Below are 42177 nucleotides of genomic sequence, written 5' to 3' on the forward strand. Positions count from 1 at the left end.
GCGTCGTGGCGCGCCTGACCGGCCAGTTCGGCGACGCCCTCGGCCAGCGCCGCGCACGCGGCCACCGCGGCCGCCGAGCGCGCCGGGGTGCTGATCGCCGGACCGCTGGGATTGTGCTTCTTGCCGGCGTTCGTGTGCCTCGGGATCGTTCCCGTGGTGGCCGGGCTCGCCGGCGGCGTTTTGCAATCGGGACTGTGGTGAGAAGGAGGGGAAGCATTGCTGCACAAGATATTTCGAGAGTTCGTTGCCCGCGTAACGGTCCTGGTGTCCGACGAGTCGGGCATGTCCACGGTCGAATACGCGATCGGCACGATCGCGGCCGCCGCCTTCGGTGCGATCCTGTACACCGTCGTGACCGGCGACTCCGTCGTGTCGGCGCTGACGAACATCATCGGTCGCGCGCTCAGCACCAAGGCCTAGCCGGCAGTGCGGGTGCCAGCACCGTGGAAGCGGCGCTGGGCGTCGCCACGCTGGTCGTCGTGCTGGTGCTGTGTCTGGCGGGCGTCACCGCGGTGTCGACGCAGATCCGCTGCGTGGACGCGGCCCGTGAGGCCGCCCGGCTGGCCGCCCGCGGCGACGAACGCTCGGCGCTCGGCGCGGCTCGCCGCATCGCCCCCGGCGGGGCGCGGGTGGAGTTTCACCGCGATGGCGAGTTCCTGGTGGCGACCGTCGTCGCGCGCTCGAAGTTATTGCCGGCGCTCGACATTGCGGCCAGAGCGATCTCGGTCGCGGAGCCGTCGGGATGATCGGGGCTCGGCCACCCTGGTCGCGGCCTGGATGGTCGCGGTGCTGCTATGTGTCACGGGGGCCGGGGCGTACCTCGGCTCGGTGGTGGTGGCGCGTCATCGCGCGCAGGCGGCCGCCGATCTGGCCGCGTTGGCCGCGGCGGCCCGGCTGCCGGCGGGGGCCGACGCGGCCTGCGCCCGCGCGACGGCGGTCGCCCGCGAAATGCGAACCGGCGACGTCAGTTGTGCGGTGGACGATCTCGACGTCGTCGTCAGGGTCCGGGTGGCGGTCTTCGGCGGTGCGGCGAGCGCCGCCGCGCGGGCGGGGCCAGTCGGCGGCTGACGCCTGCCGGACGTAATTTTCATGGCACTGCCCGTCGTGGGCTAGGCCCCCGGATCGGGGGCGGCCAGCAACCCGGCGGCGGCGAGTTCCTCGTCGGACGGCAGCCGCAGCGAGACCAGCCCGGCGTAGGTATCCGGTTCGAGTTCCACCCTGTTGACCGTGACGTGCACCGGCACCCAATCGTCGTGATGGCCCGGCATTCGCAGCACGCGGCTGGTCGCGCCGTTGGCGAACTCCTCGGTCATCGAGGCCACCAGGTGCTGATCGTCGGGATGTACCTTCGGCCGGCCGGTCTCACTGCCACGCCAGTCGTAGAAGGTGCAGGGCTCGTCCAGCCATTTCAACAGGGCCCAGTTCTTGAGGTCGATCAGCGCGCGGTGGACGCCGGCCTGGGCGAGTCCGCTCAGGATCCGTTGCGCCAGATCGTCTGTCGACACCTCCGGGCCCTTGAGGTCGGCGCGCCAGTTGATCGCCCGCGCGACCAGATGGTCCCGGCCATCGGGTCCGGCCTCCAGGCCGGTGCGCGCAACGAAACCGATCCGCATGGGGTTGCCCTGCCAGTCGGTGAGATCCCAGTTGCTGCACAGCGTTTGGTCGGGCTCAGCCTTGACGGCCATGGCGAGCACCTTGGTTTCGTTGGGGTTGAGCTCGCGCGAGGGAAGGTCTTCCGCGAAGGCCCTGCCGAAGGTGACCTCGACTTCGGGATTCTTTCCGCTGTTGGCCAACGACTCCCGGGTGTCGGTGGCGACGCCCATGGTCAGGTCCCACTTCAGCGGCCCGGGGGTCGGCCGCTCGGGCGGTTCGACGTCGGCGGGGCCAGTCCACACGTGCACTCCGTGGATGTAGCCGTCGGACATCACCACGGGTTCGGTGCGAATGACGCGGTCACGCTTGGGAGTGATGCTGGTCAAGCTCTGGCCTGTCTTAACCGTCTCGGCGATCGCCGTCCGAACCGCGGAGAGATAGGGGCTGCGGCGCATGAACGTGGTGATGGGGACGAGATTCTTCAGTTGGCGCCCCTGCGCCACCACGGTGGGTTCACCCCCCAGCGTCTCCACGAGCAACCAGTCGTGGCCCATGCGGCCGATTTTACGGCGGGAGGCCGAATCGTTGGGACCTCGGGCCTACCGGCCATGTCGGCGCCGGTCGCGAGCCTCAGGGGTCGCCGCGCCCGGGATCCGGTGAATTCGCCAATGTCGTTGGGGGATCGATAAATTGCTGCTGAGCATCATCCGCCGGGTCGCTCGGCGTGCGACAGCTCCGCGAGGACCAGTTGCAGCACCCGCACCGCACCGGCCTTGTCGAGCGGGTCATTGCCGTTTCCGCATTTGGGGGACTGCACGCACGACGGACATCCCCGGGGGCACTCACATGCCTCGATAGCGGCGGCGGTCGCACCCAGCCAGGTGCGCACCTGACGAAAGCCGCGTTCGGCGAACCCGGCGCCGCCCGGATAGCCGTCGTACACGAAGACACTGGGCAGGCCGGCCGGGTCCGGTCCCACCGCGGTGGACAAGCCACCGATATCGCCTCGATCGCAGCTGGCCACCAATGGCAGCAGGCCGATCGCCGCGTGCTCGGCGGCATGCAGCGATCCGGGGATCCGGGGCGCGTCAATGCCCTTGCGCTGCAACGCCTCTTCGGTGACGGTGTACATCACCGCGGTGGTTGCCAGCGTGTGTTCGGGCATGTCCAACTCGATGAAGTCGATCACCTCGCCGGACAACCGCCGCCGCAGATACCCCACCACTTGGTGGGTGACGGTGACGGGCACCAGACCAAGGGTGACCGGCCCGAACTGCGCGCGTTCGCCGGCACCGGTGACGGTGATGTCGGTGATCTCCCGCGCAAACGTCGCGTAACCGGGGTCCTCGGCGTGCACGAAGGCGATCGCGTCCGCGAGGTCCAACGAGTCGACGACGTAACTCTCCCCCTGATGGAGGTAGACGGCGCCCGGGTGGACCGATGCCGGGGCCTGACCGACGCCGGTGCTGCCCAGCAGCCGGCCCGTATTAGCCTCCACGATGACGATCTGGCCGCCCGACGACCCGCGGATGTCCACCGCGCCATGCGGTTCTAGGCCGGCCGCGGGAAAGTACTTGCCGTTGCGCCGCCGCAGCAGCCCTTGCTGAACCAATTCGTCGATCAGGCCCTCGGCCACCTCGGTTGCGCCGAAGTCGCGCACCTCGGCCTCGTCGAGCGGCATTTCGGTTGCGGCGCAAAGGAGTTGGGGCCCCAGAATGTAGGGGTTGGCGGGGTCGATCACCACCCGCTCGACCGGCTTGCCCAGCAGCGCGGCGGGGTTGTGCACCAGATACGTGTCCAGCGGATCGTCGCGGGCGATCAGCACCACCAGCGCACCCTGCCCGCGGCGGCCCGACCGGCCGGCCTGCTGCCAGAACGAGGCGACCGTGCCGGGGAACCCGGCGAGCACGACCGCGTCCAGCCCCGCGATGTCCACACCCAGCTCCAGGGCGTTCGTGGTGGCCAGGCCGCGCAGCCGGCCCTCCGCGAGGGCCCGCTCCAGCGCAGTGCGGTCCTCGGCGAGATAACCGGCCCGATACGACGCCACCTTGCCCGAGAGCTCAGGGGCGATCTCGTCCAACCGCGCTCGGGTGCCGAGCGCGGTCAACTCCGCGGCGCGGCGCGAGCGCACGAACGTCAGCGTCTGCGCCCCCTCGGCAACCAGGTCGGCCATCACCCGCGCCGCCTCCGAACCCGCCGAGCGGCGAACCGGTGCGCCGTTCTCGCCGAGCAGGTCGGTCCGCAGCGCCGGCTCCCACAACGCGACAGTCCGGGCCCCCTGGGGTGAACCGTCCTCGGTGACCTCCTCGACCGGAAGGCCGATCAGCTCGGCGGCCGTCGCGCCCGGTTCATCCGTCGTCGCGCTGGCGAAGATGACCGTCGGTGTAGAAGAGTATCGCGCACACAGCCGCAGCAACCGGCGCAGCACCATCGCCACGTTGGACCCGAAAACGCCACGGTAGTAATGGCATTCGTCGACGATCACGAACCGGAGACCCCGCATCAGCACGGCCCAGCGCGCGTGGTTGCGCAGAATCGACAAATGGATCATGTCGGGATTGGAAAACAGCCACCGGGATCGCTCCCGCGCGAAGCGGCGGACTTCCGGGGGGCTGTCGCCGTCGTAGGCGGTGGGAGCGACGTCATGCAGCCGCGGGATGGCCGCCGTCAGCGCGTGCGCGGCCCGCAACTGGTCGTGGCCCAGCGCCTTCGTCGGGGACAGGTACAGCACCCGGGCGCGCGGATCGGTGGCCAGCGCGTTGAGGACGGGAAGCTGATACGCCAGTGACTTGCCCGACGCGGTCCCGGTGCTTACCACCACATGACGGCCGGCGTGCGCCAGTTCCGCGGCTGCCGACTGGTGTGACCAGGGCGAACTGACCCCGCGGTCGGTGAAGGCGCGCACCACGTCGGGCTCGGCCCACGCCGGCCACTTGTGCGGGCGGCCGCTTCGCGGCGGCAGCTCGGCGACGTGGCGCAGCGGGTGCTCATCGGCGGCGGTACCGGCGAGCGCGGCGGCGAGCAGGTCGCTGCCGAAACTCGCCATTCGCACCCTCCTGGAAACCCGGCTCAGAATGCGTCCAAGGCGCAAGTCTGTCGCCGAAGCGATGAACATGGTTGACTATTTGCGGTCGCAGCTTCTGTGTTCGTGCAAACTTTCGCAGGATCGACGTTGCGGCCGCGGTTCCTGCGAGGTTAATCGGTCGGGTGAAGTTCCGGCGACTGAGCGAGGTATGGCGGTCGTACCCGGCCCGGGGCATCGAAAGGCGATGCCCCGCACCCAGAAGAAAAGGAAAGATCGAGAGATGCCACAGGGAACTGTGAAGTGGTTCAACGCGGAGAAGGGCTTCGGGTTCATCGCCCCCGAAGACGGATCCGCCGACGTGTTTGTCCACTACACGGAGATCCAGGGTTCGGGCTTCCGCACCCTCGAAGAAAACCAGAAGGTCGAGTTCGAAATCGGCCACAGCCCTAAGGGCCCCCAGGCCACCGGAGTCCGCTCCGTCTAAGACGAGCCGATTCTCCACGGACCCCCCGTGCAGTCCCGCCCAGCGGGCCGGCCGGGGGGTTTTCGTATTCCGCCTGGGCCGAATCGCCGCCGCGCCGGTTGCCTCAAGACGCGAATGGTCGACCTGGCCTACTGTCGGTGGCGTGAGCCAGCTTTCCTTCTTTACAGCGGAGTCGGTGCCGCCCGCGGTAGCCGATCTCTCCGGGGTGCTGGCGGCCTCCGGTCAGATCGTCATGGTCGGCGGTCCGGGGGCGCAGGGCGCGCGCCTCTCCGTGGTGGTGGATCAGGCCTGGCGTGCCGCCGCGCTGGCCGAGATGATCCGCGAGGCGGGACTGGAGCCCGAGATCGCGCGCACCGACGAGGACACCCCGCTGGTGCGGACGGCGGTCACCGCGGCGTTGGTGAATTTGGCCGCCGAATGGACGCGCGGCGCGGTCAAAACGGTGCCGCCACGGTGGCTGCCCGGGCCGCGGGAATTGCGGGCCTGGACGCTGGCGGCCGGTCACCCGGAGGGCGACCATTACCTGTTGGGCCTGGATCCCCACGCGCCCGACACCCATTCCCCGCTGGCGTCGGCTTTGATGCGGGTCGGGATCGCGCCCACATTGATCGGCACCCGCGGGGGCCGCCCGGCGCTGCGGATCAGCGGCCGTCGCCGGCTATCGCGCCTGGTAGAGAACGTGGGCGACGCCCCCGCCGGCGTCGACGCATCATCGGTGTGGCCGCGGGTATAACCCCGGAAAAGGATTTGCATTTCGGGCGGCCGGTTTGCGCAGTCGCGCCTCAGGGTGCGAAATTGTCAGGTGCCCGAGGGCGACGGAACGCTGGCGTATCTGAATTTCCGCGGAATTTTTGACGCCGGCCTGTCATTCTTCTGCGGGGCGGCCTCGCAGGGGGGCCGGAATCAAGGATGGAGCGTAAGCGTAGTTGGCCGACCCTAATCTCAAGGACCGCGAAAGCGGCCGGGCTGGGAGCCGTAGGCGACTCGTCATCGTCGAGTCGCCGACCAAGGCGCGCAAGTTGGCCGGTTACCTGGGTTCCAACTACATCGTCGAATCCTCGCGTGGCCACATCCGCGACCTGCCCCGTGCCGCGGCCGACGTGCCGGCGAAATACAAGTCGGAGCCGTGGGCCAGGCTCGGCGTCAACGTCGACCACGACTTCGAACCGCTCTACATCATCAGCCCGGAGAAGAAAAGCACCGTCAGCGAACTGAAGGGCCTGCTGAAAGGCGTTGACGAGCTCTACCTGGCCACGGACGGTGACCGCGAGGGCGAAGCCATCGCGTGGCACCTGCTGGAGACGCTGAAGCCGAACATCCCGGTCAAGCGGATGGTGTTCCACGAGATCACCGAGCCGGCCATCCTCGAGGCCGCCGAAAATCCCCGTGACCTGGACATCGACCTGGTCGACGCGCAGGAAACCCGCCGCATCCTGGACCGGCTGTACGGCTACGAGGTCAGCCCGGTGCTGTGGAAGAAGGTCGCGCCCAAGCTGTCGGCGGGGCGCGTCCAGTCGGTGGCCACGCGCATCATCGTGCAGCGGGAACGCGACCGCATGGCGTTCCGCAGCGCCTCCTACTGGGACATCCTGGCCCGTCTGGACGCCAGCGTGTCCGACCCGCAGGCCACACCGCCCACCTTCACGGCCCGGCTGACCAACGTCGACGGCCTGCGCGTTGCCACCGGCCGCGACTTCGACTCGCTGGGCCAGCTGCGCAACAGGGGCGGCGAAGGCGCCCTAGAAGTCACCGTGCTGGACGAGGCCCGGGCGACCGAGCTGGCGGCCGGGCTGCGCGGCGCCCAACTGTCGGTCGCCTCGGTGGAAGAGAAGCCCTACACCCGCCGGCCCTACGCGCCGTTCATGACGTCAACGCTGCAGCAGGAGGCCGGCCGCAAGCTGCGGTTCTCCTCCGAGCGCACCATGAGCATCGCCCAGCGGCTCTATGAGAACGGCTACATCACCTATATGCGTACCGACTCGACGACGCTGTCGCAGTCGGCCATCAACGCCGCGCGCACGCAGGCGCGCCAGCTCTATGGCGAGGAGTACGTCTCACCGTCGCCGCGCCAGTACACCCGCAAGGTCAAGAACGCCCAGGAGGCGCACGAGGCCATCCGGCCCGCCGGCGAGACCTTCGCCACCCCGGACGCGGTGCGCCGTGAGCTCGACGGTGACGAATTCCGGCTCTACGAGCTGATCTGGCAGCGCACCGTGGCCTCGCAGATGGCCGACGCGCGCGGCACCACGCTGAGCCTGCGGATCAATGGGCAGTCCGGAGAAAGGCAAGTCGTGTTCTCCGCGAGCGGGCGCACCATCACCTTCGCCGGCTTCCTGAAGGCCTACGTGGAGACTGTCGACGAATTGGCCGGCGGCGAGGCCGACGACGCCGAGAGCCGGCTGCCGCAGTTGACGCAGGGCCAGCGGCTGGACGCCATCGAGCTGACTCCCGACGGCCACGCCACCAACCCGCCGGCGCGCTACACCGAGGCGTCGCTGGTGAAGGCGCTCGAGGAGCTGGGCATCGGCCGCCCGTCGACGTATTCGTCGATCATCAAGACGATCCAGGACCGCGGCTACGTGCACAAGAAGGGCAGCGCCCTGGTGCCCTCGTGGGTCGCGTTCGCCGTAATCGGTTTGCTGGAGCGGCATTTCGGCCGGCTCGTCGATTACGGCTTCACCGCGGCGATGGAGGACGAGCTCGACGCGATCGCCTCGGGGCAGGAGCGTCGCACCGACTGGCTCAACCGCTTCTACTTCGGCGGTGAACACGGGGTGGCCGATTCGGTGGCGCGCTCCGGCGGGCTGAAGAAGCTGGTCGGCGTCAACCTCGAAGGCATCGACGCGCGAGAAGTCAACTCCATCAAGCTGTTTGACGATGAGCAGGGCCGCCCCGTGTACGTCCGGGTGGGCAAGAACGGGCCATACCTGGAACGCATGGTGACCAACGACGAGGGTGAGCTGGGGCCGCAGCGCGCCAACCTCAACGACTCGCTGACACCCGACGAGCTGACGCTCGAGGTGGCCGAGCAGCTGTTCGCCACCCCGCAGGAGGGCCGCACGCTAGGCGTTGACCCGGAGACGGGTCACGAGATCGTCGCCAAGGACGGCCGGTACGGCCCGTACGTCACCGAGATCCTGCCCGAGCCGCCCGGCGAGGAGGACGGCGGTTCCCCGGCCAAGAAGGGGAAGAAACCCACCGGCCCGAAGCCGCGCACCGGTTCGCTGCTGCGCAGCATGGACCTGCAGACCGTCACCCTCGAGGACGCGCTGAAGTTGTTGTCGCTGCCCCGGGTGGTCGGCGTGGACCCGCAGACCGGCGAGGAGATCACCGCGCAGAACGGTCGCTACGGCCCATACCTGAAGCGCGGCACCGATTCTCGTTCGCTCGCCACCGAGGACCAGATCTTCGAGATCACGCTCGACGAGGCGCTGAAGATTTACGCGGAGCCGAAACGGCGTGGCAGGCAGGCCGCGGCCGCGCCGCCGTTGCGGGAGCTGGGCGCCGACCCGGCGACCGGCAAGCCGATGGTGATCAAGGACGGCCGATTCGGGCCCTACGTCACTGACGGCGAGACGAACGCGAGCCTGCGTAAGGGCGACGACGTCCTGTCCATCACCGACGAGCGCGCCGCCGAGCTGCTGGCCGACCGGCGGGCGCGCGGTCCGGTGAAGCGTCCCGCGAAGAAGGCCGCCCGCAAGAAGGCCCCGGCCAAGAAGGCCGCCAAGCGCAGCAGCTAGCCCGGCGCCTAGTAGCCGGGGCCGATCGACTCGCTGTGCACCTCTTCGGGTGCTCGCACGGGTTGGGAATCCGTGGAACCGGCCAGCTTCACCGGCCGCGCCAGCTGAGTCGGGGCGGTGCGGCCCCGCAACTCGACCACCTCGCCCACATCCCAGCACAACGCCTCGGCGTCCAGCGCGCCGCTGACGGCGATTGCCGACGCCAGCACGTGGCCGGACTCGAGTTTCGCCAGCTCCGTCAGCCGGGCGGCCTCGTTGACCGGGTCGCCGATCACCGTGTACTCGAAGCGGGCCTGCGCGCCGATGTGCCCGGCGATCGCCCGGCCCGCGGACACCCCGATCCCGAACTCCGCCGACCCGATCACCGGGAGCAGCTCGTCGTGCAGCTCGCGCGCGGCGGCGAGCGCGCCGCCCGAAGCGTCCGGGTGTTCGATCGGCGCACCGAAGATGGCCAAAGCGGCGTCGCCCTGGAACTTGTTGACGAAACCGCCGTGCCGGCCCACGGTTTCGACCACCACCCGGAAGAACTCGTTGAGCAGGTGGACCACCTCGGCGGGCGGGCGGGTAGCGGCGAGCTTGGTGGAGCCGACCAGGTCGACGAACAGCACCGCGACGTGGCGTTCCTGGCCGCCCAGCTCGGTGCCGCGCTCCAGGGCGCGGCGGGCGACGTCTTCGCCGACGTAGCGACCGAACAGGTCGCGCAGCCGCTGCCGTTCGGACAGGTCACGCACCATGTCGTTGAAGCCGGCCTGCAACAGGCCCAGCTCGCTGGCGTCGTAGATCTGCATGTGCGCGTTGTAGTTTCCGCGCTGCACCTCGGACAGCGCCCAGCGCAGCTGACGCAGCGGGTCCGCGATCGACATGGCCACCAGCAGGGTGCTGACGAAACCGATGCCCAACGCCGCCAGCGCCAGCAGCAGGATGGGGGTGAACAGCTTCTCCGGTGTGGCGTGCAGCAGGGACGCCTTGTCCGCCACCACCGCCAGCACGATGGCCAGCACCGGGACGGCGGTGGACAGCATCCACGTCAGGATCTGCCGCAGGATGACGCCGGGCGCCTGGACGTTCTCGGGCACGCCACTGCGCAGGGCCGCGACGGCCACCGGACGCAGCACCCGCTCGGACTGCAGGTAGCCGATGATCGCGGTCGCCGCGGCGCCCAGCCCGGTGGCGACGGCCACGACCGGCGCGGCGAACCGGGCAACCGACCAGCTGGCGATGATGAAGACCACGCCGCCGATGCACCAGGCGGCCATGCTGATGAGCGTGCGGTAGAAGGGCATCCGCAGGGCGCGGCTACGGGCCAGCTCGGTGGCGGCCGGGTCGGCCTCGGCTAGCAGGTTGTCGCGGCGCTGCCAGCGGAAGACCGGCATCAGCAGCTTCAGGTTGACAGTCCAGCCGGCCAGGAAGAGCACCACCAGCGCGGTCCCGAAAACCGCCAGGTTCAGGACCGGCAGATCCTGCAACTGGATGCGATCCTCGGGGGGCAGGGCGTAGCGCAGAAAGCCCAGGACGAAGAGGGCGCCGATGATGTCGGCCTGCAGCATGCTCAGGGAGAACAGCGGCCATGGGGTACGGACCACCCACCGGACGAATGCGCTGATCCGCCCGGGCAGTGCTGCCGCTGTTGCCACGATCCCACCGTATCGGTCAGCAGGGACTTGTCGGAAACTTCCAACGATCTCCAGGCACCCCCGCGCGGGCCGAAAAGGCGGGAAATGTAACGGCATTGTCGCGATACGGTGGCCGATCGGTATATGTCTGCGGCGGTGGCTACTGTTACCGGTGATGTCCGGGGTGTTTACGCGGCTGGTAGGCCAGGACGCGGTGACGGCCGAGCTGCTCGCCGCCGCCAGAGCCGCCCGCGGTGATCTGGTTCACAGCGAAGCGGGCGCCGGAACTATGACACATGCGTGGCTGATCACGGGTCCACCGGGATCGGGGCGCTCGGTCGCGGCGCTGTGCTTCGCGGCCGCGCTGCAGTGCACCTCCGACGGTGAACCGGGGTGTGGGCAATGCCGGGCGTGCACGACGACCATGGCCGGCACCCATGCCGACGTACGCCGGGTGATCCCGGAAGGGCTGTCGATCGGGGTCGACGAGATGCGCGCGATCGTGCAGATCGCGTCGCGGCGTCCGGCCACCGGGCACCGGCAGATCGTGGTGATCGAGGACGCCGACCGGCTCACCGAGGGCGCGGCCAATGCGCTGCTGAAGGTCGTCGAGGAGCCGCCGCCGTCGACCGTGTTCCTCTTGTGCGCGCCATCGGTGGATCCCGAGGACATCGCCATCACGTTGCGTTCCCGCTGCCGGCACGTCGCGCTGGTCACGCCGCCGACCGAGGCCATCGCGCGCGTGCTGATGGACAGCGACGGCCTGAGCCCGGAAACCGCGAACTGGGCGGCGTCGGTCAGCGGCGGCCACGTGGGCCGGGCGCGGCGGCTGGCCACCGATCCCGAGGCGCGGGAGCGCCGGGAGCGGGCGCTGGCGCTGGTCCGGGACGCGGCGACGCCCTCGCGGGCCTACGCCGCGGCCGAGGAGTTGGTGGCCGCGGCCGAAGCCGAGGCCGTGGTGCTCACGGCGGACCGGGCCGAGGCCGAGACCGAAGAGCTGCGGACGGCGCTGGGCGCCGGCGGCACGGGCAAGGGCACCGCCGGGTCGATGCGGGGCGCCGCGGGCGCGATGAAAGACCTCGAACGGCGGCAGAAGTCGCGTCAGACCCGGGCCTCGCGCGACGCGCTGGACCGGGCGCTGATCGACCTGGCGACCTATTTCCGCGATGCGCTGATGGTCTCGGCGGGCGCGGGCTCGGTGCGGCCCAACCATCCGGATATGGCCGACCGGGTGGCGGCGCTGGCCGCCCACGCCCCGCCCCGGCGGTTGCTGCGCTGCATCGAGGCGGTGCTGGAATGCCGCGAGGCGTTGGCCATCAACGTCAAGCCCAAGTTCGCCGTCGACGCCATGGTGGCCACCTTCGGCCAGGAACTGCGCGATTGATTGCCCGGACTTTGGTGGGCCACCCCGGCCTGCCGTAGACTCGTGCCGCCCGGCGTGAGGGTGTGCCGCCTTAGCTCAGTCGGTAGAGCGATTCACTCGTAATGAATAGGTCGGGGGTTCGATTCCCCCAGGCGGCTCCATAGTTTCATGCACCGAGCGTCACGCCGGCGTGACCATTGGCGCCCAGCGTCACGCCGGCGTGACGCTCGGCGCGCAGGGGTTGGCGGCTAGGCCGGCGCCAGGAACCCCACCGGACCCGACGCGATGCACAACGCCAGCGCGGTGGTGTTGGCGCGCACGGTGATCGCGTCCCCGGCGCCCGGCAGCCGGGCGAAGACCCGGTTGAGCCCCGGGTGCACGGGCACCTTGACGTCGGGTCCCTGCGTCAGCGACAGCGTCATCGTTCCCTCGCTGTTGGCCAGGTAATTGAGTTCGACGCTCCAGTCGGCGGGCAGCAGCGGCCCGTCGAGGATCAGGCGCGCCGGCTTGTCCGGCTGCGCGAAATAGCCGCATTGCGGCATGGGCCCCGGCGCGATGGTCCGCACCCAGGTCACCCGCGCCTTGACCAGCCGGCCCGAGCTGTCCAGCATTCGCAGTTGCGTTGTGGCTGAGGCGAATTCGGGCCGGTTCCGGAGCAGGGCGAACAGGTGGCTGGCCAGGTTCTCCGGCGCCGCCACCCGTTGCAGCACCAGCGGATCGACCTCCTGGTCCAGCAGCGGTGCCGCGGAGGCCGCGTGCGCGGCGGCCAGATCGGCCTGTGCGTTCTGCAAATAGCGCTGGGCCGGATTGTCCCGCCAGCTGGTCAAGAAGGTCGCCGTCGAGTACAGGCTGCTGGCCACGAACAACGCCGCCACACCCAGCGTCACCGCGGTGCGTCCGCGCGAGGCGTCCAGCCAGCGCGGCGCGACGGGCCGGTTCGGCGCGCAAAACGCGACGGCGGCCAGCAGCGCCAGCACGAAGACGAGATCCGGGAAGTAGCGCAGGGTTTGGGCGAGTTCCAGCGCGGTCAGCTTCGACGAACGCATCAGATAGATCGGCACCTGGCACGCGACGGCGTAGCCGGCCGCGGTCAGCCACACCGGGCCGATGCGCTGCTTGCGCAGAAGTGAGACCGCGACGGCGCCGCCCAGCACCAGCCAGCCGAGCGTCATCACGAGCGGCGTGGGCGTGGCCCACGGCGAGGCCGGCGCCCAGCGGTCCCAGTGCCAGGGGCCCCCGGCCAGCCCGGGGACGATGCCGTGCGTGATCGATCGAGCCAGCAGGTCCGCCGTCATCGCCAGGTCGGAGCTCCACCGCCCCTGGTTGACCACGACCAGGTAGAGCGCGACCCAGCCGGCGGTGAGCGCCAGCGTCGCGACCCACAGACGCAGCCCGGCCCGCCACACCGTGAGCAGGGCCGCCCGGTCGCCCTCGACGTGGCGCAGCAGCGCGGCCACCGCGAACGCGACGAACGGGATGACCGCCGCCTTTTCGAAGAACAGCAGCCCGCCGAAGTAGACCAGCGTCCCGGTGACCGCGTAGCGCTGGTTACCGGTCCGCACCAGCAGGATGGCGTCGGCGCACACCCACGCCAGCGCTGCCAGCATGGGCAGCGAGTTCAGCGCCGCCGCCCACCAGGCGAACCCCGGCACCGCCAGCGGCGTGAACAACGCGAACGTCAGCGGGACCAGCAGCACCGGCCGCCGGCCGAGGATGACGTACAGGGCACGCAGCAGCGCCAGCGAGGCCAGCAGCTGCAGCAGCACCAGGCTGATCGCCGGGGAGGTCCAGTTCAGCGGAGCCAGCCGGACGATCGCGCCGCCGACGAGGAACGCGGCGGGCATCACGTGGCCGTCGTGGTCGTCGAACAGGTACGCCGGCGACAGCAGGTTGTGGGTGCCGGCCTTCCCGATGAGGATCAGGTCGTCCCAATAGAAGTAGCCCCCGAACGCCAGCACCGCGCGTATTCCCAGCGCAGCGGCGATCAGGGCGACGGCCACGGCCACTATGTATGGTGGGCCGGTGCGCGCACTGGTTACCGGGTCGGCCGGTTTCATCGGGTCGACGCTAGTCGACCGTCTGCTGGCCGACGGCCACACGGTGGTGGGGCTGGACAACTTCGCCAGCGGCCGCGCGACCAACCTCGAGCACCTGGCCGACAACCCCGCGCACGTCTTCGTCGAGGCGGATATCGTCACCGCTGATCTGCAGGCCATCCTCGACGAGCTCCGGCCCGAGGTGGTGTTCCACCTGGCGGCCCAGATCGACGTGCGGCACTCGGTTGCCGACCCGCAGTTCGACGCCTCGGTCAACGTGATCGGCACGGTGCGCCTCGCCGAGGCGGCCCGACGGGCTGGGGTGCGCAAAGTGGTGCACACCTCGTCCGGTGGATCGATCTACGGCACCCCGCCGGTGTACCCGACCCCGGAGACCGTGCCGACCGACCCCGCTTCGCCGTATGCCGCGGGAAAGGTGGCCGGCGAGATCTACCTGAACACCTTCCGCCACCTGTACGGGCTGGATTGCTCGCACATCGCCCCGGCCAACGTCTACGGGCCCCGGCAGGACCCGCACGGCGAGGCCGGCGTCGTGGCGATCTTCGCCCAGGCGCTGCTGTCGGGTAAGCCCACCAAGGTGTTCGGCGACGGCAGCAAGACCCGCGATTACGTGTTCGTCGACGACGTGGTGGACGCGTTCGTCAAGGCCGCCGGGGAGGCGGGTGGCGGGCAGCGGTTCAACATCGGCACCGGAACGGAAACCTCTGACCGGCAACTGCATTCGGTGGTGGCCGCGGCCGTCGGGGGGCCCGACGACCCGGAGTTCCATCCGGACCGGCTGGGCGATCTGAGGCGGTCATGCCTCGACATCGGTCTGGCCGAACGGGTTTTGGGGTGGAAGCCGCAGGTCAGGCTCGACGACGGCGTGCGCCGCACGGTCGAGTTCTTCCGCGGCGCCGAGACGGTCTAGCGGCGCTCGGGTTCCCGGGCGCCCTCGAGCGCGAGGGCGCGGGCGAGTCGGGCATAGCGCAGTTCCAGGTCCTTGAACCGCATGTACGTGCTGAGCGTGGTGAAGCAGAACGCCATGACCAGCGCGTAGAGCATCAGGTCGGTGCCGCGGCGCACCCCGAACCACTGCGCCACGACCGTGGTGTCGTCCGGCCGCAGCACGGCATAGACACCGGCCAGCACGAAGATGATGTAGCCGACCTTGACCCAGGCCCGCGACCGCGCGTTCCTGCGCGACCGCAGCAGGTAGGCCAGCAGCGCGATGATCGACCCGATCAGCAACACCTGGATCCAGTTCATCTCGGAACCCTTCCTCGCAGGAACCCGTCGAAGATGATGTTGACGCCGTTGAGTAGCGGCTGCCCCTTCGACTTCGAGTAATCGGTGTAGAGCACCTCGACCGGTTGTTCGACCACGCGCCAATGGTTTTCGTCGATCAGCATGATGAACTCGTTGGCGTGGCTCATGCCGCTCATGGTGATGTCCAGCCCGTCGGCGACTTTCTTGTTGAAGACTCGCAGCCCATTGTTGGTGTCGGTCAGGCCAAGTCGGCGACCACGTCGGCTCAGGCGCGCTGCGGTCTGCAGCACCAGCCGCTTGACGAACGGCGGGCGGGCGCCCCCGGGCGCGCCGAACCGCGTTCCGATGACGACGTCGACGTCCTCCGCGCAGAGCCGGTCCACCATCGTGGCCAGGTCCTTGACCCGATGCTGCCCGTCGCCGTCGAACGTGGCGAACACCTGCGCCCCAGGCTGTTTGCGGGCGTACTCGACGCCGGTCTGGATGGCCGCGCCCTGGCCGAGATTGATCGGATGCCGCACCAGATGAGCACCCGCCCGCCTGGCGATCTCACCCGTGTCGTCGGTGCTGCCGTCGTCGACGCAGACGACGTTGTCGAAAATCGAGCGCACATCGGCGACCACCTCGCCGATGACGGTGGCTTCGTTGAAGGCGGGGATGACGATCCAGGCGCCCGAGTATTTCGATGCAGTGTCCATTCAAGCCCAAAAGGTACACGCGATCAGGGGGTCAAGCGGTCGGCGCGCGCCAGTGCCACCAGATGAACCCCGATTCCGACCAGCGGGCCGCATAACAAGCCGACCACGGTCCGCGTCTGCAGCGGCAGTGGCAGCAGTAGCAGCAATCCCGACGCCACCGTCGCGCCGACCCAGCCCAGCGAGTACGCCCGGTGCAGCGCCGCCGCCACGGCGCCGGCGCCGGTGAGCGTCAGCATGGCGATCGCCACCGCGGCCGCCGTCAGCCAGGCCAGCAGCACGCCGCCGGCGTCGTACTGCGGCCCGAAGGCGACCCGCAGCAGCCAGGGGCCCACCACCCCGGCCGCCACCACCCCGACCGCACCGATGCCGCCGATGATCGCCGCCGGGGCGATCAGGGCGCGAACCCGGTCGCTGCGCGCGTCGACGAAGTGCGCGATCAGGTTGCCCTGCATGGCCGTCAGCGGCACCAGAAGCGGTGCCCGGGTCAGCGTCACCGCGAGGATGATCACTCCGCCTTCGGCCCCCAGCTCGTTGCTGGTCAGCTTCAACAACACCGGAAAACCCATCACCAGAATCGCGCTCGCGCCGGCGGCGGTGATCGAATGGGCGGCCCCGCGCAGGAAGGTCTGGGCGCCACCGGGCGTCAGCAACCGGGCGGCGGCCCGGGCCGATGGCGAGGCCCCCAGCATGATCAGCCAGGCGACCGCGCCCGCGACCGTGGCCCACAAAAAGCCGACCAGGCGCCAGCCGAGCACGACGGTGGCCGCGGCGACCGTCACCCGGATGACGGCGTCGGTCACCATCAGCGCGCCGTACCCGGTCCACCGATCGGTGCCGGCCAGCATGCCCAGCAGGGTGGCGTGCACGCAGAACCCGGCCAACCCGACGCTCAGCAACGCCACCGACAGCCAGCGCTGCTCGACGAACACCCGCCCGCCCCACAGCGGCGAACTCCCGGCGATCACTACGGCCGCGCCGAGGCCGACCAGCATGGCGACCCGCAGTGGGTGGGTTCGCGGTTCGTCGCCGGCCGGCAAGGGCGCCGGGAGGTGGCGCGTCGAGCGGACCTCCCGGGTGGTTTCCTGGAGCAGCCCGTTCGCGGCGCCGGTGACCAGCCCGAACGCCCCCCAAAAGACCCCGAAAACCGAAAAGCCGCCCGGCGCCAGGTCACGGGCGGCCAGGTAGATCACCGCGTAACCGCACAGGGCGGTCAGCGCCGTCGCGGCGGCGACCCGGGCCACGCTGCCGCGCGTGATCGGACCGGCGCCGGTCGACGCTTGGGTACCGCCGACTTCGGGCATGGCCACAATTTGAAAATAGTAAGTGGCCGTGGATGCTGGTCGGCGGCGGCGACCGGGGTTCGCTATCGTGGGCGGCTGTCGGAAAGGACACCTTGGCCGCCTTGCGCATCTTCGGGATCTCCTTGCTGGTCACCGTGGCGGCCCTTGTGGCGGGTTATGCCCACGGCGGCCCGAAGGACCTCTTCTTACTGCTGGTGCTCGCCACCCTCGAGGTGTCGCTGTCGTTCGACAACGCCATCATCAACGCCGCGATCCTCAAGCAGATGAGCCCGTTTTGGCGGCAGATGTTCCTGACGGTCGGGATCCTCATCGCGGTGTTCGGCATGCGGTTGGTCTTCCCGCTACTGATTGTCTGGGTGACCGCGGGCCTCGATCCGGTGCGGGCTATGGAGTTGGCCTTGCGTCCTCCGCCGCACGGCGCGCTGGAATTCCCCGACGGGTCGCCCAGCTACGAAAAGCTGATCGTCGCCGCGCACCCACAGATTGCGGCGTTCGGCGGGACGTTTCTGTTGATGCTGTTTCTGGACTTCGTCTTCCACGACCGAGACATCAAGTGGCTCAAGTGGATCGAGATCCCGTTCGCGCGCATCGGGCGGCTGGGTCAGCTGCCGGTGGCGGTGACTGCCGTCGTGCTGGTCCTCGTCGGCACGCAATTGACCCACTCTGGCGACGAGGCCGCGACAGTGCTGGCCGCCGGGTTGCTGGGCCTGGTGACCTACCTGGTCGTCAACGGTCTGAGCCGGGCGTTTCGGCCGCCGGACATCGACGCCGCGTCGGCCGGCAAGGCGGTCGGCAAGGCCGGCCTGATGTTGTTCCTCTACCTCGAGGTCCTCGATGCCGCCTTCTCGTTCGACGGCGTCACCGGCGCGTTCGCGATCACCTCGGACCCGATCGTCATTGCGCTGGGACTCGGCCTGGTGGGATCGATGTTCGTCCGATCCATCACGATCTTCCTGGTGAAGCAGGATGCGTTGGACCGTTACGTGTACCTGGAGCACGGCGCGCACTGGGCTATCGGCGCACTGGCCGTGATCATGCTGCTTTCCGTCAATCCGCGCTATGAGGTGCCGGAGGCGGTCACCGCCTCGGTGGGGGTGGTGTTCATCGGGGCGGCGCTGAGTTGGAGCGTGCTGCGCAATCGGCGTCAGGCCAGGGCCGCGGCGGGCTAGGCGTCAGTGCCCGTTTGACTTGAACCGCTCGAGTGAACGCTGCACCTCGGCTTCGGCTTCGGCGCGGCCGACCCAGTCGGCGGTCTTGACGAACTTGCCCGGTTCGAGCGCCTTGTACTGCTCGAAAAAGTGCTTGATCACGTCCAGTTCGAATTCGGGCACGTCGCCGATGTCCTGGATGTGGTCCCAGCGATGGTCGCCGGCAGGCACGCACAGCACCTTGTCGTCGCCCCCGGCCTCGTCGACCATCCGGAACATGCCCACCGGGCGGGCCTCCACGATCACGCCGGGGAACACCGACTGCGGCAGCAGCACCATCGCATCCAGTGGGTCGCCGTCCTCACCCAGCGTGTCCTCGATGAAGCCGTAGTCGGTGGGGTAGGCCAGCGACGTGTAGAGATAGCGGTCCAGACGCACCCGGCCGGTCTCGTGATCGACCTCGTACTTGTTGCGCTGGCCCTTCGGGATCTCGATGGTCACGTCGAATTGCACTGTGTGCTCCTTAGATCTGGGCTTTTCGCGATGGTCCGGTTGCGTCGGGGATCACCCTAGTCGAGGCATTTGCGGCGGATTCGGCAGAATGGGTGCAGACAGTCAGGAGAGCGATGGGTCCCACTCGCTGGCAAAAATCCACCCACGTGTTCGTCGGGTTGGCCGTGCTGGCGTTTGTCGCCGCCGTGGTGGCGGCTGCAACGTTTTTCACATCCGCGGGGCACGGCGGCAACAGCTCGCACGCCCCGATACCGCCCCCGCACGCGCCCACGGTCAAGCCGGGGATGATCCCGGTCAGTGACACCGCCGAGAGCCCCAGCCCGGCCGGGGTGGCCGCCGCGCTGGCTCCGGTGGCGGCCGATCCGAACCTGGGCAGGTTGGGCGCCCGGGTCACCGACGCCCTGACCGGAAAAGAGCTCTGGCAGGTGGCCGACGACATGCCGCTGGTGCCGGCGTCGACCAACAAGGTGCTCACCGCGGCCGCGGCCCTGCTGACCCTGGACCACCAGGCGCGGATCAGCACGCGGGTGGTGGCCGGGAGCCAGAACGCGCAGGGCCCCGTCGTGCTGGTCGGTGCCGGCGACCCGGTGCTGTCGGCGGCGCCGCCCGGCGTGGACACCTGGTACCGCGGGTCGGCCCGCCTGGCCGACCTGGTCGAGCAGATCCGCCGCAGCGGCGTGACGCCGACCGCGGTGCAGGTGGACACCTCGGCGTTCAGCGGGCCGACGATGGCGCAGGGCTGGGATCCCGCCGACGTCGACAACGGCGACATCGCGCCCATCGAGTCGGTGATGATCGACGCCGGGCGCATCCAGCCGAGCACCGTCAATTCCCGGCGGTCGCGAACCCCTGCGCTCGATGCGGGGCGGGAGCTGGCCAAGGCGCTGGGCCTCGATCCCGCCGCGGTGACGATCGCGACGGCGCCGTCGGGGGCTCGGCAGCTTGCCGTCGTGCAGTCGGCGCCGCTGGTGCAGCGGTTGTCCGAGATGATGGACCACTCCGACAACGTGATGGCCGAATGCATCGCCCGCGAGGTGGCGGCCGCGATCAACCGCCCGCGCAGCTTCGCCGGAGCCGCCGACGCGGTGACCAACCGGTTGAGCACCGCCCACGTCGACACCGGGGGCGTGACCCTGATGGATTCCAGCGGGCTTTCCGTCGACGACCGGCTGACCGCCAAGACCCTGGACGGTGTGCTGCAGGCCGCCGCCGGACCCGACCAGCCGACGCTGCGGGCGCTGCTCGATCTGCTCCCGATCGCCGCCGGTAGCGGGACGCTGGCCGACCGCTTCACCGACGCGGCCTCCAATCAGGGGCCGGCCGGCTGGTTGCGCGCCAAGACCGGGTCGCTGACCGAGATCAACGCCCTGGCCGGCGTGGTCACCGACCGCAGCGGACGGGTGCTCACGTTCGCTTTCATCTCCAACGCCGCCGGCCCGAACGGCCGCAACGCGGTGGACGCCCTCGCCGGCCGGCTCTGGTCGTGTGGTTGCGCATGAGCGCGCCCTCCGAGCTGACCCTCGGTACCGCCGTCGACTGGCGCTTCGCCGCCACCGTCGGTCAGCGGCTGGCCCGGCCGGGTCCGCCGTCCAGCGACTACACCCGGCGCCAGGTGATCGAGGAGCTCACCAGTTCGGCCGCCAAGGCCGAACCACCGGTGCGTGAGGTCACGGGGCTCGTCACCAACGGGGTGGTGCCCGCCGCCCGGATCGTCGACCGCCCGGAATGGATCGGCGCGGCGGCCGAGTCGATGCGCGTGATGATGAACGGGGCCGAGAAGCCACGGGGCTTCCTGACGGGGCGCGTCACCGGTGCGCAGACGGGGGCCGTGCTGGCGTTCGTGTCGTCGGGGATCCTCGGTCAGTACGACCCGTTCGCGGCCGCGAAAGAGGGCTGCCTGCTGCTGGTGTATCCGAACGTCATCGCCGTCGAGCGGCAGCTGCGGGTCGATCCCTCCGACTTCCGGTTGTGGGTCTGCCTGCACGAGGTGACCCACCGGGTGCAGTTCACCGCGAACCCGTGGTTGTCCGAGCACATGTCGCGGGCCCTGGCGCTGTTGACGCGCGACGCCGGTGACGACGTCGCGCAGGTGGCGAGCCGGCTGGCGGAGTACGTCCGCACCCGCGGCAACGCGGACGGCAGCTCGTCGGGAATCATCGGTCTGGTGCGTGCGGTGCAGTCCGAGCCGCAGCGGGAGGCCCTGGACCAGCTGCTGGTGCTCGGCACGTTGCTGGAGGGTCACGCCGACCACGTGATGGATGCCGTCGGGCCGATGGTGGTGCCGTCGGTGACCACCATCCGCCGTCGATTCGACGAGCGCCGCAATCGCAAGCAACCGCCGCTGCAGCGTCTGCTGCGCGCGCTGCTGGGGCTGGACGAGAAGCTCAACCAGTACACGCGGGGCAAGGCGTTCGTCGACCACGTGGTGGGCAAGGTTGGCATGCAGCGGTTCAACGCCATCTGGACGGGTCCCGAGACGCTGCCCCTGCCCGCCGAGATCGAGGAACCACAGCGATGGATCGACAGGGTGCTGTAGGGCAGCTGCGCGCTGCCGTCGAGACGTTCATCCAGACCCATGTCGCCACGGCCGAGCAATGGTGCGTGGCGCTGTCCGGCGGCCCGGATTCCCTCGCGCTCACGGCGGTGGCGGCCCAGCTGCGGCCCACCACCGCCGTGATCGTCGATCACGGCCTGCAACCCGATTCCGCCGCGGTCGCCGAAACCGCCCGGGCGCAAGCCGTCACGTTGGGATGCGTTGCGGCACAAGTGGTTCGCGTGCACGTGGGGAACGAAGGCGGCCCCGAGGCCGCCGCCCGCGCCGCCCGGTATGCCGCGTTGAGCGCGTACCACGGCGGACCCGTGCTGTTGGGCCACACGCTCGACGATCAGGCGGAGACCGTGCTGCTGGGGCTGGGCCGCGGGTCGGGGGTGCGGTCGATCGCCGGGATGCGTCCGTACGACGCGCCGTGGGGCCGGCCGTTGTTGGGGGTGCGGCGCGCCGCGACCCACGCCGCGTGCCGCGAGCTCGGGCTGACCGCGTGGGAGGATCCGCACAACACCGACCACCGCTTCACGCGGACCCGGCTGCGCCTGGAGGTGCTGCCGCTGCTCGAGGATGTGCTGGGCGGCGGGGTGGCCGAGGCGCTCGCCCGCACGGCGACGGCCTTGCGGGAGGACACCGAGTTGATCGACTCGCTCGCCGCGCAGGCGCTGCCCGAGGCGAAGGTGGGCGAGGGACTGCAGACGCAGGCCCTGGCCGCGCTACCCGTACCGGTGCGGCGCCGGGTGATCCGCGGCTGGCTCTTGGCGGGCGGCGCAACTGGCCTGACCGACAAGCAGATCCGCGGCGTCGACGCCCTTGTCACCGCCTGGCGCGGGCAGGGCGGGGTGGCGGTCGGGTCGGCGTTACGCGACGAGCGCCTGATTGCGGGACGACGCGACGGCGTGCTGACCTTGTGGCGAGAGCCGGTTCGATAGGCGCAATACCGGGGTCGCCGTTGGTTATTCGGCCGTTCGCGTGGCACTCTGTGGGCGTGGCCCAGATCTCCTCGGCGATCACCCCCGCCCAGCCCGTGGAGCTGTACCCCGGCGACATCAAGTCGGTGCTGCTTACGGCCGAGCAGATCCAGGCGCGAATCGCCGAACTCGGCGAGGAGATCGGCCGGCAATATCGCGACGCCATGACCCAGACCGGGCAGGATCTGTTGCTGATCACCGTTCTCAAGGGCGCCGTGATTTTTGTCACCGATCTGGCCCGGGCGATTCCGGTGCCGACCCAGTTCGAGTTCATGGCCGTCAGCTCGTACGGGTCCTCGACGTCGTCGTCGGGTGTGGTGCGAATTCTCAAGGATTTGGACCGCGACATCCAGGGCCGCGACGTGCTGATCGTCGAGGACGTCGTCGACTCGGGGCTGACCCTGTCGTGGCTGCTGCGCAACCTGACCAGCCGCCATCCGCGTTCGCTGCGCGTGTGCACGCTGCTGCGCAAACCCGACGCGAAGGGCGCCAACGTCGACATCGCCTACGTGGGCTTCGACATCCCGAACGACTTCGTTGTCGGCTACGGCCTGGACTACGACGAGCGCTACCGCGACCTGTCCTACATCGGCACCCTGGACCCCAGGGTGTACCAGCAGTAGCCGCTTAGCGGCGATCAGGCTAGTCCAACTCCCACACCGCGGTCACCGAAAAGCTCACCGTCTGCTGGCCGGGTTCCAGCGGGACCGCGCTCGGCATGGCCTTCGTCGGCCCTGGCGGTCCCCCGGGCGTCGGTCCCGTCGCCTCCGAAATGGACAGCACCCTGCCCAGCCGGAGCCCGGAGAGCTGGGCGTACTGCTCGGCGCGGTTCTTCGCGTCGTTGAACGCCCGCGCGCGGGCATCCTTGACCAGCTGCGAGTCGTCGGCGATGGAGTAGCTGACCGAACTGATCCGGGTGGCGTCGCCGCCGGTGCCGACGATGAGGGCCAGCATCCTTGACGCGGCGTCGGGCGGGTGGATCTTGACCGAGATGGCGTTGGTCGCGCGGTACCCCGTGATGGTGGCGGTGCCGTTGGGCCCGGGGTTGCTGAACTGCGGCTGCAGCGTCACCTCGGTGGTGCTGATGTCTTTGTGATCGACGCCGGCGCCTACCAGCGCGTTGACGACCGCCTGCTGACGGTCGTTGGTCTGGTTCATCGCGGCGGTCACGTCGGGTGCCGTGAACTCGATGCCGACGTCGGCGGTCAGGGTGTCCGGGACGCCCTGCACCTGCCCCGAGCCGAAGACGGTGACCTGACGGGGATTGACCCCGGGTGCGGGGGCGGAAGGCGGGGAATCGCAGCCCGACACCGTGGCGGCCGCCAAGCCGGCGGCGGCCAAGGCGATCGGTATGCGGGCAAATCTAGGGGCTTTATTTGCGACCGGCATGCCTGGCACCCTAGCCGCTCGGGCGCCGCCGATGCTACGGGTTGGCTGCGGCGCCCGTTTTGGGAGGCTTGCAGATACGAATGGCATTGTGGTGCAACATGTTTAATTGGTGGGCTACCGCCAGCAAAGCTTTCGCCACGCCCTAGCCGGCACATATAAGTACATATATGATTCACAATCATATTGGTTTGCAATATCTTTCATATCGAATCCAAATGTTGCAGCATTTCTCGCCAGCTATGTGAACAGTTATCGACTCGCTAATGAATTAGCGCGTCCGAGACTGTCTTCTCTGGACACGACTGACCTAACGTGGCCAGGCGCCCGACTGGTGCATGCCCACGGGCCGAAAGCCGTTGACGTGAAGGGAATTAGAGGAGGGAAAATGTCTTATCTGATGGCGCAACCGGCAATGCTGGCTGCGGTCGCCGGTGAACTGCACAGCATCAACGCGGCCGTGCGGGAGGGCAACTCGGTCGTGGCAGGCCCGACGACCGGGGTGGTTCCTGCCGCTGCCGATGCGGTGTCGTTGCTGACCGCGGCGCAGTTCTCCTGGCACGCAAAGCTCTTCCAGGAGATCAGCGCAGAGGCAGTCGCGGTTCGTGAGCAGTTGGCGTCGACGCTCGGCATCAGTGCCGGTTCGTACGCCGCCACCGAGATGGCCAACACGGCCGCGGTCGGCTAGGCGAGGGCACATGCTGGATTTCGCGCAGTTGCCGCCGGAGGTCAACTCCGCGCTGATGTATTCGGGCCCCGGCTCGGGACCGCTGCTGGCTGCCGCGGCGGCCTGGGACGGGCTGGCCGCCGAGCTGCATTCCGCGGCATCCTCTTACGGCTTGGTGATCGCGGGCCTTACCGACGGACCATGGCAGGGGCCGGCCGCGTCGTCCATGCTGACCGCAGCCCTGCCGCAAGTGGCGTGGCTGAGGGGCACGGCGGGGCGGGCGGAACAGGCCGCCGCCCAAGCCATGGCGGCAGTGGGGGCCTACGAGGCGGCGTTCGCCGAGACGGTGCCCCCGCTGGTGATCGCCGCGAACCGGGCGCTGTTGATGGAGTTGCTGGCGACGAACTTCCTCGGACAGAACACTGCGGCGATTGCGGCCACCGAGTCGCAATACGGCGAGATGTGGGCTCAAGACGCTGCCGCGATGTACGGATATGCCGGCACGTCGGCCGCGGCGTCGACGTTGCCACCATTCGAGCCGGCCGCGCCCAGCACCAACCCGGCCGGGGTCGCCAGCCAGGCCGCCGCGGTGGCCCACGCGGCCGGCAGCGGTGGAAGTAACAGCACCCAGGGGCTCGACGCGGTGCCCCAAGCACTGTCGTCGCTGGCCGGGGCGACGACTAATCCCAATCCCGCGTTTTCCCTCGGTGGAATCGCCCTGAACCCCGAGGGCGACGGGCTTGTGGTGAGCGGGCCATTGGGTGACCTGTTAGAGGGTCTGACCGGGTCGCAAACCTTGGACGCCAGTACGCCCTTCGACGCGTTCATTCGATTGATTTCGCCGACGCGGCTATTCGTGACCACCTTCAGGGATATCGAAGGTCTCGCTTCCCAGGCATTGCCAAAGGCGGCGGCCAGCGCCGCCAAAGCCGCGGAAGCGGCTCTGCCCGCCATCGTTCCAGGGGCGGCCCTGGGCTCGATCGGCGCAATCGGCGGAGCCGTCGGCAAGGCCGCATCGGTCGGTGGCTTATCGGTGCCGGCCGCATGGGCGAGCGCGACCCCGGCGGCACCTCCGGCTACCTTGGCGGTCAATGGCTTTACTGCTGGAGGGGCCGTTGGACCCGCCACGAACGCGGTTGGTGGGGTGCCGATGATGCCTGTCGGTGGGGCGGGGCGCAGTGCGGCAGCCCACTTCGTCGCACCGCGATACGGGTTCAAGCCCACGGTCATTGCCCAGCCCCCCGCGGGAGGCTGATTCGAGGCTTATTCGCCCGTCAAAACGGTGGATCGTCCGGCAGGGATTGCAAAGCTGGTTGGTCGGGAGTCCAGTCCGGTGGCAGTTCTTCGGGCTCTTTCGGATCGTTCACCCAGGTGCAGAAGGGGCTGGTGCTCGGTGTGCCCTTGAACAGAAAGAGCATGTCGCGCATGCGGTTACGGAACTTGCGTGCCGAGATCTCCCGCTGGCGAGCCTCGTCCAACGCTCGCCGGGCTTCGTTGAGCGGCCGCTGCACACGGTTGTGATTGCGCGCCCCAGTGATTCGCGCGCTTCGTTGCTGCGATCTGGATTTTCTGCGGGGCGTCGGCGGCGCGCAGGCCGCGCCGCGGGTTTGGGGGAACAGGTCGCCACCCGCCGGCGAGGTGCGATAGGTCCGCCCCGTCGGTGACACCCAGACGACGGTGCCGTCGGGCAGTTGCTTATCCCGCCACCCGCCGAACGTTTTGAGTCGATGATGTTGCCGGCAAAGGCATTTGAGGTTGTCCGCGACGGTCCGCCCACCCGCCGCCGGGTCCTGGTGGTTGAACGGAATGGTGTGGTCGAGGTCGCAGACAACGGCGGCCCGGCTGCATCCCGGGAAGCGGCAGGTGAGATCCCGGCACCGGACCGCTCGCTCCAAAGCGGCGGATGGTTGGTAGCGCAGGGCCTCGACCGGACTCGTCACCGGATCGGCGACGAGTAAGGATGCGGCAGCGGCCAGTTGGCGCACCTGCTCGGCGTCGATGACGCCGTAGCCCTCCAGATAGCCGGGCTCAGCACCATCGGCACGAACGGTTCGTTCGCTGGCCACCACGTTGATGACCACCTGCGCCCTGGTCCCGACATTGTCACCCACCCGGTAGGGGCACTCCGGTTGCCCGCAGGTGCAAGCCAGCCCGCGGCCCTCGGCCAGCGCGGCCAGCGCGTCGGCCCGGCGCTGATCGAATGTCCGCGGGTCCGCCGGGCACACCTGCTTGGCGAGCTGCGAGAGCCGTCGGTCAAAGGCGGTTGCAGCCGTCGCGGCGACCGACCCGTAGATGTCGGCCATCCCGTCCTCTTTGGTGCTGATTGCGATGTGGCGGTCGCTTTCGGCCGCAAGGCGGCGCTCGCGGGCGGCGTCGGGATCGGTGGCTCGTACGGCGGCGTCGACGGCGTTGATGATGCGCTGCTTCGACCAGCCGTGCCAGTTGCCGATGCGCTCGGCCAGCGACTCGTCGATCTTCGTGATCAACTTCTCGTCGGTCACCAGATCGCTGCGGCTGATGATCAAGCGCACTGTGCGCCAGTCCGTCCGGCCCTGCGCGAGCAGGGCTGCGATCTTGGGCAGCCTGGTATCCAGCGCCTCCGCGTACGACACCAGGTAGCTCGCCGCCACCGGCGAGAGGTTCATCGCGGCGGCGACCTCGGCAGCGGTCTGCTCGAAGCGGTCGATTGCCGCGTATTCCTGCGGCCTCTCGGGCCGCTCGGCGGTGGCCACCCGATGCCGCAGCAACGCCGCTACCGCGGCCAGCCGGTGGGCTACCAGCATGGATTCCTGGCGGTGCGACGACTCGATCAGCTCCACCAGGGCGGCGGGATCAGGTGGCAACTCGAACATATGTTCGATTATAGGGTCGAGCTCCGACAACCCAGATGTCGCCCGGTGTGATTCAGTCGCGCGGGCCCTCCGCCGTGGGATTCGGCATCAACACGCGCTGACGGGTCGTGGCGCGGAAGGGGTCCAGCGACTGCCCGTCGCCCAGCACCGCCTGCACATCTTCGGGCGTGATCAGGCCCAGTTCGACCTGTAGCCAAGTAGCGCTCAGTCCGAACGCGTGCGCGGCGCGCCTGGCCTCCTCGGCGTCGGGGAAGTCGTCGGCGTTGGCGCGCCCAGCGCCCCCGTACCAGCGTCCTTTGGTGACGCCGCAGGCGTCGCGCAGCTGCTCGACGGTGATGTCGCGGTTCAGCGTCGCCTCGAGCAGGCGCTTCAGCCCCCAGCCGGCGGCATTCGTACGTGGCATCCGTCCAGAGTAACGCGATGCCGAAAGACGGGCAAAGCGTCCAGATCTGCGAGTTCTAGATAGAAATAAAGAAATCATGGCTGACAACTAGACATAAATTCATGATTTATGACATAGTGTCCGCAAGTTCGACAACATGAGCCCGATTCATGCATTCCCTGAGGAGAAGAACATGTCGTTCCTGACCACGCTGCCGGACCTGCTGCTCGCCGCTGCCGGTCAGCTGCAGGCCATCGGCTCCGCAGTAACCGCGGCCAACTCGACGGCCGCGTTCCCCATTACGGGAGTGGTCCCGGCGGCGGCCGACGAGGTCTCGGCGCTGACTGCGGCCACCTTCGCCGGTTACGGGCAGCAGTATCAGGCGATCAGCGCCGAGGCCGGCATGATCCACGAGCAGTTCGTCAGCGCCCTGGGACGCAGCGCCGATTCGTATGCGGCCACCGAGTCCATCAATGCGACGCAGATGGCGGGCGGCCACGTGGCGCCCCCGCATATGGCCCCTATCGCACCAGCTCGCCCGGCACCCGCCGCGCCCGCTCACGTTTCACCCGCTGCGCCTCGCCGCGTAATCCCGAACGCGCCCACTCGGTCGATGCCCGGCACTCCGGTCGGCTCGGTCCCCGCGGCACCCGGCGGTCATGGATGGCATGGGGCCGGCGGCTATGGCGGTCAGATGACGCCGCAGCACGGCGGCTACGCCGGCGCTAATTACGGCCGCCACCAGGCGCCATTTGCGCGCGGCCACTATGGCGCCCACCCGGCCGCTCCCGTCGAGCACCGCGCGCCTGCGCACATGGCGCCCGCCGAGCATGTCGAGCGCGTAGCACCCGCCCACCCGGCGCCGGCGGAGCATGTCGCGCGGGCCGACTTGGGGGCCGGCCAGCACGTATCGCCCTCACAGCTGGCGCCGACCGCGCCCGCCCACCGCATGCCGCTGGCGGCCGCCCTGCCCGCCGAACACGTCGCACCCATGCACCTGCCCGCCGGCATGCCCGGCGAACACGTCATGCAAGCGCATGCGGCCCTCAAAACTGCCACCGGCCCTAAGCCCTTGCCGGCGCTGGCGTAGCGAAACGACCTAGAGAGAAAAGGAAGGTAATCATGGATTTCGGTGCGATGCCCCCGGAGATCAATTCCGGCCTGATGTACGCGGGTCCGGGACCGGCGTCGATGCTGGCGGCCGCGATGGCCTGGGAGGGCCTGGCGGCGGAGCTGCGTTCAGCCGCGACGGCCTACGGGACGGTGATCCTGGAGCTCACCGATACCGCCTGGCAGGGTCCGTCGTCGGCAGCGATGGCGGCAGCCGCAGCGCCCTACGTGGACTGGATGCACGCCACGGCCGCGCAGGCCGAGCAGGCGGGGATGCATGCGACGGCGGCCGCCGTCGCACACGAGGTGGCCTTTGCGGCTACGGTGCCGCCGCCGATGATCGTGGCCAACCGCTCCTTGCTGATGATGTTGGTCGCGACCAACTTCCTCGGTCAGAACACCCCGGCGATCGCGGCCACAGAGGCGCAGTACGGCGAGATGTGGGCCCAAGATGCAATGGCCATGTACGCCTACGCCGGCTCCTCGGCGGCGGCGGCCATGCTGACACCGATGGCGGTCGCTCCGCCCACCACCAATCCAGGCGGCGTCGCGGCCGGTGCCGTGGCGGCGGGCGAGGCCAACATGCAGGGGGTGACCCAGGCGTTGGCCACCCAAGCGGCCATGGGACTGCCGTCAACGCTCAATTCGCCCGCATCGTCGCTGGCCACCAGCTTCCCGTCGGCGATCGGCAGCTTCGCCGACTTGCTCGGCATGCCCCTCGGCCAGAGTGCCGGCAGCGCCACAGCGGGACTGGGCGGGATGGCCGCACCGAACGCGGGGCTTGCGACCGCCATGCCCGCATTGGGGGCCTTCTCCCCGGCGGCGATGCCCGGACGCTTCATCCCCGCGCAGCCGCTAATGACTGCGCCGGAGAGGCTGGCGCCGGCGCGGCTGATGCCGTCGGCGGCCATGGGCCAATCCACTGGAATCGGAGGTCTTTCTGTGCCGCCGAGCTGGCCCGCGGGCACCCCGGAGGCGGCCGCGCCGGCCACCACGCCGTTGGCAAGTGCCGGCGCTCCGATGCTGGCCCCTCGCGGCATCCCCGCGGGCCAGTTGGGCGCAATGGAAGCGCGCGGATTCGGCGCTGCCGTGCCGGCACGCGTCAGCGTACTGCCACGAGTGGTCGGATAACGGGAAGGGGGATAGGCACTTTCGCCAAGACAACGACCAAAAATACGCGCTGACAACAATATTCGAAGGAGAAATGTAATGACCATACGATTCATGACCGATCCGCACGAGATGCGGGCCATGGCGGGCCGCTTCGAGGTGCACGCCCAGACGGTTGAGGACGAGGCTCGCAAGATGTGGGCGTCGTCGATGAACATCGCCGGCTCGGGCTGGAGCGGTCAGGCGCAGGCCACCTCGTACGACACCATGGGCCAGGTCAACCAGGCCTTCCGCAACATCGTCAACATGCTGCACGGAGTGCGGGACGGACTGATCCGCGACGCGAACAACTACGAGCAGCAAGAGCAGGCCTCACAGCAGATCCTGGGCAGCTAGCCCACCAACAAAACAGGAGACGATTAGCGATGACGATCAACTATCAATTCGGCGATGTCGACGCCCACGGCGCCACCATCCGCGCCCAAGCCGCGTCTCTGGAGGCTGAGCACCAGGCCATCATTCGTGATGTGCTTGCTGCGGGTGACTTCTGGGGCGGTGCCGGTTCGGTGGCCTGCCAGGAGTTCATCACCCAGTTGGGTCGCAACTTCCAGGTGATCTACGAGCAGGCCAACGCCCACGGGCAGAAGGTGCAGAGCGCCGGCAGCAACATGGCCAGCACCGACAGCGCCGTCGGATCCAGCTGGGCCTAGTGCAGGGTCGCCACCATCGGCCTAAGGAGTGACAAGGACTTTGCAGTGTCGCTCGGGGTCGGCGAGGTCGTCAAAGGCGGCGCCGACCCCGTCGAGGCCGACCTCGCCGGTGATCAGCGGGGTCGCGTCGATGTCGCCCTCGGCCAGGGCGTGCAGCGAGTCGGTGAACTCCTCTGGCGTGTAGGCGAGTACGAACTGAACGCTGATCTCTTTTGCAATGGCGAAGAACGGATGCACTGTGTCGGGCTGCATGCAGACACCGGCGACCACCAGGCGAGTGCCGGGCCGGGCCCGAAGCAACACGTCATCGATGACCCCCGGGACCCCGACCGCCTCGAACACCACGGCCGGTTTGACCGAGTCGAACGGCGAACCCTGTGAGGCATCGACGGCCCGATGGGCGCCCATGGCGGTGGCGAGTTCGCGCCGCTTCGGCGAAAAGTCCGAAGCCGCAATGTCCTCGACGCCACGGGCGCGCAGGGCCGCGATGATCGCGATGCCGATCGGGCCGCAGCCGAGGACCAGGGCCGTCTCGCCGGGGGTGATGCCGGACTTGTTGACGGCATGCAACCCCACGGCCATCGGCTCGGTCAGGGACGCATGTTTGAAGTCCAGGCCGTTCGGGATGGGCAACAGCAGCGGCGCCGACAGCAGCATGCGTTCGGCATAGCCGCCGATTGTGCTGTTGCTGTAGACGATTGGCTCCGCGCCTTTGGCGGACAGCAAGACCGGAAGCGAGGTGACCAGCGTTCCCGGCGGGTGGGTCTCGGTGTCGGGCCCGGCCTCGAGCACCTCGGCGCTGAACTCGTGTCCCATGAAGACGTCGTGGTCTAGGTCGACGTGCATGCCGCCCGCACCGCCGGCCACCCGATTACTCATTTCCAACACCTGCGCGCCGTGAGCGGCGAAATGCAGGTCGGACCCGCAGATCCCGCATGCCCGCACGCCCACGAGCACCTGCCCTGCCTCGGGCACGGGATCGGGCACGTCGTCCCGGTAGACCATCCGTCCATCTCGCAATACCGCCGCTCGCATCAGCTTTTCACCCCCTTCTGCTCGTCGACATGCTCGGTGATGGCCTTCACCACGGCCTCTCCCGCTCGGCCGATCAACTGGTCGCGATTGCCCTTAGCCCAATCATGCGACGACCGCGACGCTTCGAGCTGCCCCTTGAAATGGGGAATCACCTTGCGCGCCATCAGGTCGTAGCAGTGATACGTCGCATCGGGGGACGCCCAGTCGTGCCCGAGCATCAGCAGCGTGCCGAACCCGCCTGAGCGGTCGAGCAAGTCTTCGATGTGGGCGATCGCGTCGTCGGGGGTTCCTATGCAGCAATTGCCCGCGGCCGCGTAGTCCTCGACGAATTCGTGCGGCGTCTGGGCGCCCTCCACGGTGTTGGCCAACGGGACGAACCCGGCCGCGCCGAAGTAATTGGCGAAATCCTGCAGCCCGTAAGTGCAGTCGTCGATGGCCTTCTCGCGGCTGTCCGCGATATGCATGATGCTCAGAACACGCCAGTCCGCCCGGTCCGGCTCGTCGCGGCCGACTTTGGCGGCCTGCTCGCGCACCACGTCCCAGGTGGTTTCGAGGGCGGCGAAGCCGCCGGGCACCGACATCGACAGCGACAGCAAGGACGTGCCCAGCGCACCGGCCAGCCGCGGCCCGGACGGCGAAATCATTGCCGCCGTCGAGATTTCGGGGTAAGGCCAGGTGTAAGGCCGGATGTGCAGTTGCGCTTCGCGCAATGTGAACCAGTCGGTCTGGCGGTCGATGCGCTCCGACGGGTCGGCCCGGAACAATGCCAGGATCGCCTCCAGCGACTCCTGCATCATGTGCCGTTGATCGACCGGGTCGATGCCCATCATGTAGGCGTCCGACGGCAGCGCACCGGGGCCGGTGCCGAACATCACCCGGCCGCGGGTGAGATGGTCGAGCAGCACCCAGCGATCGGCCACCATCAGCGGATGGTGGTAGGGCAGCGAAACGACCCCGGTGCCCAACCGAATGTGCTTCGTCCGCTCGGCGGAGGCCGCGATGAAAACTTCCGGGCAGGCGATGAGCTCGTAGCCACCGGAGTGGTGTTCGCCGAACCACGCCTCGTCGAAGCCCAGCCGATCCAGCGCGACGACGCGCTCCATGTCGTATTCCAAAGCCACCGTTGGGGATTGGCCGATCGGGTGAAACGGTGTGATGAAGACACCGAAGCGCAGCGGGGCATTCATTGCAGCTCCAATCCGTTGAGGAAGTCCGATAGGGCCGCGTTAACCTCGTCCGGCCGTTCCTGTTGCAGCCAGTGCCCCGCGCCGTCGATCATCACCTGGCGGTAGGGGCCGGTGATCAACTGCGACGCGCGATCGGCGCGGGTGAACGTCAGCACCGGATCGGCAGTTCCGCCGATAAAGAGGGCCGGCACAGCGATTTTCGCGTCGGCCAGCTCGGGGGTGGTCTCCCAGTTGCGGTCGAAGTTGCGATACCAGTTCAGGCCACCGGTGAATCCGGTGCGGGAAAACTCGCTGATGTAGTGGTCGAGCTCGTCTTGGCTCAGCCAGTCCGGAAGCCGATCGGGCTCGGGGAGGCGATCGATGAACCCCTCGGGACCGGACGCCACCATGCGCGACGCTGACAGCGGGTCGCCCGATGTGCGCAGGCCGCCCAGCATCCGGCGCATCGTGCGGGTGGGATCACCGTTGAGCTCCGCGTCGGCGACGCCGGGCTCCTGGAAGTACAAGATGTAAAAGAACTTGTCGCCGAACATCTTGCGCCACGCTTTCGTCGGCGCCGCGTGCGAGCGGGGCACGGCAGGCACGCTGAGTCCGGCGACGGCCGCGACCCGATCCGGATGCAGCAGCGGCGCGTTCCACACGACCGCCGCGCCCCAGTCGTGCCCGACCCAGACGGCACGCTCGGCTCCGACGTCGTCAAGCAGGCCGACCAGGTCGGCCGTCAGCTGGTGGATGTCGTAAGCCTCGACCGCTTCCGGGCAAGAGGAGCCGCCGTAGCCGCGCTGATCCGGTGCCAGCACGTGGTAGCCGGCCTCGGCGAGGACCGGTATTTGGTGGCGCCACGAATAAGCCAGCTCGGGAAAGCCGTGGGCCAAAATCACCACGGGTGCGCCGCGCTCTCCCGCCTCGACCACCCGCAGCTGCACACCGTTGGTCTCTACTAACCGTTCGGTTGACTTGAGCACCATGTCACCAAAGCACACCCCCTCCGGGGCTGAGAAGTATTCGCGCCGATTGCGAATCGCATTCCAACGGCTTTGGTTGCCTGGTAGATATCGCCTTGAAGGCCTCCAATGACGTGAAAGCAGGTGGAGCGGAAATGAAGCGGCTTGACCACGTCGTCCTCTGGACGAGCGATGCGCGCGCCTCGATGGATTTTTATACGAGGGTGGTCGGGTTGGCGCCGGTCCGGTTTGCCGAGTTCGAGGCCGGCGATGCGCCGTTTCCCAGCGTGCGGGTGTGCGACGACTCGATCATCGACTTGATGCCGCACGCCAGTGCTGCCGCCGCCGAGTCGATGACACGGGCGGAAGGCAGCGCCGGCCACCCGGTGAATCACGTCTGCCTTGCGCTTTCGAAGTCCGAATACGACGCGTTGGATCAACGCCTGCAGGCGGAGGGAGTGGACACCAGTGCGCGGTTGGGCCCCAACTTCGGGGCCCAGGGCTGGGCGCCACAGGCCTACTACTTCGCCGACCCGGACGGCAATGTGATCGAGGCCCGGTATTACGAGTGATGCGATATGCACAGGCGGCCCCGCCACCGAGTGTCACGCTGGCGTGCGCACCGCAGGCCACGATCACGCTGGCGTGACACTCGGCGTGCCCGCAGGGAACCCCTGCTCGTTATATCGACGGGACGGTGGCGACCCGCTGCGCTCCGGCTCTGCCGGAGCTGGCGATCGCCACGGCGACAACGGTGGCGACCCGCTGCGCTCCGGCTCTGCCGGAGCTGGCGATCGCCACTAGCGGTAACCTGGACTTTTCCAGCTGCGTGAATATCGGGGAAGGACCTGGCCGGCGAGGCCGATGATTGATGAACCGGAAAAACGTTATTCGCACCATCACGGCGATCGCCGTCGTGGTGCTGCTCGGTTGGTCGTTCTTCTACTTCAGCGACGACACTCGCGGCTACAAGCCCGTCGACACGTCGGTGGCGGTGGCGCAGATCAACGGCGACAACGTCAAGAGCGCGCAGATCGACGATCGCGAGCAGCAGCTGCGGCTGACCCTGAAAAAGGGCAACAACGACACCGACAATTCCGACAAGGTCATCACCAAATACCCGAGCGGGTACGCGGTCGACCTGTTCAACGCGCTGAGCGCTAAGAACGCGAAGGTCAGCACGGTCGTCAACCAGGGCAGCATCCTGGGCGAGCTGCTGGTCTACGTGCTACCGCTGCTTTTGTTGGTCGGCCTGTTCGTGATGTTCTCCCGCATGCAGGGCGGCGCCCGAATGGGCTTCGGCTTCGGTAAATCCCGCGCCAAGCTGCTCAACAAGGACATGCCCAAGACCACGTTCGCCGACGTTGCGGGCGTCGACGAGGCCGTCGAAGAGCTCTACGAGATCAAGGACTTCCTGCAGAACCCCGGCCGCTATCAGGCGTTGGGCGCCAAGATCCCGAAGGGTGTGTTGCTCTACGGCCCGCCCGGGACCGGTAAGACGCTGCTGGCCCGTGCGGTGGCCGGGGAAGCGGGAGTTCCCTTCTTCACCATCTCCGGCTCCGACTTCGTCGAGATGTTCGTCGGCGTCGGCGCGTCGCGGGTGCGCGACCTGTTCGAGCAGGCCAAGCAGAACAACCCGTGCATCATCTTCGTCGACGAGATCGACGCGGTGGGCCGCCAGCGCGGCGCCGGCCTCGGCGGTGGTCACGACGAACGCGAGCAGACGCTGAACCAGTTGCTGGTCGAAATGGACGGGTTCGACCCGCGCGCCGGCGTGATCCTGATCGCGGCCACCAACCGGCCCGACATCCTGGACCCGGCGCTGTTACGGCCCGGCCGTTTCGACCGGCAGATCCCGGTGTCCAACCCGGACCTGGCGGGCCGCCGGGCGGTGTTGCAGGTGCATTCCAAGGGCAAGCCCATCGCGCCCGACGCCGACCTCGACGGGCTGGCCAAGCGCACCGTCGGCATGACCGGCGCCGACCTGGCCAACGTCATCAACGAGGCGGCACTGCTGACCGCCCGGGAGAACGGCACCGTCATCACCACCGCCGCGCTCGAAGAGGCGGTGGACCGGGTGATCGGCGGCCCCCGGCGCAAGGGCCGGATCATCAGCGAGCAGGAAAAGAAGATCACCGCCTACCACGAGGGCGGGCACACCCTGGCCGCCTGGGCGATGCCGGACATCGAGCCGATCTACAAGGTGACGATCCTGGCGCGCGGACGCACCGGCGGGCACGCGGTGGCGGTGCCCGAGGAAGACAAGGGCCTGCGGACGCGCTCGGAGATGATCGCGCAGCTGGTGTTCGCCATGGGCGGGCGTGCGGCCGAGGAACTGGTGTTCCGGGAGCCGACGACGGGCGCGGTGTCCGACATCGAGCAGGCCACCAAGGTGGCCCGCGCGATGGTCACCGAGTTCGGGATGAGTTCGAAGCTGGGCGCGGTCAAATACGGCACCGAACACGGCGACCCGTTCCTGGGCCGCACGATGGGGACGCAGGCCGACTACTCCCACGAGGTCGCCCGCGACATCGACGACGAAATCCGCAAGCTCATCGAGGCGGCCCACACCGAGGCGTGGGAGATCCTCACCGAATACCGCGACGTGCTCGACACGTTGGCCGGCGAGCTGCTAGAGAAGGAAACGCTGCACCGGGCCGAGCTGGAGGGCATCTTCGCCGACGTCGAAAAGCGGCCCCGGCTCACCATGTTCGACGACTTCGGTGGCCGCATCCCGTCCGACAAACCGCCGATCAAGACGCCCGGCGAGCTGGCCATCGAGCGCGGCGAGCCGTGGCCACCGCCGGTTCCCGAACCGGCGTTCAAGGCGGCCATCGCGCGGGCCAGCCAGGCCGCCGCGGCAGCGGGAGCGGAGGCCGACCGAAACAACAACGGCGGCAACGGTTCTCAAGGGGCCTCCCCCCGTCCCGGCGTGCCGCACGGCCCCACCCAGCCGGACTATGGTGCGCCGGCGGGCTGGCACGCGCCGGGATGGCCGCCGCACGACCAGCAGCCGAATTACTGGTATCCGCCGCCCCAGGCCCCCCAGCAGCCCTACTGGCCGCAGCCGGCGGGGAACTACCCGGGCTATCCGGGCCAGCCCGCTCATCCGGGTCAGCAGGGTCCGCAGGGTCAGGCGCAGCCCCCCTACCCGCCGTATCCGCCCTACCCGCCGCCCGGGCTGCCCGACCCGAACGGCGGAAAGTCTCCCGACCAGCAGGACGACGACGTGAGCCGGTCCAACCCACCGGCGCACGGCTGACGAACGGAGGATTCGATGGCCTTAACTGGTTTGGGGCCGGACACCGCCACTCCCACGACTCGGGTGTTCGACCAGGCGCGCGCCGAAGCCGCGGTCCGGGAATTGCTGTGCGCCATCGGCGAGGATCCGGACCGGCACGGACTGCGGGAAACGCCGGCTCGCGTGGCCCGCGCCTACCAGGAGATGTTCGCCGGTCTTTACACCGATCCCGACAGCGTGTTGAACACGATGTTCGACGAAGACCACGACGAATTGGTGCTGGTCAAGGAAATCCCGCTGTACTCCACCTGTGAACACCACCTGGTGTCGTTTCACGGCGTGGCCCACGTCGGCTACATCCCGGGCAACGACGGCCGGGTGACCGGGTTGTCGAAGATCGCGCGGCTGGTCGACCTCTACGCCAAGCGGCCGCAGGTGCAGGAACGGTTGACCAGCCAGATCGCGGACGCCCTGATGAAGAAACTCAATCCGCGGGGCGTGATCGTCGTGATCGAGGCCGAGCACCTCTGCATGGCCATGCGCGGCGTCCGCAAGCCCGGCGCGGTCACCACCACCTCGGCGGTGCGCGGACAGTTCAAATCCAACGCGGCTTCCCGATCCGAAGCCCTCGATCTCATCCTGCGTAAGTGAGTCGCGCCTGTGCGGGTTATGGGAGTCCTGAACGTCACTGACGACTCGTTCTCCGATGGCGGCCGCTATCTCGACACCGGCGACGCGGTGGCGCACGGGCTGGCGCTGGCCGCCGACGGCGCGGACATCGTCGATATCGGGGGGGAGTCGACTCGACCCGGCGCCACCCGGATCGACTCCCGGGTCGAGACCTCTCGTGTGATTCCTGTCGTCAAAGAGCTTGCGGCAGAAGGAATCACGGTGAGCATCGACACCATGCACGCGGATGTCGCGCGGGCGGCGCTGCAGAACGGTGCGCGAATCGTCAACGATGTGTCGGGGGGTCGCGCCGATCCCGCGATGGCACCGCTGCTGGCCGACGCCGGGGTGCCCTGGGTGCTGATGCATTGGCGGTCGGTGTCGGCCGACCGCCCGCATGCGGCCCCGCACTACGACGACGTGGTCGCCGAAGTGCGCGCCGAGCTGCTCGCCAGCGTCGACGCCGCGGTGGCCGCGGGCGTCGACCCCGCCAACCTGGTGATCGACCCGGGCCTTGGGTTCGCCAAGACGGGTCAACACAATTGGGCGCTGCTGCGCGCGCTGCCGCAGCTGGTCGGCACCGGTATCCCGGTGCTCCTGGGCGCATCGCGCAAACGGTTCCTCGGTACGTTGTTGGCCGGGCCGGACGGCTCGCCGCGCCCGCCCGCCGGCCGTGAGACGGCGACCGCGGTGATTTCCGCACTGGCAGCGCTGTACGGCGCGTGGGGTGTTCGCGTGCACGACGTGCGGGCCACCGCCGACGCCCTCAAGGTGGTGGGGGCCTGGACGCAAGAAGCGCAGCAGACCGACCTGGCTGGAGACAATGGCTGATCGAATCGAATTGCGGGGGTTGACGATTCGTGGACGACACGGTGTCTTCGATCACGAGCGGGCCGACGGGCAAGACTTTGTCGTCGATATGACCGTCTGGATCGACCTCGCCGGGGCCGCGGCCAGCGACGAGCTGGCCGACACCTACGACTACGCGGCGCTGGCCCAGCTGACCGCCGAGGTCGTGGCCGGACCGCCGCGGAACTTGATCGAAGCGGTCGGGGGGGAGATCGCCGATCGGGTGATGGAAGACGACAGAGTGCACGCGGTCGAGGTGGTGGTGCACAAGCCGCAGGCCCCGATCCCGCAGCAGTTCGCCGACGTCGCGGTCGTGGTGCGGCGGTCGCGGCGCGGTGGTCGCGGTTCAGTGGTTCCGGCGATATGACGTGGGTGGTGCTGTCCATCGGCTCCAACCTGGGCGACCGCCTGGCGCGCCTGCAGTCGGTCGTCGACGGGCTGCGCGAGAAAGTGCTCGCGGTGTCCCCTGTATACGAGACCGATCCGTGGGGCCGGGTCGATCAGGCGCCCTTCCTCAACGCGGTGCTGATCGCCAACGACCCGGCGTGCGACGGGCAGTGCTGGCTGCGAAGGGCCCAGGAATTCGAGCGGGCGGCGGGCCGCGTGCGCGGTGAGCGCTGGGGTCCGCGCACCCTCGACGTCGACTTGATCGCCTGTTACGGCGAGGCGGAGGTGGTCTCCCGCGAGGAAAATCTGACGCTGCCACACCCGCTGGCCCATTTGCGGGCCTTCGTCATGATCCCGTGGCTTGCCATCGACCCCGATGCCCAGCTCACCGTCGGCGAGGGCCCGCGACGGGTCGCGAGCCTGCTCGCCGAGCTGGAGCCGGCCGACCGGGAAGGCGTCCGATTGACCAGCCTGACGCTCGAGCGGGCGGGCAGGTCCCCGGCCGATCCGGAATCGGAACCCTGATGGGCCCGACCCGTAAACGTGACCTGACGGCCGCGGTGGTCGGCGCTGCGGTGGTGGGTTATCTGCTGGTGACCGCCCTGTACCGGTGGTTCCCGCCGATCACGGTGTGGAAGGGCCTGTCGCTGCTGGCGGTGGCGATCGCGGAAGCCTTGTGGGCGCGCCACGTGCGGGCCAAGATCACCGACGGCGAAATCGGCGCCCGCCCCGGCTGGCTGCATCCGCTGGCGGTGGCGCGCAGCCTGATGGTCGCCAAGGCGTCGGCCTGGGTGGGCGCGCTGATGCTGGGCTGGTGGGTCGGAGTGCTGGTGTACTTCCTGCCGCGGCGATCCTGGATGCGGGCGGCCGCCGAGGACACCAGCGGCGCGGTGGTCGCCGCCGTCAGCGCGCTGGCGCTACTCGTCGCCGCGCTGTGGCTGCAGCATTGCTGCAAGTCGCCGCCGGATCAGACCGAGCACGGCGAAGGAGCGGAAAACTAGCGACCCGTGTCCGGCCGACAACCCGCGTGAGAATCGCCGGAGTAGGGCGACACGCGGAATGACCTCGCGCAGGTACAGTCAGGCCATGACCGTTCTGTCCCGCGGCGCCCGGGTTCGGCGCGGCGGCCGCAGGCCGGGTTGGGTGCTCTTGACCGCGTTGCTGGTCCTCGCGATGGGGGCCAGTTCCGCACTCGTTTTCACCAATCGGGTGGAACTCCTCAAGCTCGCTGTAATCCTGGCGCTGTGGGCCGCAGTCGCCGGTGCCTTCGTCTCGGTGCTGTATCGCCGCCAGAGCGACGCGGATCAATCTCGCGTCCGCGACCTGAAGCTGGTGTACGACCTGCAGCTGGATCGCGAAATCTCGGCCCGCCGCGAGTACGAGCTGACCGTGGAGTCTCAGCTGCGCCGCGAGTTGGCCTCCGAGCTGCGTGCTCAGGCCGCCGATGACCTGGCCGAGCTGCGGGCGGAGTTGAGCGCGTTGCGCACCAGCCTGGAGATCCTGTTCGACACCGATCTCGCCCAGCGCCCGGCCCTGGAGACGCCCGAGACCGAGGCGCCGCCCGAGCGCGCCTACAGCGAGTGGGACCGCAACGGCGAAACCCCGCGTGACGCGCCCTACGACTGGGTCGCCAGCGATCGGGTCACCTCCGTCCCCCAGGACAACGCGCCGAACCGGGCCGACGAAACGGCAATCATCGACGTGCCCGAGGAGCCGCTGTTGCCGCCCCGGCAGCCGCAGCCCCGCCGCGAGCGCGCCCGTTACCAGTACGAAGCGCCGCAGGAGCCGCCGCCCCAGCCCCAGCCGTCGTACAGCGCCCCGCCGCCCCAGCCGGAGCCGCGATTCGAACCTCGCCAGCAGCAGCCGCCACCGCCCCAGCCGGAGCCGGCGCCTCAGCCGCAAGTGCAGGGCTGGCAGCCGGCGGGTGCCTCGGGCCTTTGGCTGCCGCCCGGAACGCCGGGCAGCAACTGGGCGGGCTCCGAACCGTCCCCGGCCGACGAAACGTCGGGCCGGCGGCGGCGCGGCCGCCACACCGAGTCGGACGAGGCCTGGGCCGGTCCGCCCGCCGAGCCGGTGCCGCCGCCGTACGGCGAATCGGGTCGCCGGGCGCGGTCGCGCCATTCAGCGGAATACCGCGACTACGAGGTGCGCAATTTCGCGGACCCCAACGAGCCCCCGAACGAGCCGGCCTTCGCCCCACCACCGCCCGCTCCGGCAGCGGCGACGCCCCCGCCACCGCCGCCACCGCAGTCGCCGCCCCTCGCCGTCGAGCAACCACCGCGGCTCGCCCCGCCGGCTGCGCCGGAGCATGCGCCCCGACACGGCGGCGTGGACCCGCATGCGGAGGGTTTGAACGGCCAGGGTCCCGCGACCGGCGGCCAGTCGGTTGCCGACCTGCTGGCCCGGCTGCAGGTCCAGCCGTCCGAGGGCGGCCGGCGTCGCCGCCGCGACGGCTGAGCTGGGAGCTTCCTCACATTGGGCCGGGCCCGGTAATCGACTACAGTTTTAGTGACCGAACGGTACCCACGAAGTGGGACCGGAACGAACGAAGAAATCTGTGAGGTCGTCTGCGATGGTGCAGTTCGACGGTTTGCGCCCGGCCAGGCTCAAGGTTGGAGTCATCTCCGCCGGCCGGGTCGGGACCGCGCTTGGGGTCGCGCTGGAACGCGCCGACCACGTCGTAGTCGCCTGCAGCGCCATCTCCCACGCATCGCGGCAGCGGGCGCAGCGCTGGCTGCCCGATACCCCCGTGGTGGCGCCGCCGGAAGTGGCCGCCGGCGCCGAGCTGCTGCTACTGGCCGTTCCCGACAGCGAACTCGCAGGCCTGGTGTCCGGGCTGGCGGCGACGTCGTCGGTGCGGCCGGGCACCATCGTCGCGCACACGTCCGGCGCCAACGGGGTCGGCATTCTCGCGCCGCTGACCAAGGACGGTTGCATCCCGCTCGCGATCCACCCGGCGATGACGTTCACCGGCTCCGATGAGGACATCAGCAGGCTGCCCGACACCTGCTTCGGCATCACCGCGGCCGACGATGTGGGCTATGCGATCGGCCAGTCGCTCGTGCTGGAGATGGGCGGCGAACCGTTCTGCGTGCGCGAGGAAGCGCGGGTGCTCTACCACGCCGCCCTGGCGCATGCGGGCAATCACCTGGTCACGGTGCTCGCGGATGCGCTTGAGGCGTTGCGGGCCGCGTTGCGCGGCAGCGAACTGCTCGGGCAGCAGTCCGTCGACGACCAGCCAGGCGGTATCGCCGAGCGTATTGTCGGCCCGCTGGCCAGGGCGGCGCTGGAGAACACCCTGCAGCGTGGGCAGGCCGCGCTGACCGGTCCGGTCGCGCGCGGTGACGCC

41 protein-coding genes, 1 tRNA gene and 2 pseudogenes are annotated in these 42177 nt (G+C 69.0%); 30 read left to right on the top strand and 14 right to left on the bottom strand.

The annotated features are described in order from the left end of the window. Positions 1-48: 48 nt before the first annotated feature. The 4 genes and pseudogenes from A5678_RS27825 to A5678_RS10190 all read left to right on the top strand — a co-directional run. Positions 49-201 (top strand): annotated as a pseudogene (locus tag A5678_RS27825) (type II secretion system F family protein); the annotation flags it as partial. 18 nt (positions 202-219) lie between these two features. Continuing rightward, positions 220-420 carry a DUF4244 domain-containing protein gene (locus A5678_RS10180; protein WP_082945488.1) on the top strand — a complete coding sequence of 67 codons (201 nt, stop codon included), beginning with the start codon at positions 220-222 and terminating at the stop codon, positions 418-420. 23 nt (positions 421-443) lie between these two features. Next, positions 444-746, top strand: coding sequence for a TadE family type IV pilus minor pilin (locus A5678_RS10185; RefSeq protein WP_082945485.1), 303 nt, complete (start codon positions 444-446; stop codon positions 744-746). Between the two features lie 31 nt (positions 747-777). After that, positions 778-1068 (top strand): Rv3654c family TadE-like protein, encoded by a 291-nt coding sequence (locus tag A5678_RS10190; protein ID WP_231983629.1) that lies wholly within the window; start codon positions 778-780, stop codon positions 1066-1068. A gap of 41 nt (positions 1069-1109) precedes the next feature. On the opposite strand, the gene A5678_RS10195 is transcribed toward A5678_RS10190, so the two are convergent. Next, complete coding sequence (locus A5678_RS10195) at positions 1110-2147, bottom strand: PAS domain-containing protein (RefSeq protein WP_068041589.1); 1038 nt, start codon at positions 2145-2147, stop codon at positions 1110-1112. A 149-nt stretch (positions 2148-2296) separates the two neighbouring features. Beyond that, positions 2297-4639: a DEAD/DEAH box helicase gene (locus tag A5678_RS10200; RefSeq protein ID WP_068041592.1), complete on the bottom strand. Its 2343-nt coding sequence runs from the start codon at positions 4637-4639 to the stop codon at positions 2297-2299. A 259-nt stretch (positions 4640-4898) separates the two neighbouring features. On the opposite strand from A5678_RS10200, the gene cspA reads away from it, so the two are divergent. The 3 genes from cspA (at position 4899) to topA (ending at position 8842) form a co-directional block, all read left to right on the top strand. Next, positions 4899-5102: a cold shock protein CspA gene (gene cspA, locus A5678_RS10205; RefSeq protein WP_007166602.1), complete on the top strand. Its 204-nt coding sequence runs from the start codon at positions 4899-4901 to the stop codon at positions 5100-5102. A 142-nt stretch (positions 5103-5244) separates the two neighbouring features. Further along, on the top strand, positions 5245-5835 hold the full coding sequence (locus A5678_RS10210) for a hypothetical protein (protein WP_068041595.1): 591 nt from the start codon (positions 5245-5247) through the stop codon (positions 5833-5835). 193 nt (positions 5836-6028) lie between these two features. Further along, on the top strand, positions 6029-8842 hold the full coding sequence (gene topA / locus A5678_RS10215) for a type I DNA topoisomerase (protein WP_068041598.1): 2814 nt from the start codon (positions 6029-6031) through the stop codon (positions 8840-8842). An 8-nt stretch (positions 8843-8850) separates the two neighbouring features. On the opposite strand, the gene A5678_RS10220 is transcribed toward topA, so the two are convergent. After that, complete coding sequence (locus A5678_RS10220; protein WP_231983630.1) at positions 8851-10572, bottom strand: adenylate/guanylate cyclase domain-containing protein; 1722 nt, start codon at positions 10570-10572, stop codon at positions 8851-8853. Positions 10573-10630: 58 nt separating this feature from the next. On the opposite strand from A5678_RS10220, the gene A5678_RS10225 reads away from it, so the two are divergent. Next, positions 10631-11839 (top strand): DNA polymerase III subunit delta', encoded by a 1209-nt coding sequence (locus tag A5678_RS10225; RefSeq protein ID WP_068041605.1) that lies wholly within the window; start codon positions 10631-10633, stop codon positions 11837-11839. A 64-nt stretch (positions 11840-11903) separates the two neighbouring features. Then, positions 11904-11979: transfer RNA gene (locus A5678_RS10230), tRNA-Thr, on the top strand. An 87-nt stretch (positions 11980-12066) separates the two neighbouring features. Here the strand turns inward: A5678_RS10230 and A5678_RS10235 are convergent. Then, positions 12067-13875, bottom strand: a complete 1809-nt coding sequence (locus A5678_RS10235) for a hypothetical protein (RefSeq protein ID WP_197502093.1) — start codon at positions 13873-13875, stop codon at positions 12067-12069. On the opposite strand from A5678_RS10235, the gene A5678_RS10240 reads away from it, so the two are divergent. Next, the gene (locus A5678_RS10240) at positions 13841-14785 is read left to right on the top strand and encodes an NAD-dependent epimerase/dehydratase family protein (RefSeq protein WP_156746841.1); all 945 of its coding nucleotides are present in this window, start codon (positions 13841-13843) and stop codon (positions 14783-14785) included. The genes A5678_RS10235 and A5678_RS10240 overlap by 35 nt on opposite strands. Here the strand turns inward: A5678_RS10240 and A5678_RS10245 are convergent. The 3 genes from A5678_RS10245 to A5678_RS10255 are packed head-to-tail and all read right to left on the bottom strand — an operon-like array spanning position 14782 to position 17122. Continuing rightward, a complete protein-coding gene (locus tag A5678_RS10245) occupies positions 14782-15123 on the bottom strand; it encodes a DUF2304 domain-containing protein (protein WP_068041612.1) in 342 nt (113 codons plus the stop codon). The two genes, A5678_RS10240 and A5678_RS10245, sit on opposite strands and share 4 nt — an antisense overlap. Continuing rightward, on the bottom strand, positions 15120-15821 hold the full coding sequence (locus tag A5678_RS10250) for a glycosyltransferase family 2 protein (RefSeq protein WP_068041615.1): 702 nt from the start codon (positions 15819-15821) through the stop codon (positions 15120-15122). Before A5678_RS10250 ends, A5678_RS10245 begins: the two co-directional genes overlap by 4 nt. 23 nt (positions 15822-15844) lie before the next feature. Further along, positions 15845-17122, bottom strand: coding sequence for a hypothetical protein (locus tag A5678_RS10255; protein WP_068041696.1), 1278 nt, complete (start codon positions 17120-17122; stop codon positions 15845-15847). Between the two features lie 92 nt (positions 17123-17214). Between A5678_RS10255 and A5678_RS10260 the strand changes: the two genes are divergently transcribed. Next, the gene (locus A5678_RS10260; protein WP_068041700.1) at positions 17215-18291 is read left to right on the top strand and encodes a DUF475 domain-containing protein; all 1077 of its coding nucleotides are present in this window, start codon (positions 17215-17217) and stop codon (positions 18289-18291) included. Positions 18292-18294: 3 nt separating this feature from the next. Here A5678_RS10260 and A5678_RS10265 read toward each other — a convergent pair whose 3' ends face one another. Next, entirely contained in the window at positions 18295-18783 is a 489-nt protein-coding gene (locus A5678_RS10265; RefSeq protein WP_068041617.1) for an inorganic diphosphatase, read from the bottom strand. Between the two features lie 113 nt (positions 18784-18896). Between A5678_RS10265 and dacB the strand changes: the two genes are divergently transcribed. Genes dacB through hpt form a run of 4 tightly spaced genes read left to right on the top strand, consistent with a single transcriptional unit; the run spans position 18897 to position 22922 of the window. Further along, positions 18897-20282: a D-alanyl-D-alanine carboxypeptidase/D-alanyl-D-alanine-endopeptidase gene (gene dacB, locus A5678_RS10270; RefSeq protein ID WP_156746842.1), complete on the top strand. Its 1386-nt coding sequence runs from the start codon at positions 18897-18899 to the stop codon at positions 20280-20282. Further along, positions 20279-21319, top strand: a complete 1041-nt coding sequence (locus A5678_RS10275; RefSeq protein ID WP_068041622.1) for a zinc-dependent metalloprotease — start codon at positions 20279-20281, stop codon at positions 21317-21319. Before dacB ends, A5678_RS10275 begins: the two co-directional genes overlap by 4 nt. Then, the gene (gene tilS / locus A5678_RS10280; protein WP_068041624.1) at positions 21298-22260 is read left to right on the top strand and encodes a tRNA lysidine(34) synthetase TilS; all 963 of its coding nucleotides are present in this window, start codon (positions 21298-21300) and stop codon (positions 22258-22260) included. Before A5678_RS10275 ends, tilS begins: the two co-directional genes overlap by 22 nt. Before the next feature lie 50 nt (positions 22261-22310). Then, positions 22311-22922: a hypoxanthine phosphoribosyltransferase gene (gene hpt, locus A5678_RS10285; RefSeq protein ID WP_068041627.1), complete on the top strand. Its 612-nt coding sequence runs from the start codon at positions 22311-22313 to the stop codon at positions 22920-22922. A 19-nt stretch (positions 22923-22941) separates the two neighbouring features. On the opposite strand, the gene A5678_RS10290 is transcribed toward hpt, so the two are convergent. After that, positions 22942-23688, bottom strand: a complete 747-nt coding sequence (locus A5678_RS10290; protein WP_068041629.1) for an SIMPL domain-containing protein — start codon at positions 23686-23688, stop codon at positions 22942-22944. Between the two features lie 385 nt (positions 23689-24073). Here A5678_RS10290 and A5678_RS10295 point away from each other — a divergent pair, with 385 nt between their 5' ends. Both A5678_RS10295 and A5678_RS10300 read left to right on the top strand, forming a co-directional pair. Continuing rightward, positions 24074-24373 (top strand): PE family protein, encoded by a 300-nt coding sequence (locus A5678_RS10295; protein WP_068041632.1) that lies wholly within the window; start codon positions 24074-24076, stop codon positions 24371-24373. Between the two features lie 10 nt (positions 24374-24383). Continuing rightward, positions 24384-25607, top strand: a complete 1224-nt coding sequence (locus A5678_RS10300; RefSeq protein ID WP_068041636.1) for a PPE family protein — start codon at positions 24384-24386, stop codon at positions 25605-25607. A 19-nt stretch (positions 25608-25626) separates the two neighbouring features. Here the strand turns inward: A5678_RS10300 and A5678_RS10305 are convergent, their stop codons facing one another. Then, on the bottom strand, positions 25627-27204 hold the full coding sequence (locus A5678_RS10305) for an HNH endonuclease signature motif containing protein (RefSeq protein WP_068041639.1): 1578 nt from the start codon (positions 27202-27204) through the stop codon (positions 25627-25629). Positions 27205-27256: 52 nt separating this feature from the next. Then, positions 27257-27607 carry a hypothetical protein gene (locus A5678_RS10310; protein WP_068041642.1) on the bottom strand — a complete coding sequence of 117 codons (351 nt, stop codon included), beginning with the start codon at positions 27605-27607 and terminating at the stop codon, positions 27257-27259. Between the two features lie 172 nt (positions 27608-27779). On the opposite strand from A5678_RS10310, the pseudogene A5678_RS27830 reads away from it, so the two are divergent. From A5678_RS27830 to A5678_RS10330, 4 genes and pseudogenes are all read left to right on the top strand, one after another. After that, positions 27780-28064: pseudogene (locus A5678_RS27830) on the top strand (PE family protein); the annotation flags it as partial. A 644-nt stretch (positions 28065-28708) separates the two neighbouring features. Then, positions 28709-29827, top strand: a complete 1119-nt coding sequence (locus A5678_RS10320; RefSeq protein ID WP_068041647.1) for a PPE family protein — start codon at positions 28709-28711, stop codon at positions 29825-29827. A gap of 78 nt (positions 29828-29905) precedes the next feature. Then, on the top strand, positions 29906-30202 hold the full coding sequence (locus tag A5678_RS10325) for a WXG100 family type VII secretion target (protein WP_068041650.1): 297 nt from the start codon (positions 29906-29908) through the stop codon (positions 30200-30202). A gap of 29 nt (positions 30203-30231) precedes the next feature. Next, positions 30232-30516: a WXG100 family type VII secretion target gene (locus A5678_RS10330; protein WP_068041653.1), complete on the top strand. Its 285-nt coding sequence runs from the start codon at positions 30232-30234 to the stop codon at positions 30514-30516. A gap of 21 nt (positions 30517-30537) precedes the next feature. Here the strand turns inward: A5678_RS10330 and A5678_RS10335 are convergent, their stop codons facing one another. The 3 genes from A5678_RS10335 to A5678_RS10345 are packed head-to-tail and all read right to left on the bottom strand — an operon-like array spanning position 30538 to position 33703. Next, on the bottom strand, positions 30538-31551 hold the full coding sequence (locus A5678_RS10335) for a zinc-binding dehydrogenase (protein WP_068041656.1): 1014 nt from the start codon (positions 31549-31551) through the stop codon (positions 30538-30540). Further along, the gene (locus A5678_RS10340; RefSeq protein ID WP_068041659.1) at positions 31551-32738 is read right to left on the bottom strand and encodes an LLM class flavin-dependent oxidoreductase; all 1188 of its coding nucleotides are present in this window, start codon (positions 32736-32738) and stop codon (positions 31551-31553) included. Before A5678_RS10340 ends, A5678_RS10335 begins: the two co-directional genes overlap by 1 nt. Next, positions 32735-33703 carry an alpha/beta fold hydrolase gene (locus A5678_RS10345; RefSeq protein WP_156746845.1) on the bottom strand — a complete coding sequence of 323 codons (969 nt, stop codon included), beginning with the start codon at positions 33701-33703 and terminating at the stop codon, positions 32735-32737. Before A5678_RS10345 ends, A5678_RS10340 begins: the two co-directional genes overlap by 4 nt. Positions 33704-33837: 134 nt before the next feature. On the opposite strand from A5678_RS10345, the gene A5678_RS10350 reads away from it, so the two are divergent. The 9 genes from A5678_RS10350 to A5678_RS10390 form a co-directional block, all read left to right on the top strand. Beyond that, positions 33838-34254, top strand: coding sequence for a VOC family protein (locus tag A5678_RS10350; RefSeq protein WP_068041662.1), 417 nt, complete (start codon positions 33838-33840; stop codon positions 34252-34254). 299 nt (positions 34255-34553) lie between these two features. Further along, the gene (gene ftsH, locus A5678_RS10355; RefSeq protein WP_068041665.1) at positions 34554-36944 is read left to right on the top strand and encodes an ATP-dependent zinc metalloprotease FtsH; all 2391 of its coding nucleotides are present in this window, start codon (positions 34554-34556) and stop codon (positions 36942-36944) included. Between the two features lie 15 nt (positions 36945-36959). Then, positions 36960-37574, top strand: a complete 615-nt coding sequence (gene folE, locus A5678_RS10360) for a GTP cyclohydrolase I FolE (protein ID WP_068041667.1) — start codon at positions 36960-36962, stop codon at positions 37572-37574. Between the two features lie 18 nt (positions 37575-37592). Continuing rightward, a complete protein-coding gene (gene folP, locus A5678_RS10365) occupies positions 37593-38423 on the top strand; it encodes a dihydropteroate synthase (protein WP_068041669.1) in 831 nt (276 codons plus the stop codon). Beyond that, complete coding sequence (gene folB / locus A5678_RS10370) at positions 38416-38808, top strand: dihydroneopterin aldolase (protein WP_068041671.1); 393 nt, start codon at positions 38416-38418, stop codon at positions 38806-38808. The genes folP and folB overlap by 8 nt, the downstream gene beginning before the upstream one ends. Further along, positions 38805-39353 carry a 2-amino-4-hydroxy-6-hydroxymethyldihydropteridine diphosphokinase gene (folK, locus tag A5678_RS10375; RefSeq protein ID WP_068041676.1) on the top strand — a complete coding sequence of 183 codons (549 nt, stop codon included), beginning with the start codon at positions 38805-38807 and terminating at the stop codon, positions 39351-39353. The genes folB and folK overlap by 4 nt, the downstream gene beginning before the upstream one ends. Then, positions 39353-39829: a DUF3180 domain-containing protein gene (locus A5678_RS10380; RefSeq protein ID WP_068041679.1), complete on the top strand. Its 477-nt coding sequence runs from the start codon at positions 39353-39355 to the stop codon at positions 39827-39829. The genes folK and A5678_RS10380 overlap by 1 nt, the downstream gene beginning before the upstream one ends. Before the next feature lie 85 nt (positions 39830-39914). Further along, positions 39915-41285, top strand: coding sequence for a DUF6779 domain-containing protein (locus A5678_RS10385; RefSeq protein ID WP_068041682.1), 1371 nt, complete (start codon positions 39915-39917; stop codon positions 41283-41285). A gap of 115 nt (positions 41286-41400) precedes the next feature. Next, positions 41401-42177, top strand: a 777-nt coding sequence (locus A5678_RS10390; RefSeq protein WP_068041685.1) for a Rossmann-like and DUF2520 domain-containing protein, incomplete at its 3' end; no start/stop codon positions are given.

This window comes from Mycobacterium sp. E2733 (assembly GCF_001667585.1).
In the GTDB taxonomy this organism is placed as follows: domain Bacteria; phylum Actinomycetota; class Actinomycetes; order Mycobacteriales; family Mycobacteriaceae; genus Mycobacterium.

Bases quoted from the DNA above. Each gene is read 5' to 3' on its own strand.
- A5678_RS10190 (WP_231983629.1), top strand. From the start codon at position 778: ATGGTCGCGGTGCTGCTATGTGTCACGGGGGCCGGGGCGTACCTCGGC.
- A5678_RS10195 (WP_068041589.1), bottom strand. From the start codon at position 2,147: ATGGGCCACGACTGGTTGCTCGTGGAGACGCTGGGGGGTGAACCCACC.
- A5678_RS10200 (WP_068041592.1), bottom strand. From the start codon at position 4,639: ATGGCGAGTTTCGGCAGCGACCTGCTCGCCGCCGCGCTCGCCGGTACC.
- cspA (WP_007166602.1), top strand. From the start codon at position 4,899: ATGCCACAGGGAACTGTGAAGTGGTTCAACGCGGAGAAGGGCTTCGGG.
- A5678_RS10220 (WP_231983630.1), bottom strand. From the start codon at position 10,572: ATGCCGTTACATTTCCCGCCTTTTCGGCCCGCGCGGGGGTGCCTGGAG.
- A5678_RS10225 (WP_068041605.1), top strand. From the start codon at position 10,631: ATGTCCGGGGTGTTTACGCGGCTGGTAGGCCAGGACGCGGTGACGGCC.
- A5678_RS10235 (WP_197502093.1), bottom strand. From the start codon at position 13,875: ATGAAACCGGCCGACCCGGTAACCAGTGCGCGCACCGGCCCACCATAC.
- A5678_RS10245 (WP_068041612.1), bottom strand. From the start codon at position 15,123: ATGAACTGGATCCAGGTGTTGCTGATCGGGTCGATCATCGCGCTGCTG.
- A5678_RS10250 (WP_068041615.1), bottom strand. From the start codon at position 15,821: ATGGACACTGCATCGAAATACTCGGGCGCCTGGATCGTCATCCCCGCC.
- A5678_RS10255 (WP_068041696.1), bottom strand. From the start codon at position 17,122: ATGCCCGAAGTCGGCGGTACCCAAGCGTCGACCGGCGCCGGTCCGATC.
- dacB (WP_156746842.1), top strand. From the start codon at position 18,897: ATGGGTCCCACTCGCTGGCAAAAATCCACCCACGTGTTCGTCGGGTTG.
- A5678_RS10275 (WP_068041622.1), top strand. From the start codon at position 20,279: ATGAGCGCGCCCTCCGAGCTGACCCTCGGTACCGCCGTCGACTGGCGC.
- tilS (WP_068041624.1), top strand. From the start codon at position 21,298: ATGGATCGACAGGGTGCTGTAGGGCAGCTGCGCGCTGCCGTCGAGACG.
- A5678_RS10290 (WP_068041629.1), bottom strand. From the start codon at position 23,688: ATGCCGGTCGCAAATAAAGCCCCTAGATTTGCCCGCATACCGATCGCC.
- A5678_RS10295 (WP_068041632.1), top strand. From the start codon at position 24,074: ATGTCTTATCTGATGGCGCAACCGGCAATGCTGGCTGCGGTCGCCGGT.
- A5678_RS10300 (WP_068041636.1), top strand. From the start codon at position 24,384: ATGCTGGATTTCGCGCAGTTGCCGCCGGAGGTCAACTCCGCGCTGATG.
- A5678_RS10305 (WP_068041639.1), bottom strand. From the start codon at position 27,204: ATGTTCGAGTTGCCACCTGATCCCGCCGCCCTGGTGGAGCTGATCGAG.
- A5678_RS10310 (WP_068041642.1), bottom strand. From the start codon at position 27,607: ATGCCACGTACGAATGCCGCCGGCTGGGGGCTGAAGCGCCTGCTCGAG.
- A5678_RS10320 (WP_068041647.1), top strand. From the start codon at position 28,709: ATGGATTTCGGTGCGATGCCCCCGGAGATCAATTCCGGCCTGATGTAC.
- A5678_RS10325 (WP_068041650.1), top strand. From the start codon at position 29,906: ATGACCATACGATTCATGACCGATCCGCACGAGATGCGGGCCATGGCG.
- A5678_RS10330 (WP_068041653.1), top strand. From the start codon at position 30,232: ATGACGATCAACTATCAATTCGGCGATGTCGACGCCCACGGCGCCACC.
- A5678_RS10335 (WP_068041656.1), bottom strand. From the start codon at position 31,551: ATGCGAGCGGCGGTATTGCGAGATGGACGGATGGTCTACCGGGACGAC.
- A5678_RS10340 (WP_068041659.1), bottom strand. From the start codon at position 32,738: ATGAATGCCCCGCTGCGCTTCGGTGTCTTCATCACACCGTTTCACCCG.
- A5678_RS10350 (WP_068041662.1), top strand. From the start codon at position 33,838: ATGAAGCGGCTTGACCACGTCGTCCTCTGGACGAGCGATGCGCGCGCC.
- ftsH (WP_068041665.1), top strand. From the start codon at position 34,554: ATGAACCGGAAAAACGTTATTCGCACCATCACGGCGATCGCCGTCGTG.
- folE (WP_068041667.1), top strand. From the start codon at position 36,960: ATGGCCTTAACTGGTTTGGGGCCGGACACCGCCACTCCCACGACTCGG.
- folP (WP_068041669.1), top strand. From the start codon at position 37,593: ATGGGAGTCCTGAACGTCACTGACGACTCGTTCTCCGATGGCGGCCGC.
- folB (WP_068041671.1), top strand. From the start codon at position 38,416: ATGGCTGATCGAATCGAATTGCGGGGGTTGACGATTCGTGGACGACAC.
- folK (WP_068041676.1), top strand. From the start codon at position 38,805: ATGACGTGGGTGGTGCTGTCCATCGGCTCCAACCTGGGCGACCGCCTG.
- A5678_RS10380 (WP_068041679.1), top strand. From the start codon at position 39,353: ATGGGCCCGACCCGTAAACGTGACCTGACGGCCGCGGTGGTCGGCGCT.
- A5678_RS10385 (WP_068041682.1), top strand. From the start codon at position 39,915: ATGACCGTTCTGTCCCGCGGCGCCCGGGTTCGGCGCGGCGGCCGCAGG.